General features: G+C 54.9%; 51 protein-coding genes, 1 pseudogene and 2 riboswitches (2 of these 54 running past the window's edge). Of the genes and pseudogenes, 32 read left to right on the top strand and 20 right to left on the bottom strand.

Going from position 1 to position 57,671, the window contains the following annotated elements; translation table 11 throughout:
- The 13 genes from ACLD72_RS09845 to ACLD72_RS09785 all read left to right on the top strand — a co-directional run.
- Window positions 1-682: the 3' portion of an ABC transporter ATP-binding protein gene (locus ACLD72_RS09845; protein WP_411003699.1), read on the top strand. Its footprint begins 110 nt before the window's first position; the window shows 682 of its 792 coding nt (coding positions 111-792); the start codon falls outside the window, past its left edge; the stop codon is at window positions 680-682.
- 14 nt (window positions 683-696) lie between these two features.
- Window positions 697-1,476 carry an ABC transporter permease gene (locus tag ACLD72_RS09840; RefSeq protein ID WP_411003698.1) on the top strand — a complete coding sequence of 260 codons (780 nt, stop codon included), beginning with the start codon at window positions 697-699 and terminating at the stop codon, window positions 1,474-1,476.
- A 389-nt stretch (window positions 1,477-1,865) separates the two neighbouring features.
- Window positions 1,866-3,191: a putative DNA modification/repair radical SAM protein gene (locus ACLD72_RS09835; protein ID WP_411003697.1), complete on the top strand. Its 1,326-nt coding sequence runs from the start codon at window positions 1,866-1,868 to the stop codon at window positions 3,189-3,191.
- The gene (locus ACLD72_RS09830; RefSeq protein WP_411003696.1) at window positions 3,176-3,625 is read left to right on the top strand and encodes a DUF4130 domain-containing protein; all 450 of its coding nucleotides are present in this window, start codon (window positions 3,176-3,178) and stop codon (window positions 3,623-3,625) included. The genes ACLD72_RS09835 and ACLD72_RS09830 overlap by 16 nt, the downstream gene beginning before the upstream one ends.
- Window positions 3,594-3,992 carry a TIGR03915 family putative DNA repair protein gene (locus ACLD72_RS09825; RefSeq protein ID WP_411003695.1) on the top strand — a complete coding sequence of 133 codons (399 nt, stop codon included), beginning with the start codon at window positions 3,594-3,596 and terminating at the stop codon, window positions 3,990-3,992. The genes ACLD72_RS09830 and ACLD72_RS09825 overlap by 32 nt, the downstream gene beginning before the upstream one ends.
- A gap of 86 nt (window positions 3,993-4,078) precedes the next feature.
- Window positions 4,079-5,044 carry a TRM11 family SAM-dependent methyltransferase gene (locus tag ACLD72_RS09820; protein WP_458475727.1) on the top strand — a complete coding sequence of 322 codons (966 nt, stop codon included), beginning with the start codon at window positions 4,079-4,081 and terminating at the stop codon, window positions 5,042-5,044.
- A gap of 282 nt (window positions 5,045-5,326) precedes the next feature.
- A complete protein-coding gene (locus tag ACLD72_RS09815) occupies window positions 5,327-5,584 on the top strand; it encodes an HPr family phosphocarrier protein (RefSeq protein ID WP_251590342.1) in 258 nt (85 codons plus the stop codon).
- A 25-nt stretch (window positions 5,585-5,609) separates the two neighbouring features.
- The gene (locus ACLD72_RS09810) at window positions 5,610-7,535 is read left to right on the top strand and encodes a BglG family transcription antiterminator (protein WP_411003693.1); all 1,926 of its coding nucleotides are present in this window, start codon (window positions 5,610-5,612) and stop codon (window positions 7,533-7,535) included.
- Between the two features lie 11 nt (window positions 7,536-7,546).
- Window positions 7,547-7,912, top strand: coding sequence for a hypothetical protein (locus ACLD72_RS09805; RefSeq protein WP_411003692.1), 366 nt, complete (start codon window positions 7,547-7,549; stop codon window positions 7,910-7,912).
- A gap of 81 nt (window positions 7,913-7,993) precedes the next feature.
- The gene (locus tag ACLD72_RS09800) at window positions 7,994-8,359 is read left to right on the top strand and encodes a glycine-rich SFCGS family protein (protein WP_251590323.1); all 366 of its coding nucleotides are present in this window, start codon (window positions 7,994-7,996) and stop codon (window positions 8,357-8,359) included.
- A 3-nt stretch (window positions 8,360-8,362) separates the two neighbouring features.
- Complete coding sequence (locus tag ACLD72_RS09795; protein WP_251590321.1) at window positions 8,363-8,701, top strand: DUF4312 family protein; 339 nt, start codon at window positions 8,363-8,365, stop codon at window positions 8,699-8,701.
- A 59-nt stretch (window positions 8,702-8,760) separates the two neighbouring features.
- On the top strand, window positions 8,761-9,546 hold the full coding sequence (locus ACLD72_RS09790; protein WP_411003691.1) for a DUF4311 domain-containing protein: 786 nt from the start codon (window positions 8,761-8,763) through the stop codon (window positions 9,544-9,546).
- 1 nt (window position 9,547) lies between these two features.
- A complete protein-coding gene (locus tag ACLD72_RS09785) occupies window positions 9,548-10,204 on the top strand; it encodes a DUF4310 family protein (protein ID WP_411003690.1) in 657 nt (218 codons plus the stop codon).
- Window positions 10,205-10,317: 113 nt separating this feature from the next.
- Here the strand turns inward: ACLD72_RS09785 and katA are convergent, their stop codons facing one another.
- Both katA and ACLD72_RS09775 read right to left on the bottom strand, forming a co-directional pair.
- Window positions 10,318-11,778, bottom strand: coding sequence for a catalase KatA (gene katA, locus ACLD72_RS09780; protein ID WP_411003689.1), 1,461 nt, complete (start codon window positions 11,776-11,778; stop codon window positions 10,318-10,320).
- 753 nt (window positions 11,779-12,531) lie between these two features.
- On the bottom strand, window positions 12,532-13,434 hold the full coding sequence (locus ACLD72_RS09775) for a transposase (protein WP_458475726.1): 903 nt from the start codon (window positions 13,432-13,434) through the stop codon (window positions 12,532-12,534).
- A 314-nt stretch (window positions 13,435-13,748) separates the two neighbouring features.
- Here ACLD72_RS09775 and ACLD72_RS09770 point away from each other — a divergent pair.
- The 8 genes and pseudogenes from ACLD72_RS09770 to ACLD72_RS09735 all read left to right on the top strand — a co-directional run.
- A pseudogene (locus tag ACLD72_RS09770) lies at window positions 13,749-13,942 on the top strand (IS4 family transposase); the annotation flags it as partial.
- An 84-nt stretch (window positions 13,943-14,026) separates the two neighbouring features.
- Window positions 14,027-14,242, top strand: a riboswitch (cobalamin riboswitch).
- A gap of 170 nt (window positions 14,243-14,412) precedes the next feature.
- Window positions 14,413-15,465, top strand: a complete 1,053-nt coding sequence (locus tag ACLD72_RS09765) for an ABC transporter substrate-binding protein (RefSeq protein ID WP_411000158.1) — start codon at window positions 14,413-14,415, stop codon at window positions 15,463-15,465.
- Window positions 15,465-16,511 carry a FecCD family ABC transporter permease gene (locus ACLD72_RS09760; RefSeq protein WP_411000418.1) on the top strand — a complete coding sequence of 349 codons (1,047 nt, stop codon included), beginning with the start codon at window positions 15,465-15,467 and terminating at the stop codon, window positions 16,509-16,511. The genes ACLD72_RS09765 and ACLD72_RS09760 overlap by 1 nt, the downstream gene beginning before the upstream one ends.
- Window positions 16,508-17,341: an ABC transporter ATP-binding protein gene (locus ACLD72_RS09755; protein WP_411000160.1), complete on the top strand. Its 834-nt coding sequence runs from the start codon at window positions 16,508-16,510 to the stop codon at window positions 17,339-17,341. Before ACLD72_RS09760 ends, ACLD72_RS09755 begins: the two co-directional genes overlap by 4 nt.
- Window positions 17,342-17,428: 87 nt before the next feature.
- A complete protein-coding gene (cobT, locus tag ACLD72_RS09750) occupies window positions 17,429-18,493 on the top strand; it encodes a nicotinate-nucleotide--dimethylbenzimidazole phosphoribosyltransferase (protein ID WP_411000162.1) in 1,065 nt (354 codons plus the stop codon).
- A gap of 68 nt (window positions 18,494-18,561) precedes the next feature.
- Window positions 18,562-19,182 carry a bifunctional adenosylcobinamide kinase/adenosylcobinamide-phosphate guanylyltransferase gene (locus ACLD72_RS09745; RefSeq protein WP_411000164.1) on the top strand — a complete coding sequence of 207 codons (621 nt, stop codon included), beginning with the start codon at window positions 18,562-18,564 and terminating at the stop codon, window positions 19,180-19,182.
- Window positions 19,179-20,072, top strand: a complete 894-nt coding sequence (cobS, locus tag ACLD72_RS09740) for an adenosylcobinamide-GDP ribazoletransferase (protein WP_411000166.1) — start codon at window positions 19,179-19,181, stop codon at window positions 20,070-20,072. The genes ACLD72_RS09745 and cobS overlap by 4 nt, the downstream gene beginning before the upstream one ends.
- A 151-nt stretch (window positions 20,073-20,223) precedes the next feature.
- Entirely contained in the window at window positions 20,224-21,942 is a 1,719-nt protein-coding gene (locus ACLD72_RS09735) for a cobyric acid synthase (RefSeq protein ID WP_411000419.1), read from the top strand.
- A 923-nt stretch (window positions 21,943-22,865) separates the two neighbouring features.
- Here the strand turns inward: ACLD72_RS09735 and ACLD72_RS09730 are convergent.
- Window positions 22,866-24,554 carry a methyl-accepting chemotaxis protein gene (locus tag ACLD72_RS09730; protein WP_411000168.1) on the bottom strand — a complete coding sequence of 563 codons (1,689 nt, stop codon included), beginning with the start codon at window positions 24,552-24,554 and terminating at the stop codon, window positions 22,866-22,868.
- Between the two features lie 209 nt (window positions 24,555-24,763).
- On the bottom strand, window positions 24,764-25,849 hold the full coding sequence (locus ACLD72_RS09725; RefSeq protein WP_411000170.1) for a M24 family metallopeptidase: 1,086 nt from the start codon (window positions 25,847-25,849) through the stop codon (window positions 24,764-24,766).
- 233 nt (window positions 25,850-26,082) lie between these two features.
- On the opposite strand from ACLD72_RS09725, the gene ACLD72_RS09720 reads away from it, so the two are divergent.
- Entirely contained in the window at window positions 26,083-27,558 is a 1,476-nt protein-coding gene (locus ACLD72_RS09720; protein ID WP_458475765.1) for a DHA2 family efflux MFS transporter permease subunit, read from the top strand.
- A gap of 705 nt (window positions 27,559-28,263) precedes the next feature.
- Here ACLD72_RS09720 and ACLD72_RS09715 read toward each other — a convergent pair.
- The 5 genes from ACLD72_RS09715 to queC all read right to left on the bottom strand — a co-directional run bounded on the left by ACLD72_RS09715 (window position 28,264) and on the right by queC (window position 31,765).
- On the bottom strand, window positions 28,264-29,235 hold the full coding sequence (locus ACLD72_RS09715) for a 2-hydroxyacid dehydrogenase (RefSeq protein WP_411000174.1): 972 nt from the start codon (window positions 29,233-29,235) through the stop codon (window positions 28,264-28,266).
- An 81-nt stretch (window positions 29,236-29,316) separates the two neighbouring features.
- Entirely contained in the window at window positions 29,317-29,814 is a 498-nt protein-coding gene (gene queF, locus ACLD72_RS09710; RefSeq protein ID WP_411000176.1) for a preQ(1) synthase, read from the bottom strand.
- 58 nt (window positions 29,815-29,872) lie between these two features.
- Window positions 29,873-30,607, bottom strand: coding sequence for a 7-carboxy-7-deazaguanine synthase QueE (queE, locus tag ACLD72_RS09705; protein ID WP_411000178.1), 735 nt, complete (start codon window positions 30,605-30,607; stop codon window positions 29,873-29,875).
- Complete coding sequence (queD, locus tag ACLD72_RS09700; RefSeq protein ID WP_411000180.1) at window positions 30,600-31,094, bottom strand: 6-carboxytetrahydropterin synthase QueD; 495 nt, start codon at window positions 31,092-31,094, stop codon at window positions 30,600-30,602. Before queD ends, queE begins: the two co-directional genes overlap by 8 nt.
- On the bottom strand, window positions 31,091-31,765 hold the full coding sequence (queC, locus tag ACLD72_RS09695) for a 7-cyano-7-deazaguanine synthase QueC (protein WP_411000182.1): 675 nt from the start codon (window positions 31,763-31,765) through the stop codon (window positions 31,091-31,093). The genes queD and queC overlap by 4 nt, the downstream gene beginning before the upstream one ends.
- 184 nt (window positions 31,766-31,949) lie before the next feature.
- Window positions 31,950-31,993: riboswitch (PreQ1 riboswitch) on the bottom strand.
- 232 nt (window positions 31,994-32,225) lie between these two features.
- Here queC and ACLD72_RS09690 point away from each other — a divergent pair.
- Together ACLD72_RS09690 and ACLD72_RS09685 are read left to right on the top strand one after the other, a co-directional pair.
- Entirely contained in the window at window positions 32,226-33,728 is a 1,503-nt protein-coding gene (locus ACLD72_RS09690) for a copper amine oxidase N-terminal domain-containing protein (RefSeq protein WP_411000184.1), read from the top strand.
- A gap of 216 nt (window positions 33,729-33,944) precedes the next feature.
- The gene (locus ACLD72_RS09685; RefSeq protein WP_411000186.1) at window positions 33,945-34,991 is read left to right on the top strand and encodes an iron-hydroxamate ABC transporter substrate-binding protein; all 1,047 of its coding nucleotides are present in this window, start codon (window positions 33,945-33,947) and stop codon (window positions 34,989-34,991) included.
- Between the two features lie 76 nt (window positions 34,992-35,067).
- Here ACLD72_RS09685 and ACLD72_RS09680 read toward each other — a convergent pair whose 3' ends face one another.
- On the bottom strand, window positions 35,068-36,162 hold the full coding sequence (locus tag ACLD72_RS09680; RefSeq protein WP_411000188.1) for a CobW family GTP-binding protein: 1,095 nt from the start codon (window positions 36,160-36,162) through the stop codon (window positions 35,068-35,070).
- A gap of 107 nt (window positions 36,163-36,269) precedes the next feature.
- Here ACLD72_RS09680 and ACLD72_RS09675 point away from each other — a divergent pair, with 107 nt between their 5' ends.
- Window positions 36,270-36,677 carry a NusG domain II-containing protein gene (locus ACLD72_RS09675; protein ID WP_411000190.1) on the top strand — a complete coding sequence of 136 codons (408 nt, stop codon included), beginning with the start codon at window positions 36,270-36,272 and terminating at the stop codon, window positions 36,675-36,677.
- A 20-nt stretch (window positions 36,678-36,697) separates the two neighbouring features.
- Here the strand turns inward: ACLD72_RS09675 and ACLD72_RS09670 are convergent, their stop codons facing one another.
- On the bottom strand, window positions 36,698-37,555 hold the full coding sequence (locus tag ACLD72_RS09670; RefSeq protein WP_411000192.1) for a TIGR03943 family putative permease subunit: 858 nt from the start codon (window positions 37,553-37,555) through the stop codon (window positions 36,698-36,700).
- Between the two features lie 32 nt (window positions 37,556-37,587).
- Entirely contained in the window at window positions 37,588-38,595 is a 1,008-nt protein-coding gene (locus ACLD72_RS09665; RefSeq protein ID WP_411000194.1) for a permease, read from the bottom strand.
- A gap of 238 nt (window positions 38,596-38,833) precedes the next feature.
- Between ACLD72_RS09665 and ACLD72_RS09660 the strand changes: the two genes are divergently transcribed.
- The 4 genes from ACLD72_RS09660 (at window position 38,834) to ACLD72_RS09645 (ending at window position 42,162) form a co-directional block, all read left to right on the top strand.
- The gene (locus ACLD72_RS09660; RefSeq protein WP_411000196.1) at window positions 38,834-40,060 is read left to right on the top strand and encodes a GTP-binding protein; all 1,227 of its coding nucleotides are present in this window, start codon (window positions 38,834-38,836) and stop codon (window positions 40,058-40,060) included.
- Window positions 40,061-40,076: 16 nt separating this feature from the next.
- Window positions 40,077-40,226 carry a 50S ribosomal protein L33 gene (gene rpmG, locus ACLD72_RS09655; protein ID WP_411000198.1) on the top strand — a complete coding sequence of 50 codons (150 nt, stop codon included), beginning with the start codon at window positions 40,077-40,079 and terminating at the stop codon, window positions 40,224-40,226.
- A 158-nt stretch (window positions 40,227-40,384) separates the two neighbouring features.
- Window positions 40,385-40,936, top strand: coding sequence for a PadR family transcriptional regulator (locus tag ACLD72_RS09650; protein WP_411000200.1), 552 nt, complete (start codon window positions 40,385-40,387; stop codon window positions 40,934-40,936).
- A 47-nt stretch (window positions 40,937-40,983) separates the two neighbouring features.
- On the top strand, window positions 40,984-42,162 hold the full coding sequence (locus tag ACLD72_RS09645) for an MFS transporter (protein WP_411000202.1): 1,179 nt from the start codon (window positions 40,984-40,986) through the stop codon (window positions 42,160-42,162).
- Window positions 42,163-42,266: 104 nt separating this feature from the next.
- Here ACLD72_RS09645 and ACLD72_RS09640 read toward each other — a convergent pair whose 3' ends face one another.
- The 5 genes from ACLD72_RS09640 to ACLD72_RS09620 form a co-directional block, all read right to left on the bottom strand.
- Entirely contained in the window at window positions 42,267-45,275 is a 3,009-nt protein-coding gene (locus tag ACLD72_RS09640; protein ID WP_458475725.1) for a glycoside hydrolase family 48 protein, read from the bottom strand.
- A 124-nt stretch (window positions 45,276-45,399) separates the two neighbouring features.
- Window positions 45,400-48,090, bottom strand: a complete 2,691-nt coding sequence (locus tag ACLD72_RS09635) for a glycoside hydrolase family 9 protein (protein WP_458475724.1) — start codon at window positions 48,088-48,090, stop codon at window positions 45,400-45,402.
- A gap of 426 nt (window positions 48,091-48,516) precedes the next feature.
- The gene (gene speD / locus ACLD72_RS09630) at window positions 48,517-49,347 is read right to left on the bottom strand and encodes an adenosylmethionine decarboxylase (RefSeq protein WP_411000206.1); all 831 of its coding nucleotides are present in this window, start codon (window positions 49,345-49,347) and stop codon (window positions 48,517-48,519) included.
- Between the two features lie 118 nt (window positions 49,348-49,465).
- Entirely contained in the window at window positions 49,466-50,395 is a 930-nt protein-coding gene (locus ACLD72_RS09625; RefSeq protein ID WP_411000208.1) for a putative RNA methyltransferase, read from the bottom strand.
- Between the two features lie 207 nt (window positions 50,396-50,602).
- On the bottom strand, window positions 50,603-51,286 hold the full coding sequence (locus tag ACLD72_RS09620) for a LysM peptidoglycan-binding domain-containing protein (protein ID WP_411000210.1): 684 nt from the start codon (window positions 51,284-51,286) through the stop codon (window positions 50,603-50,605).
- A 185-nt stretch (window positions 51,287-51,471) separates the two neighbouring features.
- On the opposite strand from ACLD72_RS09620, the gene ACLD72_RS09615 reads away from it, so the two are divergent.
- Window positions 51,472-52,038, top strand: coding sequence for a DUF1697 domain-containing protein (locus tag ACLD72_RS09615; protein WP_411000212.1), 567 nt, complete (start codon window positions 51,472-51,474; stop codon window positions 52,036-52,038).
- Window positions 52,039-52,381: 343 nt separating this feature from the next.
- Complete coding sequence (locus tag ACLD72_RS09610; RefSeq protein WP_411000214.1) at window positions 52,382-53,176, top strand: SDR family NAD(P)-dependent oxidoreductase; 795 nt, start codon at window positions 52,382-52,384, stop codon at window positions 53,174-53,176.
- Window positions 53,177-53,553: 377 nt separating this feature from the next.
- On the opposite strand, the gene ACLD72_RS09605 is transcribed toward ACLD72_RS09610, so the two are convergent.
- From ACLD72_RS09605 to zwf, 3 genes are all read right to left on the bottom strand, one after another.
- Entirely contained in the window at window positions 53,554-54,228 is a 675-nt protein-coding gene (locus ACLD72_RS09605; RefSeq protein ID WP_411000216.1) for a uracil-DNA glycosylase, read from the bottom strand.
- Between the two features lie 516 nt (window positions 54,229-54,744).
- On the bottom strand, window positions 54,745-55,407 hold the full coding sequence (gene fsa, locus ACLD72_RS09600; RefSeq protein WP_411000218.1) for a fructose-6-phosphate aldolase: 663 nt from the start codon (window positions 55,405-55,407) through the stop codon (window positions 54,745-54,747).
- A 31-nt stretch (window positions 55,408-55,438) separates the two neighbouring features.
- A complete protein-coding gene (zwf, locus tag ACLD72_RS09595) occupies window positions 55,439-56,968 on the bottom strand; it encodes a glucose-6-phosphate dehydrogenase (protein ID WP_411000220.1) in 1,530 nt (509 codons plus the stop codon).
- Between the two features lie 176 nt (window positions 56,969-57,144).
- On the opposite strand from zwf, the gene ACLD72_RS09590 reads away from it, so the two are divergent.
- On the top strand, window positions 57,145-57,671 hold the 5' portion of the coding sequence (locus tag ACLD72_RS09590; RefSeq protein WP_411000222.1) for a LysR family transcriptional regulator. 355 nt of this gene lie beyond the right edge of the window; only the first 527 of its 882 coding nucleotides appear in the window; it begins with the start codon at window positions 57,145-57,147; the stop codon falls past the right edge of the window.

The raw sequence follows: 57,671 nt of genomic DNA, 5'->3' as shown, positions 1-57,671 counted from the left end.
AGATGTCGATCTGGTCGTCAGAGGCGGCGAGTTTTTTATCCTGCTGGGGCCTAGCGGCTGCGGCAAATCGACTTTGCTGAACATGATTGCCGGCTTCATCTCCAAAACGAGCGGCAGTCTGCGGGTTGGCGGTGCGGATGTCGATCGGCCCGGGCGGGATCGGGCGGTCGTGTTTCAGCAGGCCGATTCCTCGCTGTTTCCTTGGCTGACCGTACGCCAGAACGTCGAATTCGGTCTGAAGATGAAGAAAGTGCCAAAGCAAGAGCGCCGTATCGTGTCCGGCCGTTTTTTGGAGCTCGTCGGGCTGGCCGGCCACGGGGACAAATTTCCGAAGGAGCTGTCCGGCGGCATGAAGCAGCGGGTTCAACTGGCCCGCGTACTGGCCAATGATCCGGAAATTTTGCTCATGGATGAACCGTTCGGGGCTTTGGACGCTATGACCCGCCGGACGATGCAGAAGGAGTTGGTGCGCATTTGGCGGCAGACGAACAAAACGGTCGTCTTCGTAACGCACGATATTCAGGAAGCGATCCTGCTTGGGGAACGGGTTGGGATTATGTCTTCGGGCCCGTCCTCCAATATTTCGCAGATTTACGAGATTCCGCTCGCCTATCCGCGCGACGTGTCCGCGGCGGAATTTTACGAGCATTACCGGCGGATTCAAGCTCATTTTGACGAATAGAAGGGGCGAACCTTATGACTAGGCTGAAAAATAAATGGGCCGGCCTGCTCCTCTTGTGGTTGTTCATCCTGGCCGCCTGGCAAGGCGGCGCCTGGCTTTACGGCCCTGAGGTGGTGCCCGGTCCGGCGGATACGGCGGCGGGAGCGCTGGAGCTGCTGCGGGACGGCTCGCTGCCGAAATATATCGGGATCAGCTTTTACCGGGTGTTCAGCGGCTGGACGTTGGGGAGCCTGATCGCCATTCCGCTCGGGATTGTCATCGGCAAGGTGGATTTTATCCGCCGTTTCGCCGAACCGCTGCTGAACTTCATCCGTTTTATTCCGCCGATCGCCTTTATCACGCTGTTTCTCGTCTGGTTCGGCATCGGCGAGCAGTCGAAGATCGCGCTGATTTTGTACGCGACGCTGTTTATCGTCATCATGAACACGCTGACGGGGGTGTTGGCGGTGGAGGAGGACAAAATCCGCGCGGCCCGCAGCATGGGCGCTTCGGAGTGGCAAATCATCCGGCACGTAATCGTGCCGGCGACCGCGCCTTATATTTTCACCGGCGTCAGGTTGGCGATGGGCACCTCGTATATGGCGATCGTCGGGGCGGAGATGATCGCGGCGAACGAAGGCGTCGGTTACCTGATCTGGAACTCCCGGCTGTTCTTCCGTACCGACTGGATTTTTGTCGGTTTGCTCAGCCTGGGGTTGATGGGATTTGCCACCGACCGGCTGTTCGGATGGTTTGGCCGCAAGGTGCTGTGGCGGTACGGAGTGATCGGCACAGCGGCGGCCGGAAAAAGATAAGCCAACACCGTTTAACCGGGACGGCGTTTTTCAAAATTGCAGGGTTCCGAGGGGACAGTTCAGAAATAACGGCAAATAAAGGTCTTATTTTTTCCAGAAAAGGGTGTTTAGCAAAATAGAGGATTTTTTTGTCTTTATTTTTGTTATATGGCGTCAAATGGGCGATATTCCCAGCTTAATCCCTGAATAACGACCTAAATTACCGCTATTTTGCGTAAAAGGGGGAAAATCTCAAAATAAGGCCATAAATTGTCTCTATTTCCGCCAGAGGCTTGCTTTACTTATCAAAGGGACCGCCGGAACGAATTCCTTCGACCTTCGGCGGTCTTAATCATTGACAAGAACAAATGTTCGCAATATAATGGCTGTCAAAAGGGAGGCCATAACGTATGGATGTGTATGACAAGCTGACCATTTTGACAGACTCGGCCAAATATGACGTATCCTGTTCGTCCAGCGGGGCAGAGCGCGGGAGCGGCGGGGGCAGCGGAGGCAGCTCGCTGGGAAACGCCGTCAGCTCGGGGATCTGCCACAGCTTTGCCGCGGACGGACGATGCATTTCACTGCTGAAGGTACTGATGACGAATAGTTGCATTTATGATTGCAAATATTGCGTGAATCGCCGCTCCAACGACACGCGCCGGGCTATGTTTACCCCGGAGGAGCTGGCGGAGCTCACGATAAATTTTTATCGCCGCAATTACATTGAAGGGTTGTTTCTCAGCTCCGGCATCATGCGGAATCCGGACTACACGACGGAACAGTTGATCCGGGTGCTGGAGCTGCTGCGCCGGAATTACCAGTTCGGCGGTTATATCCACGTGAAGGCGATTCCCGGCGCCGATCCGGCGCTGATTTCCCGGTTGGGCCTGCTGGCTGACCGGATGAGCGTGAACATCGAATTGCCTTCGCAGGACAGCCTGCACCAGTTGGCCCCGGACAAAAGCAAGGAAGCGATCCTTAAGCCGATGACCGCGATTCGCCAGGGCATTCGGGAGAACAGCACCGATCTCGTCAAATACCGCCACGCCCCCCGGTTTGTTCCGGGCGGCCAAAGCACCCAGATGATCGTAGGCGCCACGCCGGACAGCGATTTTAGGATCTTAACCTTAACGGAGGCGCTGTACAGGAAATATGAGCTGAAACGGGTATATTACTCGGCGTATACCCCGGTCGCGGAGCATTCGCTGCTGCCTTCGCTCGAAAGCAAGCCTCCGTTATTGCGGGAGCACCGCCTGTACCAGGCCGATTGGCTGCTGCGCTTCTACGGTTTTGAAGCGAAGGAACTGCTGGATGAGCACACCCCGAATTTCAATTTGTTTATGGACCCGAAATGCCATTGGGCGGTCAATCATATCGACCGGTTCCCCGTGGAGATCAACAAGGCCCCTTATGAAGAGCTGCTGCGTGTACCCGGTATCGGCGTCCGCAGCGCCAAGCGGATCGTGGCCGCGCGCAGAGCGGCGCGGCTGGATTTTCCCGGCTTAAAGAAGCTGGGCGTCGTGCTGAAACGGGCTCAATATTTTATCATCTGCTCGGGCCGGCGGCTTGAGGGGTTGAAAGTGAACGAAAGCACAATCCTTAGATCGCTGCTGTCCCGCAAAGAAATCGACATGTTTCTGCCCAAGCCGAAGGTGGAACAGCTGTCGCTGTTTTCGGACGAGGAGCTGGCGGGGAAAACCGGGAAGGAGCTAAGCCCATGGCTGCTTGGATAAGCGATGCGGCTTACGCCTACGACGGAAGCTTTGACGGTTTGCTGAGCTGCGTGTTTGAGAGCTATGCGCGGAAGGAGGATTTGGTCGACCTGCGTTCCGACGCTGATCCGCAGTATACTCTGTTTGTAACCCGCTGGGTGGAAACCTGTCCGGAGAAGGCTAACCGGGTGTACACGGCCATCGGGCAAAAAATATGTCCGGCCGCCCAAGAGCTTGTCCGCCGCGGTTTTCTTACCTGCGATCCGCAGAAAGATCTGCTTATTTATCGGTTCCTGCGGCTTGGCTTTAAGCATGGGCGGGCAGCGATGGATATGCTGACGGAGAACACGGTGCACCGATTGCGCAAGGCGGTGCGGCATTTGAACACGGAGAGTCATGCTTTGATGGGCTTCGTGCGCTTCGGTGTATGGCGAGGCGCTGGTTTCTGTCATTGAGCCAAAGAACCGGGTGCTGCCGCTGCTGGCCGGGCATTTTTGCGACCGCTACCGGAGGGAGTCCTTTATGATCTACGACAAAACCCATAGACAAGCGCTCATCCACCGGCCGGAGGAAGCGGGAGCCGGGAAAGCGGAGATCGTGGACGTCGACGAGTTGATTTTGCCTGAAGCGGGGGAGCAGGAACTAGCGTACCGCCGCCTCTGGAAGCAGTTCTACGAAACGGTGGCGATCCGGGAGAGGATTAATCCTCGGGCGCAGATGTCCCATATGCCCAAGCGCTACTGGGGGCAATTGACCGAGATGCAGGGAGCGCGCGGACACGGACACCGCACCGACTCTCCAGAGCCGAAGCGCCTGCAGTAAGCGCCTGGATATGCCTTGGCATCGTCCGATATCCAGCGGTTCTGGTACAATGGACGGGAAGGTATTTTAGAGGGGAAGTTGGCAGAGTGGATTTGAATCAAACGCCTTTCCGGTATATCTATCCTTTTGCGTGCCATGAGAATGAGCGGGAGCTATGCCATATGGAGCTTCGCGCCCTGTTTGGCCAAGAGCCCGGGGCATTTGCATTGATAGACAGCCGTTTACGGATTGAACCGAACCGGAGTCCGTTTGTTTCCATGCGGGTGGACGTTTTGCATGCCGCCGGAACGCTGGAAGAAATTATCACCTGGGTGGCGGAGGAGGAGTTGGAGCTGGATGGGCGTACCTTTAAGGTGCTGTATCTCAAAAACGGTTTGAAACGGACTTATGAGCAGCAGCGTGAATTGGAGCGGCAGATAGGCGGAAGGATCCGCGGCAAGGCCGACATGAGGCAGCCGGATATAACATTTGGACTGCTGTCGTTGGACGATGGCTGGATGTTCGGCATTTGCCGGCCGGCCGACCCGGTCTGGCAGCGGCATAAGCATAAGCCGCAAAATTACTCCACCGGCCTCACCGCCGTAGTGGCCCGGGCGCTCGTCAACATCGCTGTGCCCGATCCGCATGGGATTCGGGCGATCGATCCGTGCTGCGGCATGGGCAATGTGCTGATCGAAGCGCTGTCGATGGACATCGATATCATTGGCCGGGACATCAATCCGCTGGCCGTTCGCGGGGCAAGGGTCAACTTGCGCCATTTCGGTTACGATGATGCGGACTTGGTGGCTATCGGCGACTTGAACGATATTAACGAGGCGTTTGATGCGGCGATCGTCGATATGCCTTATAATTTATGCTCTGTTCTTTCCGCCTCCGAGCGCAGTCTCATGCTTGCCAGCGTAAGGCGGATCAGCAAGCGGGCAGTGATCGTTTCTTCCGAGCCGCTGGAGTCAGAGATTGAAGCCGCAGGCCTGAAAATCATGGACTCCTGCTCCGTCAGCAAAGGAGCTTTTGTCCGTCATGTGTGGTTGACTGCACAGCAGCCGGTATAGCGTTGTAACAAAATTGTAGTTTTCACTTATTAGCTTCGGTTTTACAAAAAGCTGCACCGTTCAGGGTGCAGCTTTTTTGGTCTGTTCATTTTGCCGCTTATTCGTTAACTTGAAAGTACAATCTACAAATCATGATACATTACATCACTTGAATTGTGCAATGAAAACGATTAATTTCTGAAACTTTTCAGGAACTTGCGAGAAAAGGAGAGGAGACTTAGTGTTTTATGTAATGTATTGTGACATTAAATGCAAAATGAACGGCAAACAAGGAGTGATGGCATGGAGACAGAAGTGATCATTCAAAATCCGCTGGGGATTCATTCCCGCCCGGCGGGGGCGGTCATGAAAATGGCGGCGTTGTTCCCTTGCGACATAAGATTGATCAAAGACGAAAGGGAAGCAAATGGCAAAAGCATCGTCAGCATATTGGCTTTGGAAATGAATTACGGAGACAAGGTTGTGCTGAAGACGTCCGGGGAACGGGAGGAAGAGGCGCTGCGGAAAATCGAAGCCCTGTTATCCGCCGTTTTCGAATAACGCTGCATTTAAGGGGGTGAAATTCATGGCTCTCGTCACTCGATCCCGCGCGCTGCTCAAAAAGATCCTTTACGCTCCCGGACCGCTGCGCATCAAGGATTTTGCGGCTGAATTCGGAGTCAGCGAGCGTACGATCAAATACGATGTCGGCAGCATCCGGATGTGGCTCGTTGACCAGGGGATGGAGCTTAAATCCAAGCCCAGCCGGGGTATATGGATTGAATGCACGGAGGAAAAGCGGAAGAAGCTGCTGGAGCAACTGGGCCACGGCGGAGACGAGGTGTTTCTGAGCCAAAGCGAACGAATCAGCTCGATCACCTTGGATCTGCTGCTGGCGGACGATTGCCTGACCATCGGCCGCCTTGCGGAGAAAAACGCGGTCAGCCGCAATACAGCGTTGGCCGATCTTGCGGTCATCGAGCCGTTTTTGGCCGATTGGAGCCTGCGGATTAAACGATCCGCTTCAGGCATCCAAGTCACCGGAGCGGAAAAGCAGAGATGGTTTGTCCTGGAGAAAGTCATCCTGGATTTACTGGACGGGAACGATATGTTCCGGATTGTGGCCGCCGTGGCCGAGGCGAGAAAACCAACCTACTATTTTAATCAGGTGCTGAAAAGTTTTTTGGACTCCGTGGACCACTTGGACCTGGTGTTTGTCACCGTCGGCTCGCTGGTCAAAGAAACGGAGCGGGAACTAGGCGTCCTGCTTTCCGATCAGTGCATTATCGGCGTGTTTATCCGTTTGTGCATTATCATTTTGCGCCGCAGCCATGGCTGGCATGGCCGGGAACAAGGAGTTTTTGATTTTCCCGGTACGCTGGAGGGGGATAAAGGGATTTTCGCCGTGTTTCGCAAGCGACTGATCAAGCTCGGCGAGGAGACGGGAACCCGGTTTCCCGAAGCCGACATCTGGTTCGTCTGTTTGCAGGCGCTAGCGATGATTTCCGCCGCTCCGGACAACCAGCATTTTGCCAGGGAACTGCTGCCCGACTTTTTTTCCATTACCCGGCGCATGATCCGGGAGGTTGGCAAGGGGCTTAATCTCCCCTTTTCGGAATATCCCGATCTGTTTACCGACCTGCTGGCCCATATCTCCAACAAGCTGACGGAATACAGCTACGGGGTGATCGAACCGAACCCGATGCTCCATGAAATCAGGCGTGCCTACCGCGTGATGTTCGACCAGGTGAAGGCGGCCGGCATCAAGGTGTTCGGGGTGTACCGCATTTATCTTACGGATGGTGATGTGGCCTTTATGACATTGCATTTTCAAAATGCCTATGAGCGGATGCGCGGACAGCGCAAGGTGAACGCATTGGTCGTATGCGGTACAGGACGGGGCACCAGCAGGCTGCTTAAGACGGTCATCGAGAGCAATTTGAAAAATGTCAGCGTAGGCGGTACCTGCTCTGTTATGGAACTTCATAAAATGCTGCGGCAGGGCGGCCATGATATGGTGATCAGCGTTTTGCCGGTGAACGTGCCGGTCCCGTCGGTATTGGTGAGCGCGATTCCGGGGGAAGCGGACTTCAAAAGCATTCAGGAGCAGGCAAAGAAAATTTTGCAAGGGGAGCGGATGGGTCAAGACTCTGGCCTAGGAGTTAAAGCGCGCAAGACAGACTCTGTGCCGGTACGGCTGCAGATGGATGACCCCTATACGGTCCAGGCATGGTTTCAAAACCTTGTTTTCCAAGGCTTTGAGCTGAGCAGGCAGATCGTAAGCGGCGCCGGCGGTCATTTCGCGGCGGAGCGGGTCGAAGCGCTGACACTGCATTGCATATTTTTGATGCAGCGCACCGCTTTCGGTATCCAATACCGGGAGGAGAACTCCAGGGCGGCCCGTTTGGAGGGGGAACAACCGCTAAGGAACCGCTTGTTGGACATTTTGCAGGAGCGGCAAATCGAAGTTACGGAAAGTGAACTGCAAGCGATTTTGAAATATTTGGAATGAGGAGAATATCCATGTGCACCATTGACGATACACTAGTGGCGATTCAGGCGAAAATAACGGCTGAAGCCCATGAGCTGCAAGAAGTGCGGCGGCTGCTCGGCGAATTGCGCGGCAAAGCGGGCCGGGACGGATTGGACATCGGCAGCCAGAAGGAACTGATCATCGGCATTCATTTGCTGGCATTTATCCGCAGATTGGCATGCGGGGAGCATCTTCCCGATATTTCCGAGGAAATGTTTCTGGAAATCAGCCCTGCCTCGGCGGCTTTAAGCAAGGAGCTACTGTCCCTCTGCGAATTGCCGCCGGGAAGAGAGCTAGACCGGGCGGAGGTTTTTTATCTGGCCGTTCATTTTGAAGCCGTAAGGCAGCAGACCTAAAAAGCTGACTTTTTGAACAACCGATTCAATGAAGGTTAAAAAGTCAGGTTTTCAGCACCTAAAAATAAGGGGGAAACGCGGATGAGCAAAACGGTCAAGGTCGTGATCGGCGACCGGTTGGGAAAAGGGCAAAACGTAGCGAAGGGAGTGGAAGCCGCCGGGGGGATCGCCATTTTAATTCCGGGAATTGGAGCGGACATGAAGCTCGGGGACGTAATGCATCGGGAGAACGCCGATTTCGGCATTTCCTTTTGCGGCAGCGGCGGCGCGGGAGCGGTGACGGCCAATACCAAATATCAATATCCGATGGAGTTCGGCCTCAGGTCGGTTGAGGCGGGAGTCACGGCGATTCAGCAAGGAAAAAAGGTGCTTGGCTTCGGGTTTATGGATGTGGAAGAGCTGGGCAGGCGTTTGACGGAAGCTTATCTGAAGAAAAACGGAGGTTGAGGCATGTACAAGGAAATGGAGCGTACGTTTACGATTACCGGTTCGGGTGAGACGAAGCAAGCGGCCTTTCAACAAGCGCTGCTAAGGATGAGGGAAGGCATTGTCAGGGAAACGCCGGATGTTCTTCTGCAAATCGAGCCGTTGGATTTTGAGGTAGTGTCCGCTGTTCAGCATACATATACGGAAAAATTCCTCGGCTTCCTTTTTGCGCGTATCCGCACTAGCTACGAAGTCAAGGCCAACATCACGGTGAGATTGCGGCTGGTGGAATTGGCGAACCTTGAGTTCAGCGAACGGGTCCGGCAGCCTTCCCGGGTCCGGCGTATTTTGCGCATGAGGTAACCTTCTCGGTGCTGAAAACCTGACTTTTTGAACTCGCATTATTAAAGGAGGGAACAGGGATGGAAACCTTGGAAATTATTTTGAAGTCCATTATCCTCGGCTTGCTGGTCGGCTTTGGCGTAGGCGCCGGAGCAGCGCGAATGTTTCACGCCCCCAAGGTTCAGGGGATGGGCGCCTTCCGGACGTTTGGGGAACTGAATGCGTGTGAAGGCGACCCGGTGGCTCATTTTTCGTTCGGGCTCGGTTTTCTGTTTAACGCGTGGGCTTCCGTGGTGGGAGCCGGGGGCTTGACGCAGGACGTCGATCACCGGATTATTCCGAACTGGGCGGCGGCGGCGCTAATGATTCGCAATAAAAGTGTCGAGGAGACGCTGCACAATCCGCGCAAAATGGCCTGGGCCGGCGCATTTGTCGGCGCTTCTGTGGTCACGCTGCTGAATTCGACGGCGGCGGCCGTCCCCGCAGCTTTGCAGGCGATCGCCACACAGGTGCTGGTACCGGCGGCGAATTGGCTGATCAATCCGATCATGCCGATCGTGTTCTGGACGGCGGCGATGGATGCGGGCAAACGAACCGGCGTCTGGTCGACCGTACTCGGCGGCTTATCCCATCTGGTGATGGGCAATGCCGTTCCCGGCATTGTGCTGGGAATTCTGATCGGCAAAGGTGTTGACGACGGCGGATGGAACCGGATTACAAAAACGCTGGTTACGGCGGTGGTGCTTTTGTTTGTGCTGAGCGGCTTCTTCCGTGGTTTTGATGTTTCTTTGCTGCATAGCGTCCATGTGGCCGTACCGCAGTGGCTGATTGATCTGCACGCATTTTTTGGATCCGAGGTGAAATAGGATGGAAAATCATAACGAACTAAAAGCAGGCTTTTGGTATTCGGAATGGGCGTTTCCGCTGTTCGTCGCTTTTTTGTCTTCCGGCATTTTTGCCGGGACGCATATGTATTACGTTTATCATGTCGGTGCATTTAATGATATTGCGATCATCGCCCTGCTCGAAGCAGGCATCAACGGCGGGAGCTTCGGCGCCGCGGCGGCGTTTGGCGCGAGCTTTCTGTTTGCCCGCATTCTGGAAGGACCGCTTGTCGGTATTTTGGATATCGGGGGTGCATTGCAAACGGGGCTGGGGATAGGCATCCCCGCGCTGATGCTGGGGGCGGGGATCACGGCCCCAATCACTTCGTTTCCGCTGGCGCTGCTTACCGGGGCGGTACTTGGGTTTTTGGTTGGCGGCATGATCATTTTGATTCGCAAATACACGATTAACGCCTCCAACTCCACCTTCGGGGCGGACATCATGATGGGGGCGGGGAACGCGGCCGGCCGCTATCTGGGGCCGCTGATCATCATCTCGGCGGTGATGGCTTCGATTCCGGTGGGCATTGGCGCAACCCTTGGCGGCGCGGCTTTTTACGCGTTTAAAAAACCGATTGCCGGCGGCGCCATCATCGGCGCGATGGTGTTCGGCGCTTTGTTCCCGCTAACTCCGCAATAAACGGCGTAAAAAACGGCCCGCTCCGTCATCCACGGAACAGGCCGTTATTTCATAAATCTATGTGAAAAGGAATACGTATCCGTCCTAAACGAATTCCTTTTATTTTTAAAGGATTAGTTGCCGCCTTGCGGCACGGCCAAGCCGAGGCCTTCGGCAACGCGTGTTCCGTACTCTGGATCGGCTTTGTAGAAGTGTTCGATTTGCCGCAGCTTGATCTCGTCTTTTTCCACCGGTTTCATGGCGCTTACGATGTTTTCGACCAGACGGGTACGTTCCTCTTCGCTCAGCAGGCGGTACAGGTCGCCGGCTTGCGTATAGTGGTCATCATGGTCGTAGGCGACGCTGTCGGCATATCCCGTCACTTCGAACGGGGAAGTTTTCTGCTGCGGAGATTCCGTCGGGCCGCCGTAGCTGTTGGGCTCATAGTAAACGGAGGCTCCGCCGTTGCCGTCCCCGCGCATGAAGCCGTCGCGCTGATTGTTGTTCACTTCGGCGATCGGACGGTTGATCGGCAGCGTGTTATGGTTTGCGCCAACGCGGTAACGATGCGCGTCAGAGTAGGCAAATAAGCGGCCTTGCAGCATTTTGTCCGGTGAAGCCTCGATGCCTGGGACGAAGTTGCCCGGCGAGAACGTCGCTTGCTCAACTTCGGCAAAATAGTTCTCCGGATTCCGGTTCAGCGTCATTACGCCTACTTCGATCAGCGGGTAATCTTTTTGGGACCACACTTTGGTCACGTCGAACGGATCGAAGCGGTACGTTTGCGCATCTTCAAGCGGCATGATTTGCACGTACAGCGTCCAGCTCGGCATGTTGCCTTGATCGATCGCGTTGAAAAGATCCTCGGTATGGTAGTCCGGATTTTCTCCCGCCAATTTTTCGGCTAGTTTGACATCGAGGTTTTGGATGCCTTGATTCGTTTTGAAATGATATTTCACCCACACTGCTTCGCCCTCCGCGTTTACCCATTTAAAAGTGTGGCTGCCGTAACCGTGCATATGACGGTATGTAGCCGGGATACCGCGGTCCGAGAACAAAATCGTCACTTGATGCAGCGATTCCGGCGACAAAGACCAGAAATCCCACACGGCGTTCGGGTTTTTCAGGTGCGTTTGCGGGTGGCGTTTTTGCGTGTGAATGAAGTCCGGGAACTTGATCGCATCGCGAATAAAGAACACCGGCGTATTGTTTCCGACCAGGTCGTAGTTGCCTTCCTCGGTGTAGAACTTCACGGCGAATCCGCGCGGGTCGCGGACGGTATCCGCGGAGCCCGACTCGCCGGCCACCGTCGAAAAGCGGATAAACATCGGGGTTTGCTTCCCGACTTCGGACAGAAAAGCTGCCTTGGTGTATTTGGAGACGTCGTTCGTCACTTCAAATACCCCGTGGGCCCCGGCGCCTTTGGCGTGAACGACGCGCTCGGGCACGCGTTCCCGGTTGAAATGGGCCAGCTTCTCCAGCAAATGGACATCCTGGATCAAGACGGGGCCACGCCGACCGGCCGTAATCGAGTTTTGATTGTCTCCCACCGGAGCGCCTGAGCTGGTGGTTAACCGATTTTTATCATTAGTCATTTAATCACCTCTAGTAAATATGAATTATTCAAATCGTATCGTTTTGATAACTTAACTTTACCGGGACCGGGGAGCTTTGTCATGAAGGCGCGATGAATCGATGATGAAATATGCATGAAGGTTGGATAAAGATTGTAACTCAACATTCGCAGAGCAAAAATCAGCTTGAGTCCTTGAGCTGAAAGTTTTAAAAAATTAAGAAAGGCGGCTGTCAAAATAGAAAAGCACCGCTTCGTTTGATAAAGCGAGAGTGACGAGCTTCTACGATCAGACAGAAGAGGTGTCTTTCATTGTTATAGACATCAGCCCGACCTAAATCAACTGCCAAGGGCGTTGAAAGCTTGAGGATAGGGAAGACCGGTGGGTTGGGCGGTAGATCAACACTCACTGTTGTCCGGACGCTTTGCACGATTATCCCGTTTGATCAGGGTAGCAGAGAAACAGACAAGCTCGGGAGAAGAAAAATTTGGTGGAGAAGCAGATAGGTTCGAGATAATTTGGACGGGCTTAGAAGAAGGAATCAGGTTTAGGGGAGGTGAAACAGAACGGACAAGAGTCAAGACAGGAGATCAAGGACAAGACGCGAGGGAAACGAAAAGACCGTGATTTTGCTGTAGCCTGAACCCTTCCATTTGCAGCAACGCCCGCACCGTTCATGCTAGCTCGCACCAATCAAGTTGATCCGCATTAAGCTAACCCCTTACTCATTAAGTTGATCTTCGTCAAACTCCCCCCACCGTTCCAGCGTCTCGATCAGGCCGCAGCCGCAAGGGGTTGGTTCGGTTGGCGGGCGATCAGCTGGTAGTAAGGGATCGCTGGAATCGCCACACACATGCGCAGCAACTTCTGCCGCATCGTTTCTTTCGCTCCGGGCAGGTGCAGCCGGCGGCGTCCGGTATATTCGTTTAGGTACGCCTGCAGATGCTTCAGTCCCAAGGCTATATATGTACTCTTCAGCGATTCCCACGCCTCTCTCACCACTTTCCGCAAGGGCGCATACAGTCGATAGGCTAGAGGGAACGACTGTACTGCCGATGTACGGACATCCACATGCCCGTTGATGAACGCGGCGAGTTCGTGACGGTTTGCCCTTTTCCCGTCTCCTCTCTTATGCGGCACCAGGCAGATTTTGACCTGCTCCGGCTCACCCGACTCCGTGACCGTGCATCCCGCTATGACCGCCGAGGCATATGGATGCGAAAGCTGACACCGGGACGGATCGCGCCCGTACAGATCGCTGTTTACTTTCACGTCTCCGCAGAGCAGTTCCCGGGCATCGAATTCCCCGACGGCATGGCGTATTTTGTGCAGCATCAACCAGGCGGTCTTGTAGGTGACCTCGATCACCTGGCTCAGTCGCATCGCCGAGATGCCGCCCTCAAGCAGGAATAAATCCAACGCTTTGAACCACTTGGGCAGGGGTAAATGCGTTCGTTCAAAAATCGTGCCGACCAAAGCCGATGTTTGATGCTTGCACTTTCCGCACTCGAACAAGGGGATATGCCTGGAGGTCAGACGGCTGCACCGGGGGTGAGCGCAGCGCGGGCAGATGAAGCCGTTTGGCCACTTCATCGCGATCAGCGCTTCCATGCAAGCCTGCTCGCTGTTAAAACGCTTGCTGAATGATTGAAGTTCCGTTCCAGTATTGACCTCCATATTCGCTCGCCCCCGAATCAATAATTTACGTACGTACGTTCGATTTATTTCATTATACCAAACATACGTTCTCTTATCAAGCCGAAAATCTCACCTGAACCGCCTCATTTTTTCCCTATCACATTTTCTACTCTCTTTTTTTGGAACCCTTTGCTCTAGCCCCCCCCTGCTCACTGAACGAAAGGGATAATCGTGCAAAGGCTGCAGGCAGGGACACCAAAATACCAAGACACCAAGTCACCAAGACACCAAGACACCAAGACACCAAGACACCAAGACACCAAGACACGAACCCTTTGGACTGCCCCCTCACCTGGCTTCGATTTGTGACACTGCTCGAGGGCGCCTACGGTGCAAAAAGTAGATGCGCTGACCTCGGCGGATCGTGACGCCCTCTTCATCGTTGACGCTTCCGTGCTTCCATGTTTGAGCGGAATCGCAGAAAGCGGTCGAGTTGCTTGCCCGATTTAGAGATCATGCCACCGGCACGTTTTACAAGGGATCTCGCCGATTTTTTGCTGCGAAAGTTGAGATTGTAAGTTTTATTTTTTTAACCTATAATCCAATAGTGAAGAAAAGCCTGGAACCAAGCGAAAAATCAGTGCCCGTAGGTCCTTGAAGCCGGTGCGTTTACCGCGCTCAGCTTCTCGGTTAAAAGGGAAGCCGGTGCAAATCCGGCACGGTCCCGCCACTGTAAACAGGGACGCTGCTCATATTGCCACTGTCACCCGCAGAAGACGGGGGATGGGAAGGCGAGCCGTCGTCAAAACCTGAGAGTCAGGAGACCTGCCCACGGGTGATTAAAGACGGTCCTTCGAGGAAAGGATGACGTTCTGCTAAGATCACTATGCCCTAAAGGCAGGCTATCCGTCTCCCGCTGAAGGCATGACTTTGTGGACGTACCCCCATCCGCCCGGGATTGGGGGTTTTCTTGTTTGAACGGGACCCGCAGAAAAGCAGAAAAGAGGAGAGATATTGATGAAGAAATGGTTGAATTTATGGGGGATCGCGCTGCTGGCGATGGCGCTTTTATTGGCGGGCTGCGGCCAGGATAAAGGCGCGGGCGGCCAAGGCACGGCAGGCCAAGGCACGGCAGGCCAAGGTACGGCAGGCTCTGCTGCGGGCCAAAGCGGGCAGAATGCTGGTTCGAATGCTGGAAACGGGGAGGCGCAGGGCGAACAGGGCGCCAAACAGACGGCGTATCCGCTGACGCTGAAGGATTCGAGCGGCAAGGAATTTACTTTTGAGTCAGCGCCGCAAAAAATCGTTTCCTTGGCTCCATCGGAGACGGAGACGCTGTTCGCACTTGGGCTCGATCAGCAAATCGCCGGCGTTTCGGATTTGGACGATTACCCAGAAGCGGTGAAGGACAAGCCCAGAATGGGCGGGTCTCAGGTGAACGTGGAGGCGGTCGTTGCTGCGCAGCCGGATCTGATCGTGGCGGCCAGCATGATCGATGAACAGACGGTCAAAAGCTTGACCGATCTGGGGTACAAGGTGTTCCTATCCGACCCGAAAACGATGAGCGACGTGATGGACCACATTAAGACGATCGGCGAGATCACCGATCATCAGGCACAGGCCGAAGAAGTAGTCGGCCAAATGCAGCAGGAGTTAAGACAGGTGACCGAAGCTGTCAAATCGCTGACGGAAGATCAGAAGAAAAAAGTGTACATCGAATTTTCGCCGGGCTGGACGGTCGGCAAAGGCGAGTTTATGGACGAAATGATCACTCTGGCCGGCGGCGTCAATGTGGCTTCCGATGTGCAGGGCTGGAGCAAAATCAACGAAGAGAACATCATTAAAGCGAATCCGGATGTGATCCTGTACGCGAAAAGCGTCGTCGATGAAAAAAATCGGACGCTGGCGGATATCATCAAAGGCCGTGCGGGCTGGGATCAAATTGCCGCGATCAAGGAAGACCGCGTCGCCGGGCTGGACGACAATCTGCTCAGCCGCCCGGGCCCGCGGGTGACGCAAGGATTGATTCAAGTCGCCAAGGCAATTTATCCGGAACTGATTCAGCTATGATGACCGGCAAGCTGGCCGGTTACGGGGGCGTCCTGGTGGCGCTGCTGGCCGTGACGCTGCTGTTTTGCATCGGGATCGGCTCGGTATCGCTGCCGCTTGGCGACATCGCCCGCATTTTGCTGCACCGGGTTCCGGGGATGGGAAGCTGGATTACGCCGGACTGGAGCGTGGCCTCGGAGCAGATCGTCCTTCAGGTGCGTCTTCCGCGCGTCTTGTTAGGGCTATTGGTCGGAGCAACGCTTGCGGTGGCCGGGGCCGGCTTTCAAGGCGTGCTGCGCAATCCGCTGGCCGATCCGTTTACGCTCGGGGTTTCGTCGGGATCGGCGATCGGCGCGGCGGTGCTTATTTTTTTCGGCTGGCAGTTTTCTTTGCTTGGGGTGTTTACACTGCCGGCGGTTGCTTTCCTGACAGGCGCGGTCACACTGTGGATCGTCATCTGGCTGGCCCGTGAAAACGGGAGAATCCCGATCGAAAGCCTGATTTTGTCGGGCGTCGTCATGCAGTCGTTCCTCGGCGCGGTGGTGTCGTTTTTGACGGCGATGTCCAAGCAAACGGTCAATGAAATTTTATATTGGACGATGGGCAGCTTAGCCTTACGCGGATGGTCGTATACGGCCATCCTTTTCCCGTATTTGCTCTTGGGCGGGCTGTTCCTGTGGAGCCGGGCCGGAACGCTCAATTTGCTGGCGCTCGGCGAACGCCAGGCGGCGCATTCGGGGCTGAACGTGGAGCGGACGAAGCTGATCGTGCTGCTCATAGCCACACTGATAACGGCGGCGGCCGTGTCGGTGTCCGGTGTCATCGGGTTCGTCGGCCTCGTGATCCCGCACATGATCCGTCTGATTACCGGACCCGATTACCGTCTGATCATTCCGCTTTCCGCGCTTGGCGGCGGGATATTTATGATGTGGAGCGATCTTGCGGCCCGTTCGCTATTGGCGCCGACGGAAATCCCGCTCGGTATTGTCACCGCTTTTGTCGGTGCTCCTTTCTTCGGCTATTTGCTGTACAGGAAAAAGAAGGAGCGGGAGGGGGAACTGCGTTGATTGAAGTAAAAAAGCTTTCCAAAACGTACGGCCGTCAGGCGGTTCTTCGCGATGTAAGCTGGAGCGTGCGGAAGGGCGAATTTTGGGGGTTGATCGGACCTAACGGCAGCGGCAAAACGACGCTACTAAATCTGATTTCGGGTGTGGAGCGGCCGGATGCGGGGGAGATCGCGCTGGAAGGCCAACTGCTCTCTTCCTATGGCCGCAAGGCGTTGTCGCGAAAAATCGCCGTGCTGCAGCAGGACGGTTTGCCTCCGGTTTCGTACAGCGTCCGCGACGTGGTTGAGATGGGGCGTTTTCCGTATCAGGATTGGCGCGGCAGGGAGAAGGACGGACCGGAGGACACCCGGCGGCTGCTCGGCGAAATTATGGATAAGCTGGAACTGACTGCGCTGGAGAACCGGCCGCTGAGCGCGCTGAGCGGAGGGCAGCGCCAGCGCGCCGCGCTCGGCAAGGTGATGGCGCAACAGCCGGAGCTGGTGCTGCTCGATGAACCGACGACCTATTTGGACCTTCGCTACCAAATGCAGTTCATGGAGCTGGTCTCCGGATGGCAGCGGGAGGAAGGGCTGACGGTCGTAGCCGTGATGCATGATTTGAACCTGGCCGCTTTGTTTTGCGACCGTCTTTTGGTGCTGAGCGAAGGGCGTATTGTGGCGGAGGGGCCGCCGCAAGACATTCTGTCCACGGCTTTAGTAGAGGAGGTCTATCAAGTGAAGGCGCACCGGGTGCCGCATCCGGACAGCGGAGTCCCGCAGCTGCTTTTGCAGAGACGGAAGGCGGAAAGCGGGGAGGCCAAGGGCGATTGGAGCGGCGAAACTGGCGGCTGAGGCGGATGAAGGGAACAGATCAAGCGAGCAGAGGAAGCGGGCAGTTGAACCGAACAGATGAACCGAACAGGAAAGGGATGAACGGTCATGGGATATGATGCGATTTCGGAGCTTATTGGAAGTATCGGCGAGCTGAATACGGTGGCGATGGCTGCTGCCGAGGAACGCCTGGGGCGATTGACGAAGCCGCCGGGCAGTCTCGGGAAGCTGGAGGGATTGGCCCTCAAGCTTGCCGGCATTACGGGTGAAGCGCAGCCGGAGTTTCCACGGCGCTCGGTGTTTGTGATGGCCGCCGACCATGGCGTTTGCGAGGAAGGCGTCAGCGCTTTTCCGGCGGAAGTGACGCCGCAGATGGTGGGTAATTTCCTCGCCGGGGGAGCGGCAGTGAACGTGCTGGCGCGCCAGGCCAGCGCTGACGTGGTGTGCGTCGATATCGGCGTGGACGCGGAGCTATCGCACCCGGCTTTGGTGCAGCGGAAAGTGCGGTACGGCACCGCCAATATGGTCAAAGGCGCGGCGATGACCCGTGAGGAAGCGGAGGCGGCCGTGCTGATCGGAGCGCGGCTGGTCGAGGAAGCGGTATCCCGCGGCGTCCGCCTGTTCGTCACGGGTGAAATGGGCATCGGCAATACGACGGCCAGCGCGGCGATGATGAGCGCTTTGACCGGGATAACGCCGCAGCAAAGCGTCGGGCGGGGGACCGGGATCAGCGATGAAGGGCTGCGCCGCAAAATCGAAGTCGTGCAGCGCGCCCTGGAGGTCAATCGCCCGGACCCGGGAGACCCGCTCGACGTGTTAGCTAAAGTGGGCGGCCTGGAAATCGCCGGGCTCACAGGGGTCATTCTTGGCGCCGCGAAGAGCCGTTGTCCCGTCGTGATCGACGGCTTTATTTCCAGCGTGGCGGCGCTTGCCGCAAGCCGGCTTGCACCGGAAGCGGCCGGGTATATGATCGCTTCCCACGTTTCCGCGGAGCAGGGGCACCGTGGGCTGCTACGGGAGCTTAAGCTCGATCCGATGCTGGAGCTCGGCATGCGGCTTGGCGAGGGGACCGGCGGGGTGCTCGCCCTGCATTTGGTGGACGCGGCAAGCCGGATCATGCGGGAGATGGCGACATTTGAGAGCGCGGGGATTTCCACGGGCGGCGACCGGTAAAATGAATGGAAGGGACTCTGCCTGGGCGAATTCGCATCAACAGTCAACATGAGTTTGGGGGAACAGCGATGAAAGTAACGATCACGGGCGGCGCCCGCAGCGGCAAAAGCTCGTTTGCCGAGCGCTGGATCATGAAGCATGCGGAAGCCGCGTTGTATATCGCGACCGGGCAAGCTTTCGACGAAGAAATGGCCGAGCGGATTGCGCTGCATCGGCGGCAGCGGGAACAAGGCGGATTCGCTTGGTCGACGGTGGAGGAACCGTTGCGGCTGGCGGAGAAGCTGGAGGCTTTAGGCGACAAGCTGCGGGCAGGCGGATCGGATTCGAACGGGTTGCACCAGCAGGGCACGGAAAAGGCAGGCTCATCCGTCGCGGCCGTCGTGCTCGTTGACTGCCTCACATTGTGGTTGTCGAACATGCTGCTTGAGCAAGGGGACCGATCTGATGCGGCCGAGGTTATGGAGCGGGAAATCGCACGCTTGGCTGCCGCGGCCGAAGCTTTTCCCGGTACGCTGGTGATGGTCACCAACGAGGTTGGCGACGGAATCGTGCCGGAATACCCCTTGGGCCGGTTGTATCGCGATCTGGCAGGCAGGTTGAACCGCAGGATGGCCGCCATTTCCGAGCATGTGTTTCTCGTGACGGCGGGCATTCCGATCGAGTTGAAAAGCAGGGAGTATCGGCTATGAGCGATGAGAGTAAGAGCAATCGGAGCGGCTTGTGGCAGCCGGTATTGGCTGCTTTTCTATTTTTGACGCGGTTTCCGGTTCGGGCCGAGCTCGATTTTACACCCGAACTGCTGCGGCGAAGCGCCCGATATTACCCGCTTGTGGGCGCGGCCGTGGGGCTCAGCGTTTGGACCGCCGCGATTTTATCGTCATGGCTGCTGCCGCCGTTGCCCGCCGCCGTGCTGGCGCTGATCGTTTGGGTATGGGTCACCGGCGGGTTGCATCTGGACGGCTGGATGGACACGGCCGACGGCTTGCTCAGCAACCGGCCCCGGGAAAAAATGCTGGAAATTATGAAGGACAGCCGGGTTGGAGCGATGGGGGTGCTCGCCTGCGTGCTGCTGCTTATGCTGAAGGCTTCGCTGCTGGCTTCCTTGCTGCAGGGCGGCGCTTGGCAGACCGGGGCCGCGCTGTTAACGGCGCCCATATGGAGCCGCTGGTTTATGACCCGGGCCATGCGATTATGGCCGAACGCCCGTCAAGGGGAAGGCCTGGCCGGGCAGTTCCGCGGGTTTGGGGCACGCGATGCCCGAGGGGCTGCCGGTTGGGCGATCATGTTGACCGTGGCGGCGCTGCTGCCCGCTGTGTTGCTGGTTATTTTGCCGATAAGCGTGCAACCCATATCACAGACGATGAAGGCTGGGCTAACCCTACACGGCGGCATCGACCCGGCCTTGGTTGAATTGCTGCTGTACGCCTGCCTGCACCCGTTGCTGGCCTGGGCGGTGGGAAGCTGGGCGGCCCGCTGGATGAGCGCCAAGCTCGGCGGTTTAACCGGCGACACCTACGGGGCGCTGAACGAAGGGCTGGAAGCGGCGCTGCTGCTGTTGGCGGTATTGATATTCCGGTGATCGCGAGGCGCGGTAAAACGGAAGGGAGAGGGTGTAGATGGAAAATAAGACTGGAGGCTTCATTCCAGGCGGGGCCGTTGGGGCAGGAGAAGCCAATGTCAGAGGGGCGGGGGGAAACGTGGACGATTCCAAGGGGGGCGGCGCGGTGCTTATGGTGCAAGGCACGGCCTCGGATGTCGGGAAAAGCGTCATCGTAACGGCGCTCTGCCGCATTTTTACACAGGATGGGTTTCGCACGGCTCCCTTCAAATCCCAAAACATGGCTTTGAACTCCTATGTTACCCTTGACGGCCGGGAAATCGGCCGGGCCCAGGGAGTTCAAGCCGAGGCCTGCGGCATCGCCGCTACCACGGATATGAATCCGGTGCTGATCAAGCCGACTGGGGATATGCATTCACAAATCGTCGTTCACGGCCAGCCGCACAAGCATCTCAGCGCAGCGGATTACCGGGAAAAGTTTCTCCCGGAGGCGAAGCCGCTTGTGATGGCTGCCTTGAACCGTCTGCGCCAGCAGTACGACATCGTCGTTATGGAGGGGGCCGGCAGCCCGGCGGAAATCAACCTGAAGCAGCGCGACATCGTCAATATGAACCTGGCCGGATGGGCGGACGCGCCGGTCATTTTGGTCGGGGACATCGATCGCGGCGGGGTATTTGCGTTCCTTGTCGGCACGCTGGAGCTGCTGGAGCCGGAGGAAAGGTCCCGGGTCAAAGGCTTCATCATCAACAAATTCCGCGGGGACCTTTCTCTGCTTCAACCCGGGCTTGACTGGCTGGAGCAGCGCACCGGCATTCCCGTGCTCGGCGTGTTGCCCTATCTTCCCGACCTGGACATCGAAGCCGAAGATTCGGTCGTTTTGGATACTTATCCTTCGGTGGCGGGGGAGTCCGCCCGGGAACAGGCAGCGGTTGATATCGCCGTAATCCGTTATCCGCGCATCTCCAATTTCACCGATTTCGCTCCGCTCGCCGCCGAGCCGGACGTATCGCTCCGCTACGTGGACAAGCCCGCCGATCTGGGTCAGCCTGACGCAATCATCCTGCCAGGTACAAAGGACACGATCGGAGACCTGTCTTTCCTGCGGGATCAGGCATGGGATGAAGCGATCCGCCGGTGTATGGAGTTGCGGGAGCATGCTCAACTGGTTGGCATCTGCGGAGGTTATCAGATGCTCGGGGTGCGTTTGCACGACCCCGAGGCGGTAGAGGCGGGCGCTCCGCGGTCGGCGGAAGGCCTGGGCTGGCTGCCGCTCGCGACGACCTTCCGCCCGGGCAAAAAGACGGTCCGCGTCCGCGGGACGACAGCTAACGGGCATCCGGTGTGGCTGCATCCTCCCGGCCAGGCTGCCCTGCCTATCGAAGGCTACGAAATCCATCAAGGGGAGACGGTTCGGTTGCCGGCGGATTCCGCCTCGGCATCGGCGTTGGACTCAATTTCCGCGTCCGCTTCTGTTTCCGCGTCCGCTTCTGTTTCCGCTTCTGCTTATGCTTCGGCGTCCCCTTCCGCCGGCCACGGTCTGGCCGATATGTTCCTGATCCGCCGCGAAGTGACCGGCGCTTTTGCCGGCACGCCGTCTTCGGATGAAGACAAGGTCTATCCCGAAGGCGTCGCCCTCGCCAACGGGCGCGTTTTCGGCACTTATTTGCACGGCCTGTTTCATAACGACGCGTGGCGGCGGGCCTGGTTGGACGGCATTCGCACGGCCAAGGGGCTCGATCCCTTGGGCGCGACCTTTACGGCAACCTCACGCAAGGAAACGGCCTTTAATCACCTGGCCGAACATGTTCGTCGGCATCTGAAGCTGGAGCAGATTTATGAAATCGCTGGGCTCGATCCGAAGATAGAGAATGGAAGGGCGATGAGAAAGTAAGTTTGGGGCGAATCGCTGCTTAGTACCGGCCTCTCAATGGATACTGCCAAGTAGAAGCGGAAAAATAGTGGTAAGTACGGAAGGTTAATTGGATATATCCAATAGAACTGGAAATTAAGTGGTAAATAAAGCGGCCAGATTGGATATATCCAATAGGTTGGGCTTTGCAAGGCACAAAACGGGCGGTTTGAGCGAATTCTATTGGATATTTTCCAATCAGAGTTCCCCATGGTGACCGATTTCCGACGATCTATTGGATTTTTTCCAATGAGAGGCGGTGTGGATGATCCGGTTGTGAGAAACTCTGGCGTAGGGCATACGACACAATTCTGGTTAACCGCCCCCTAACGGACCCCAGCGCCGTTAATTTGGTGAAATCCACAGTTTTCAAAACGTAACGGACACCACAGACCTTATTCGGCATTTATGTGCACGTATCCGGCCTTTTTCGAGCAAATAGCGGCTCCTCAGTCCGTTAGAAACGAAAACGGCGTTTTTTCAGGCAAATAAGGGCTGTCAGGTCCGTTAGCCTTCAGGCGGTTGGAGCATCTCCCAGGCGGGTGGGCTTTCCCATACAGTTAGAACTTCTCCCAGACAATTGGAGCATCTCAGATACCGATGGAGTTTCCCATACAGTTGGAGCATCTCAGATACCGATGGAGCTTCCCATACAATTGGAGCATCTCAGATACCGATGGAGTTTCCCATACAGTTGGAGCATCTCAGATACCGATGGAGTTTCCCATACAATTGGAGCATCTCAGATACCGATGGAGTTTCCCATACAGTTGGAGCATGTCACATACCGATGGAGTTTCCCATACAATTGGAGCATGTCACATACCGATGGAGTTTCACCCATACGGTTGGAGCTTCTTCCATACAGTTGAAGCTCCCCCATGCGATAGAAGCATCTCCGCCCACTAGATACGGAACTTCTCCACCGATTCGCGCAGCGACAGGGCCTGTTCGTGGAGGGAGCGGACCGTTTGGGCGTGGCTTTCCATTTCGGTCAGCTGCTGCTGCGAATATTGGGCGATTTGCTCCATGCTCGCCAGCGATTTGGCCGTAATGTTGGCGGACTCCTCAACGGAGGCGGTGACTTCCTCCGTACCGGCGGAAACTTGCTGGGTGGAAGAGGACACGGATTGGATCGTCAAATTGATGTTTTGGATCAGTTCGGTCAGTTGCCCGAAGGCGCGGCCGGCTTGTTTTACGCGGTCGGTGCCGGAGACGATCTCCTCATTGGCGTGCTGCATCGCGCTGACGGAATTTTCCGCTTCCTCGCGGATGCTCAGCAAATATTCGCCGATTTCGTCCATGGCTTCACGGGACTGCTCGGCCAGCTTGCGCACCTCCTCGGCGACGACGGCGAAGCCTTTGCCGTGTTCTCCGGCGCGCGAAGCTTCGATGGCCGCATTTAACGCCAGGATATTAATTTGCTTCGTGATTTCGGTGATCGTTCCAACGACGGTGGCGATCGATTCGGAACGTTCGTTCAGAATGCGGATATGCTCCAGCGTGCGGCCGGCCGCTTCCTCGACGTGCTGCATCTGCTCGACGGCCGTTTGCGCCAGCTCGTTGCCGGCGCCGGCTTCCTCGGTGGCTTGTCCGATCCGTTCGGTGACCTCGGCGGAAGAGGAAGCGATATACTGGATGCCCTGCGAAATTTCCTCCATCGCCCGGGCATTTTCGGCGGCGGCTGTGGCGATCGTCAGGCTGCCGGATTCGATTTCCCGGGTCGCCGCGTTGGAATGGGAGATTAGGTCCCCAAACGTGTCCACCGACCGCGATAAATGCTCCGACCCATTTACGACGGTTTGCGACGTGTCCAGCACTTTGGCGAACATCTCTTTGAGCTGATTCGTCATCGTACGGAAGCTTGCGGCAAGCTGAGCGACTTCGTCATGGCCGGATGCCTCGATCGTTTGCCGGAAATCGCCGCCGGCCATTTTTTCCGTAACGGCAACCAGATTTTTGATCGATTTGGTGATGCGCCGGCTAACAAAATACGCGACCAACAGCCCAACCACGATCACGAGAGCGGTAATGCCGATGCAAATTTGCAAAATTTCCGCCCGCTTCTCATCGATAAAGGTGGCGTCCAGCCCGATGGCCAGCAGCGCTTTGCTTCCGGGGATCGCGATGAACGCCGTTTTGTGCGAGCCGAACCGGTCCGAATACAGCTCGCTGATATGTACTCCCCCATCGGAAGTCTTGGTCATGGCCGTTTGAATCTCCAACGGGTCGCCGGCTTTCATGCCGGAATTTTCATTGGCGGCGATGACGGCGGCTCCATTTTCCTGAAGCTGGATCAGGTAAGCGTTGTTTAAATGAAACTCCTTGGCGCTTTTCGTCAAATAGGATTCAACCGCAAAACGGGAGTTTTCCTTTCCGCTCATTAACTGCTGCGCTTGATTCGTGTCCAGCCTTTTATAAATGTCCTGTGTACTGGTCAACAGCACCTTGTCAAATTGCGGAAGCACGTTTTGGGTGATGATCCCCATGGAGATGTAATAAAAACTAACACTAAACAAAAGCGAAGACAAAACGATTAGCACCGCAAACGTAAGCATGAATTTGCGGCTGATAGAGCTCTTGACTCTACGCACGGAATCCTCCCCAATCTCCCATAAAATAAGTAATCTATGTCTCTAAGCCTACCCGAAACCGTGGACTCTCTTTTTTAACCACTGGTTCATAAGCATTATTTTATAGGAAAAAATGCCCTTTGAAAATGAATAACTTGTAAAAAAAGAAAAAATCAGAGTTTTCCCTATCCCGAAAGGAATAAAAAAACTCTGATTTCTTACATTTAGTGTTAGATATAGACCAACTGCTTCGGATAGGTCGTCAGCACTTCCACACCGGAGGCGGTCACCAGCACGTCGTCTTCGATACGGACGCCGCCGACTCCGGGCATATAAATGCCGGGCTCTACCGTAAATACGTTGCCTTCCGTCAGCAATTGTTCGTTTTTGCCGTGGACGGAAGGGAATTCATGGACGTCAATGCCCAGCCCGTGGCCTAACCGGTGAATAAAATATGGGCCGTAACCGGCGGCTTCGATCACGTCGCGCGCGGCTTTGTCGATCGAGGCGAAGGCAACCCCGGGTTTGATCGCCTGGATGGCGGCCATGTTGGCGGCCAGCACGGTTTCGTATATTTTGACCAGTTCGCCGGACAACTCCCCTACAGCAAACGTGCGCGTGATGTCCGAAGCGTACCCGTCTGCGTAAACCCCGATGTCAAACATGACAAGATCGCCGCGGCGAATTTGCCGCGTTCCGGGTACGCCGTGCGGCAAAGCCGTCTTTTCCCCGGACAGCACCATGGAATCGAAGGAAGGGCCGTCCGCGCCCAGTTTGCGGATTTGATATTCCACTTCGGCCACAAGCTCGTTTTCGCTGATCCCTTCTTTGACCTGGCGCACCGATTCCGTCAGCACCTGCTCGATCAGGTTTACGGCGTGCTTGATTTTGGCGACCTCGTCCGCGTTTTTGCGGAAACGAAGCTCGCGCAGCCACGGGCCAACGTCCAAATAGCGGGAAAAACCAAGCGTTTCCTGCATTTGCTCGAACCTGGCCACGGTTACCTGATCTTTTTCGAATCCGATCGTACCAAGCGTCCCCTTCAAACGCTGCTTCAGCAGGAGATATGGATCGTCCGTGTCCTGATGGGTGATGATTTCATCGACGTCCGCCGCCGCCCGGGCCGCTTCCTCGTCCAACGCGGGCACAACGAGAAACGGTTCGCTCCCTGATTGAAGGACAGCGCCAAGAAAACGCTCGTGCGGATTGCTTAGGAACCCGGTGAGATAGTATACATGTTTCGGATCGGTAATCAGCAGCGTGCTGATCCCGGATTCGCGCATTTTTCGGTCAAGCTCAGTCCATTTCATATTCATTAGAAAATACTTCCTTTCGCAAACAGTTTCAAATAACATTATAGGCTAATAACTGGAAAAGGGATAGTTAGGAGCAGGCGCAAAATTTAACGGAATAAAGGTTTACATTTACGGAAATTTCAATAGAATGGGAAGAAGCTATGTTATGTAAAATTTGAATCAATTGGCTAAAAGGAGAGACGACGTTGACAGCAGAAAAAAAGAATCAAACCCCACTCATCCTGGTCGGCCTGATGCTGGCGATCTTGATGTCTGCCATGGACAACACGATCGTAACGACGGCGATGGGGACGATCGTCGCCGATCTCGGCGGTATGGAGCAGTTCGTCTGGGTAACCTCCGCCTATATGGTGGCGGTGATGGCGGGGACGCCGATCTTCGGCAAACTGTCCGATATGTATGGGCGGAAACGCTTTTTCCTGTTTGGGGTCATCACGTTTTTGCTCGGATCGATTCTGTGCGGGCTGGCCGGAAGCATTATGCAGCTCAGCATTTACCGGGCGATCCAAGGGATCGGCGGCGGGGCGCTGATGCCGATCGCGTTTACGATCATTTACGATATTTTCCCCGTGGAGCAACGCGGCAAAATGACCGGCCTGCTCGGAGCGGTATTCGGCACCTCCAGCATTTTCGGCCCGCTGCTTGGCGCGTTTATTACCGACTCGCTGGGATGGCACTGGGTCTTTTACATCAATGTACCGATTGGGATCGTCTCCCTGCTGCTGATCACTGCTTATTACCGGGAATCGCTCACGCATACGAAGCAGCAGATCGATTGGAGCGGGGCGGTTACCCTTGTCGGCGCGGTGATCTGCCTGATGTTTGCGCTGGAGCTTGGCGGCGAGAAATACGCTTGGGGTTCGGCGGTGATCATCGCTTTGTTTGCCGGCTTTGCCGTGCTGTTTATCGCCTTTTTGCTGGCGGAAACCAAAGCGCGGGAGCCGATCATTTCGTTCGGCATGTTCAAAATACGGCTTTACGCGACAAGCTGCTTGCTCGCGTTGCTGTATGGCAGCGTGTTTATCGTGGCGACCGTGTACATCCCGATTTTCGTGCAGGGCGTATTTGGCGGCTCGGCCACGAACTCCGGCATTATTTTGATGCCGATGATGGTCGGTTCGGTTATCGGCAGCATGATGGGGGGAATGCTGACCTCCCGGATATCGTACCGCGCGGTCATGGCGATCTCGGTCGTCTGTTTCGTTTGCGGCGTTTTCGCCTTAAGCACGCTAACGAACGATACCTCGCGCCTGTTGCTTACCGTCTACAGCATTTTGACGGGTTTTGGCGTCGGCTTCTCCTTTTCGGTGCTCAGCATGGCGTCCGTCCATCATTTCGATATGCGGCAGCGCGGCGCGGCGACGTCGACCAATTCTTTTCTGCGCTCACTCGGCATGACGCTCGGGATTACGATCTTTGGGATCGTGCAGCGCAATCTGCTGGCGGACAAGATGTCCGCGGCATTTGCCGGAACGGGACAAGCAGGGGCGACTTTCGGCAATGCTCAGGAGGCGTTGAGCTCGGACAAGCGGGCTATGATCCCGCCGGAAATTTTGGACAAAATTACGGACGCCTTATCCAGCTCGATCGCGCACACCTTTATGTGGGCTTTAATTCCGGCTATTTGCTCCGTCCTGGTTGTCATCGCCATGCCCAAGGACCGGATTCTCCGCAGCGCGGCGGCCAAGCCTTCCAAGCAGCAGGGCTGAATGGTTGCAAAGTATACGATGATCAGGATGGGGAGAAGGACCGTGCGGTTGTGTTTTTGATGTAGGCTATTGACTTGTTAAAAGAGGGCTAAACATGGAGATCGGTGCTTAACAGCTGGCTACTGGAACGGCAAACCGATGGCTGGGCCTGCAAAATAGCGGAACTTCATGTGCTTATTATCCGGAGCCTAGCATGTTCATCCCCATTAGCGGCATTTTATGTACTTATTTTCCTATGAATGGTCCAGAATGAGGACATTTCCTAGCGAGCGGGAGAGTAGCGACATAAATTTCCGCTATTTTTCTCAAATGGACGGATACCGCCGAAATAGCGACATTTTTTGTCCTTATGTTTTCGCTGAAAGCCGAGTTTATCGTTTTTCATGGGAAGAAGGGCGGTCCGCTGGGATCAACTGCAAAAGTACATCTCATTTGAGGCTATTCGATAAAAAAGCAGCTTTTGACCGAAAATGAACTGCACTTTTGCCTTTGAGCCCCCGATTTAGAGGATTTCGACAAAAATCGCCTGCACTTTTGCATTTCGTGAGATTTCCCCCTCTTCCTTGTATCGTAACTTGATAGAAGTGGCATATAGTTTCTTCCGCGCAAAGATATTCTATAATCTTTAAAAAAAGCCGCTCCCGAAACATGGACGTTCAAATCCATGCCAGGGCGCGGCTTCTTGCAAATTGTAGGGCGCCGGCTTTAGGGGCGCAGCTCCTTGACCACATTCGGCGGAGTGCCGCCGGTTAACGCCGCTACCAGGTTCTCCGCAGCCAGCATCGCCATTTGATGGCGGGTCTGCGCGGTGGAGGAGCCGATATGCGGTAGAGTGACGACGTTCGGCAAGCTCAGCAGCGGATGGTCCGGCGCGAGCGGTTCGCGCTCGAAAACGTCGAGCCCGGCGCCGTAGATGCGTCCCTGCTGCAGCGCTTCGGTCAACGCGGCTTCGTCGACCGTCGCTCCCCTGGAGGCATTGACGAACACGGCCGTCGGCTTCATCCAGGCGAGCTCGCGTTCGCCGATCAGTCCCCGCGTTTCCGGGGTCAGCGGCGTCATCAGGACGGCGAAGTCGGATTTTCGCAGCAGTTCTTCTAAAGAGCAGTACACAGCGCCCAGTTCAGCCTCGGACCCGGGCTTGCGGCTGCGGTTATGGTACAGCACGTCCATGCCGAAGCCCAAATGGCCCCGGCGGGCGACGGCTTCCCCGATTTCCCCCATGCCGATGATGCCCAGCGTCTTGTGATGCACATCGATCCCAAACAGTTTTTCGTCGTCACCGCGTTTCCAATTTCCTTGCTTCACATACTGGTCCAGCTCGGCAACACGGCGGGCGACCGCCAGCATCAAGGCAAAAATCAGGTCAGCGACCGTGTCGTTCAGCACCGCCGGCGTGTTCGTGCCGATCATGCCGCGGGCTTTCATCGCGTCCAGGTCAAAGTTGTTATAGCCGACGCTGATATTGCTGACGGCCTTCAACCGCGGAGCATGCTCCAACAGTTCCGCGTCGATCCGGGTGCCGGACGTCAGCAGGCCGTCCGCTTCGGCCAGGCTTGCGAGCAGCCGCTCGCGCGGAATCGGTCCGTCGCCGTCCCACTTGCTGCAAAAGCAGTGTTCGGCGAGGTAAGCCTCCACCTCCGGAGGCACGGGTCTGGCGATAAATACGTGTGGCTTCACGGTTCTCCTCTCCCTTTTCTATGGTATCGTACAAACTCTTAAACTTACCTTTATCATACCAGAAAAAGGAGGGGGAAGGCGTTAGCGATTGTCAACCTTTTCCGGGTACATGTCGTGATTGAGCAGGCGGTGTTCGGCCATCGCCTCGTATTTGGTGCCGGGGCGTCCGTAGTTGCAGTACGGGTCGATGGAAATGCCGCCGCGCGGTGTAAATTTGCCCCATATCTCGATGTACTTCGGATCCATTAGCTTGATTAGGTCGTTCATGATGATGTTGACGCAATCCTCGTGGAAATCGCCGTGATTGCGGAAGCTGAACAGGTACAGCTTCAGCGATTTGCTCTCCACCATTTTTACGTCGGGAATGTAGCTGATGTAGATGGTGGCGAAATCCGGCTGCCCGGTAATCGGACAAAGGCTCGTAAACTCGGGACAGTTGAATTTCACGAAATAGTCGCGGTAAGGGTGTTTATTGTCAAACGATTCAAGCACTTCCGGTGCGTAATCAAACGGATATTTTACGCCCTGGTTGCCCAGCAGCGTGACGTCTTGCATTTCTTCAGGTTTTCTTCCGGACATGGTTGGCCCTCCTATGCACAGTGATTTTATCTATTTAGAAAAAAATAATAGTCCAAAACTACACGCCGCGTTTGTTGCCCCATACGAGGGCATGCAGCTGCGGCAGGACGCGCACGTCGTTCAACTCGGACGAGGCCACGACCTTGTCGATCAGCGCTTCATAGCGCTGCAGCAGATCGGAGGCATGCTCCCGGATATCCATCCGCCGCACGTCGGGATTGCCGACCTGCACATACATAGCTACATCCGGGTAACGGGCATGCACTTGTTTGGCGTAGGCGAGGTCGGTCTCGTCAAACACGACAACCTTCAGGCTGACGGCCAAGGGATGGGGGCGATGGGACAGCTTGGTCACGATGTCGTCCAGTATAGCCCAGTCGGTTTCCATCCCCGAGCTCGGCGGCTTCGGCGACAACGTGACCTGCTCGATCTCGGCCAGCCAGTCCTGCCAGCGCGAGCCCTGCGTCTCGACGGCGATGGCCACGCCACTCTCGTGCAGCAGATCCGCCAGGCCGGCGAGCTGCGGCAGAAGGGCTGGGTTGCCGCCCGACAGCGTGACGTGCGAGAAGCGATCGCCACCGATCGCGCGCAGTTCCTCCCAAATCTCCGCCGGCGTCATGCGGCGGATCGCGTCTTTGGCGCTGCCGTCCCAGGTGAAGGCCGAGTCGCACCAGGCGCAGCGGTAATCGCAGCCGGCGGTGCGGACGAACATCGTTTTTTGCCCGATGACCATGCCTTCGCCCTGAACGGTCGGCCCGAAAATCTCCAGCACGGGAATCAGCGGGTTATTCATCACGCATCCACTCCCGTCTGACTTCGGCATAGCTGGTTGGCGTTTCGTACAGGCGGACGAACTCCGTCCGGCCTTCCAGCACGGCATCCTTGTAGGCTTCCGACCCAAGGGCGGTCTCCATCTGCTCGAACAGCCATACAACCATGTTTTCCGCCGTCGTATTCATCGGCGGCAGCGTTTCGTTTAAATACCGGTGGTCGAGATAACCTTCGATCTCGTGTTTCCAGATTTCCTTGATCGTGGCGAAGTCGGCGGTGATGCCGATCTCGTTCGGCAGGGCGCTGATGCCAAACACGGCTTTATACGTGTGACCGTGCAGATTTTTGCATTTGCCTTCATAGGCGTGCAGATGGTGGGCGGCGTCGAAGGTGAACTCCTTGCTGACAAGGACGCGGCGCCGGTGATAGCGCAGTTGCTCCTTGCCGATGTCCCGCCCCAGCTTCTGCAGCGATTCGACGATTCGAAATTCGCCCGGCGTCCGGCTCATGGTTTGACCGCCTCCTGACGCTCCAGCTCCAGCAGGTATTTATCCAGGCCGGCTTTGCGCAGCTTGCAGGCCGGGCATTCGCCGCACCCGTCGCCGATGATGCCGTTATAGCAGGTGAGCGTCCGCTCGCGGACGAAGTCGAACGCTCCCAGCTCGCCGGCCAGCTTCCATGTCTCGGCCTTGTCGATCCACATCAGCGGCGTATGAATGACGAACTCGTAATCCATCGCCAAATTGAGCGTCACGTTCAGCGATTTGACGAACACATCGCGACAGTCGGGATAGCCGCTGAAATCGGTCTCGCAGACGCCGGTGATGATATGCTTGGCGCCGATTCCTTTCGCCAGGACAGCGGCAAAGCTGAGGAACAGATGGTTGCGCCCGTCCACGAACGTGCTGGGGAGCTCCCCGTCCTGTTGCTCGATGGCGATGTCATCGCGGGTCAGCGCGTTTTGCGTCAATTGGCCCAGCAGGCTCATGTCGAGAATCGTGTGCTTGATCCCAAGCTCGCGGGCGATGTCCTTGGCGCATTCGATTTCGCGGGCGTGGCGCTGGCCATAATCGAAAGTCACAGCCTCCACTTCGCCGAACTGCTTCATGGCCCAGAACAGGCAGGTGGTGCTGTCTTGACCGCCGCTGAAGACGACGACCGCTTTTTCGTTTTTGAGCATAAAAAAACCCTCCATCTTCTTTTGGATTTGAAAGCGGCAAGCCTTAGCTTCGCTCGTAGAAGAAAGAGAGTTCTTGAACTGGTCACAAAAAAACAAGCCCGGTTCCGGCGGATGTTTCGGCCGCTCTCTTCGCACTTTCGCGCTGATGAACGGAACGCCAAAATCAACCCCCCATAAGACAGGGCGTTTTATAGTTTTTTATAGAGGGAGTTCTCGAACCTCTCCCATGCCGTAAGCCGGATCCGGCCAGCATGGATTCTTCTTCAATTGGGTGCTTTCATACATAGGCATTAGGCACAAAGTTCATTATAACACAATTTTTAATGCGGGAAAGGGGCTGATGCGATTCGGACGCAGGTAGTTCTTTGGAAGTGATATGTTATTTAGCTGTTCACAAAACCGGGGATATCGTCGATAATGGAGTAGATCATTTATAGATCAAAATAGAGGAGGGTGAACGATGAAAAAAATGAAATGGCTGGCCATTCCCGTCATTTTGCTATTGGCGGTGCTGACCGGATGTCAGGCCGTGGGCGGCTTTGACGTCAGCAAGGCGCTGGCCGGCAGCCTGAACCCGACATCCAGCGAATCCAGGCAGACGCTTAAGGTGGAACTGGTGCCGTCTTCCGGAAACTTGTCCGCCGAGGATAAAGCAGCTATCGAACTGATCAATTCTTTATCTTTCAATATTGATAGTGCCAAGGTGCAGGATAAAGATCATGCGTCCATCAAAGGCTCGGTCGGATTCCAGGGAGGGAACATCCCGTTTCTGATGTCGATGGATGCCGGTAAAGGGATAACGTTCCAGATCGAAGGAGCTAAGCAGCCACTGTACATATCGCTGGATAACACGCTGTCCAAAGAAATGGGCATGAATGAAGAAGGCGTGCAAAATTTAACGTTGAAGACAGCGGAGCTTATTTTCAAGCATTTCCCGAATCCGTCGGTCCTCACCGTGAAACAAACACAGGAGCAGGTCAACGGCGAATCGTTAAACCTGACCAATCTGCATGCCGAGATCCGCGGCGACGAGCTGATCGGCATGATCAAGCCGTTCCTCGTCAGCTTGTCCCAGGATGAGCAAGGTTTGAAAGACCTGATCGGCGAGTATTATGATATGCTGTTTCCTGTTATTAATGCCGTTAACGAGTTTGGTACCGGGGACATGGGAGCATCAATGGACCAGCAGTCCAAAGCGGGAGTTGTAGAAGAACTTTACCCGGAAATCAAAAAGGGACTGGAAGAGTTCATCAATGACTTTGATAAAGATATTGCCGTCCTGCTGGACGGTACGCCGGAATTGTCCACCGTTCTTGGCAAAGATACGGTGCTTAAGCTGGACCTGTATTTCGACAGTAATCTGAACATCCGCAAGCAAACGATGGATCTGAACGTAGCGCTCCCTAGCTCCGAAGATCTCCCGATTTCGGCGATCAAGGTTCACAGCGAAAACGAAGTCTGGAACATTGGCGGCCAGGTGGCCATCGATCAGGTGGATACCTCCGCGGGCGTGCTTGATGCGACGAACGGAGAGGTAACGCCAGGGCAAATTTTGCGCAATTTCCAAGAAGTGACGCCGCTTTATAATCTGCTTAAGGACCAAATGGGGATCGGCCATAAGTATGTGATGATCGATTCGCAAAACGAGTATTACGGAGTCATCAATAAAAAGGGCACTGCTTTCGTGCCGCTTCGCTACTTGTCGGAGCAGTTTGACGCCGAAGTGAAGTGGACGGAAGGCTCGAAGCGGCTCGTTGTCGTCAATGATCTCACCGGGGAGGAAATCGTCCTGACGATCGGATCCAAACAAGCAGAGGTGGGCGGTAAGACCGTTCAGTTGAGCGGGCCGGTGTTCGTGCACAAGGACGGATCGACTTACGTGCCGCTGCGCTTCCTGGCGGAAGCGCTGGGAGCGACGGTTGAAGTCGACGCCGAAGGATGGATCACTTTGGAACGGAATTAAATTGACGTTTAGTTGAAGTTTTAGGCTATGGATTGTCCCTGTCACTTTGGGTGGCGGGGGCAATTTTTTTATCGAACTGCATTTTTACATTTCGTAGGAGTCGGCGTAGCCCTTATCCATGACGTTTATCCCCGATTCCTATTGATAAAATCCCCGTTCCTCTATATAATGATAATCATTATCAGCGGGAATATGAATGGGGGATCAATTAGAAACATGCACGCTTTTAAATATCGCTTTTTTACTTTGGCTACAATTGTGCTGATGACCGTCGTGCTTGCCGCCTGTGGCGGTCAAAGCGGAAACTCCGGAGCGAATGGGGCAAATGGCGCTCCCGCAAATGGGGCCGCGAACGGCGGAGCCGCGGGCAATGCGCAGGGCGGAAAAGCCGCGGGGCCGGAAGGACAAGCCGGGACAAAAGTTTACACGGACTATAAAGGGGAGCAAGTGGAAATTCCAACGAACCCGCAGCGGATCGTGTCGATCTCGCATCTGGGTGACCTGGCGGCCTTGGGCGTGAAGCCGGTTGGCGCCGGTTCGGTGGCGCTGGAAAATTCGGTTTTGCTGAAGAAGGAGCTGGAAGGTGTCGAGAACGTCGGTGACGTTTCCGTGGAAAAGGTGCTGGAGCTCCAACCTGACCTCATTATCGTGCCAACTTATCTGCCGGCGGAAACCGTGGACCAGCTCAAAAAAATCGCTCCGGTCGTCACCCTGGCCACGACAGGCTGGGAGGGCATCGATCCGCTCGAAGAGGTGAAGACGGTCGGCGCCTTGCTGGGCCGGGAGAAAGAGGCGGAAGCGTTCATTGCCCGCTATAAGCAAAAGGCGGAAGAAGCCAAGGCTAAGCTGCAGGAAGTCATCGGCCCGGACGAAACCGTCGGAACGTATTCGATTTGGGCGAAAAACTTCTGGGTATGGCCGAAAACGCGGGATGCCGGCTACAATCTGTACGAAATGTTCGGCTTAAAGCCACTCCATAAAATTGAAAAGGAAGTGTTCCCGACGACGGGGGCGGACATTTCGCTGGAAGTGCTGCCCGAATATGCGGCGGATCACATGTTTGTAACTGTTTATGAGCCGGACGGCGGGGCGGAACGAGCGCAGGAGGTCATGAACGGTTCGATCTGGAAAAACCTCCCGGCGGTCAAAAACAATCACGTGTATAAACTTGACACCAAGGAGTTTTGGATGGTTGACGGGCTGAACCTGGAGAAACAGCTGGATATTCTCGTCAATCTGGTCGTAAGCCAAAATCAGAAATAATCGCATTTGTTTGCGTTAAGAAGCCGCTCCTTCAGTCGATTAGGACTGATGGGAGCGGCTTTTTGGCATGCGACCGCTAAACAAGCAGCACCCATTCCTTGTTGATCGCATTTTCTTCCAGTTCATAGCCGATTAATACAAGGTAATGCGGTCCACTGTAGGCAACGGGCTCCCACTGGAAGCGTTTGCCGGCGAATTGGAGGAGATAGGTTTGCTCCTGCCGGGAAAACCGGAGATAGCCTTTCGCCCGAAGCACGCTGCTGCCCCATTGCTTGATGAACCGTTCCAGTGTGCCGGCCGGAAGGTTTAAGGGCTCGGGCAAAGGCAGCACGACGGTGCGGATTCTGCTGAAGGAAGCGGGGGATTCCCCCTTTGATACGCTTCCGGATTCCTTTTCAGATTGACTCGTGGATTTGCTCCACAGTCCACTCCTTGGCTCGCTTTGGAGAGCCCCGGGAGAATGAGTGTGACCCGACACGATCACCCGGAAAGGGGAGTGCTTCAACGGGACGGCCGTTTTACCGGGGACCGGCTGCACTCCCGAAAAGAACGGGTCAAGCGGGACGTCGGCGCTGACGGCGTAATGAATCCGCGCCGCGGCGTTGTGCTTGCGGGCCATGTCCGCCACTTTGGCTCGCTGGGGAGGGGAGACGAGATCGGTTTTGTTGACGATCAGGTCATCGGCCGCGGCGATCTGACCGCGCAGCGTTCGCACAAGCTGTTTGTCGGTGGCGAATATGCTGTTGTATTCAAGCGCGTGCTCGGCGTCGATGACCGTAATAACGCGGTGGAGAAAAACCCGGCCAACCAACTCCGGCTCGGCCAGCTGCCAGACGATTTCTTCCGGGTTGGCCACGCCGGTGAGCTCCAGCAGCAGCAAGTCGGGCGATTGCCGCAGCAGGCTGCCGATCGCTCCTTGGATTTCGTCTTTTTTCGTGCAGCAGATGCAGCCGTCCAGCAGCTTTTCCAGCGGAAAGACCATGCCGGATGCGCGGGACAAGAGATCGCCGTCGATATCGAGCCGCCCGAGCTCATTCATTAATACACCGGGCCGCAGCCCGCGTTTGGCTGCTTCCTCAAGCAGCTTCAGCAGCAGCGTCGTTTTGCCGCTGCCCAAAAATCCGCTTAAAATGATGAACGGCGTGCCAGGCGTTTTACCGTTAGGGTGCATCCTGCAAGCTCCTTTCGGGAACATGTCATTGACAAACGGGAGGCATGCTCCTAATATATGTTTATTCGTAACGATTACGTTTAAATTCGCAAGAATGGAATGAGATTATGTTAAAACTAAAGCGCGGCGACGTGCTGCTGCTGGCGGTTCTGGTGCTGGTCGGTTCCGTGTGGCTGCTGCTGCGGGAGGCGGCGGAAACCCGGCAAACGGTGGATCCGTCCGTCCTGAGCGCGGTTATAAAGGTGGATGGGGAGCCTTACGCAAACGTGCCTTTGGATGGTCCGGAGCAGACGCTCGATATCCAAACGGAATACGGCCACAATACGTTAAAGGTGTTTGACCAGGGAATCCAGATGATTTACGCGGATTGCCCGAAAAAAATTTCGATGCAGATGGGTTTTATCTCCCGCCCGGGTGAAACGATTATATGCGTTCCCAACCGGGTGTACGTGGAGATCGTGAGCACCGGGGGCGGGGAACAGGTTGACGACGGAATCGACGCTTACGTCCGGTAACGCTCCTTGCCGGACCTTCATTATTCCTCTTGTCCGCTCTCCCAAACCTGCACCGAATCCCCGCTCGGGTACACGTAAGGCGTGTCCGGCCTGGGGATTTCCCTGATCCGTTCGGCGGCGATGGTGATGATGTTTTTGCCCTGGCGGATCTGCGGCTCGATCGTTCCTTCCACTTCCAGCCAGGCATCCGTCCGAATATTCCCCAGCGGCTCGGACGATGTCACCACAATGCCGAACGGAGCCGCATCCGCCGTGCAGCACATCACCAGAAAGCGGCCAAGAATAAATTCATGGACGTTCGGCGATTGATACACGAACCCGCTCAGTTTGACTTTTTTTCCGCGAAATTGATCCTGGAACAGCTCGATCGCTCCAACCGTTTCCGAGAAAATCTCCGGCCGGATCTCAATGATCTCCTCCGGGTACAGCCGTTTGGCCAGCTCGGCAAATTCGGCGTTGTACGGATCGGGCGCTTTAAACATCGCTTCCAGCTGTTCCGCGGCAGAAAGGGGAGAGGTCAGGCTCATCCCCCTTTTAGCGGCGGCGGAGCTGCCGAGCGCTTGATCGGGAAGCAGCACCCCCAACAGCAGCGGGAGCAGGAACAGACCGTAGACCGCGGCGTTTTTCCAGCTTGACGCAGACAGCGGGCGCTCGCAGTCGCAGAGGACGGCGGCTTTTTGGAACAACGCCTGATAAGCAAGGCTGACGGCCATCAAAATTAATGCGATCGGGCAGTAGCGGATATATGGTTCTATGGACGGGGCGATGTAATATTTCAGCGCTCCCGATTTGGACAGATGGGCGATGAACAGGGCGAACCCGAGCAGGATCAGCGATCTGGCGAAATAGTGGGCTCGAATCACGCGGGGGTGGTTCATGCGGTTTGGCACCTCCTTGGTTTTCTTTTTCGTCAAGGGCTTAACCACAGCGCATCCGTCAGCACCGCCCCCGTAAACACGATCGTACAGATGAGAAAGGCCAGGTAAAGGACGAATTTAGTTTTAAAGACGGAGAGCAGCATTAACCCGTTTTTTAAATCAAGCATTGGTCCGAACACAAGAAAAGCGAGCAGCGAACCCCCGGAAAATGTCTGCAGAAATGTGGCGGCCACGAAAGCATCGGATGTGGAACACAAGGACAGCAGAAAAGCAAACCCCATCATAAACACATAGGCGCTAACCGGCCCGCCCCCGATTTCCGCGAGGTTTTCCTTGGCGGCAAAAGCTTGGATGCCCGCCGTCAACATGCAGCCGATCAGCAAATATTTGCCCATTTCGAACACTTCGTCCGCGGCGTGCACAAACACGGCCGTCAGCTTGCCGCCGCCATGCCCGGGCGTATGCCCTCCACCTTCATCCATTCCTCGGGAAAAGGTGAGCTTCAGCGGGGCGTCTTTCCAAGTGAGACAGACGATGGCGCCGATCGCCGCGGAGACGGCAAAAGCCAGCCCCATCCGGGCGTACACCATTTCAGGATATAAGCGAAAAGCCATGTAGGTGGCGCTGAACACGACCGGATTCAGGATCGGGCCGGACAAAATAAACACGACCGCCATATAAACGGGCATCCCTTTCTGGATCAACCGGCGAATGAGCGGAATCATCCCGCATTCGCATACGGGGAAGATCAGGCCGAGCAGGCAGGCGCACAGGATGCCAAGCGCCGGGTTTTTAGGCATAAAGCGGCTGAGGGTCCTCTCGGACACGAACAGGTGAAGCAGCGAGGAGAGCAGCGCTCCGATCAGCACGAAGGGCAGCGCCTCCAGTAAAATGCCGATAAAGCTCGTTTTGAACGTTTGCACCTCGTTCAGCGGGACCTGCTTTAGGAGAGCCGGTCCAAGGACCGTCAGACAGGCCAGCGCAAAAGCAAGCGGAACCAGAAGCGGCAGCAGACGGCGGGGCAGAGCGATTTTGTTCATGTCGATCTCCTTCAACGCGGATTCTAATTTAATGCCGGATAATGGCTTGAAAACTGCTTGGCCAAATCATAATCATTACTATTAACTTGCGCGGGAATTCAGAACCGAACTTGCAGAATCCATCCATAATTCAATTCTCCAGGTTGACAAAGGGGCACAGGGGAAGCTATATTATGAAAAGTTTAATCGTAATAATTACGATTAAAATAATCTTCTTCAGAAAAGGGGATGTTGACGTTTGAAAAATGAACATCATAAACCGATTCCGGTCACGGTGCTGTGCGGTTATTTGGGGTCGGGCAAAACGACGCTGTTGAATCATGTATTAAACAACCGCAAAGGGATGAAGGTCGCGGTGATCGTCAACGACATGAGCGAAATCAACATCGATGCCGATTTGGTGAACGCGGGGGGCAATTTATCGCGCACGGAGGAGAAGCTGGTGGAGATGTCCAACGGCTGCATATGCTGCACATTGCGCGACGATTTGCTCCAGGAGGTGCAGAAGCTGGCGGCGGAGGGACGGTTTGATTACATCCTGATCGAGTCGACCGGGATCAGCGAGCCGGTGCCGATCGCCCAGACGTTCACTTATGCGGACCCGGATACCGGCATCGACTTGACGGCCATGGCGAAGCTGGACTGCATGGTTACGGTCGTGGACGCGTACCGGTTCTGGCATGATTTTTCCTCCGGCGAAACGCTGCTGGAACGCGGACAGGCTGCGGGGGAGGGGGATACCCGCGATGTCGTTGACCTTTTGATCGACCAAATCGAAACCTGCGACGTGCTGATTCTTAACAAATGCGATTTAGTAGGTGAGGATGATCTGAATGAGCTGGAAGGCGTGCTGCGCAAGCTGCAGCCGACAGCCCAATTCATCCGCGCGGTGAACGGCCGGGTGGAGCCGGAACGGATTTTGAACACCGGGCGGTTTGATTTTGCCAAGGCGAGCCTGGCGGCCGGCTGGATCAAAGAGCTGGAGCGGGAAAATCATACGCCGGAAACCGAGGAGTACGGCATCGGCTCGTTTGTGTACCGGCGGGTAAGGCCTTTTCATCCGGAACGGCTCGCCCGCTTTATGGCGGACTGGCCGGAAGAAGTCGTGAGGGCCAAAGGGCTGGCCTGGATCGCGGCCGATTCCGATCTGGCAGCCAGTTTAAGCCAGGCCGGACCGTCAATCCAGTTTGGCCCTGCGGGTTACTGGCTAGCGGCGCTGCCGGAGGAGCAGCAGCAGGAGGTGCTCGCACAGGAGCCCGACATGCGGCGGAAGTGGGATCCCGTCTGGGGCGACCGGATTAATGAGCTCGTGTTCATCGGCATCGAGATGGACCGGAGCACGATTGAGCGGGAGCTTGACGCCTGTCTGCTAAGCGATGAAGAAATGCCCCTGGATTGGGCGGCGTTCCCGAATCCGCTGCCTTGGATTCCGGCCGATGAGCTGTCCGCTGCCGGCAATCCGTGAAAGGAGGGGGACGAATATGCGGGTAGTGGTTACATTGGCTTGCAGTGAATGCGGCGACCGAAATTATACGACGACAAAAAATAAAAAGATGCATCCGCAGCGTCTGGAACTGCGGAAATATTCGCCGCGGCTGCGCAAATATACGATCCATCGGGAAACGCGATAAGTAACGGCTCTTAAGGAAGCCATGCTCTTACGAGTATGGCTTCCACTTTTTCTGTACATCGAGCCCCCATGCCTACATCCCTCTTGTATTTTATATCGAACCGACATATAATTTATATCGAACCGACATATATAATTTTTAAAAGTGAGGTTTGGCTATTGTATGAATTGTTTGTTTTAGGCGAGCTGATGACAGGTGAAAAACATGGCTACATGCTGCAGGACGTGCTTAAAAATGCGGTCGGGATGGGAAGGAAGATTAGTTCGGGAACCTTGTATCCGCTCCTCTCCCGAATGATGGAAAACGGATGGATTAACCTGCGGGAAGAAGAGGAGACAAAGGGAGGGCGAACGAAAAAAATTTACGAAATCACCTCTTCAGGGGTTGAGCGTTTCCAATGGTTAATGGCGGAGCCGCTTGATCCGGTGATAGACTCCGATGCACAAAGTACGTTTCGTTTTAAGATGGTTTATTTTCAATACGTAGGCAAAAAAGTGCGGCTGGCCTGCCTGAATCAATATTTGCATAATCTTGAACAGAATCTTTACCATGTATCGCAATTCGAGTCCCGCCTAATCGCGTTCAAACCCGAGCCCGAGAAACAGCGCGTCCAATTGCTGCGCGTGTTCGATCACCGCAAACGGTTGGGCGAGGTCGAAATTCAGTGGGTTAAAGAAGAGATCGAGCGTGTTTCTGCGGAGCAGGATTAATACAATAAATGCCGTAGTTTTATGACATATACCATGGGGAGGAACGTATGGAACGATTATGGACGAAGTCCTTTATTACGATGACGTTGGCGATGCTGGTCTTATTTACGGGATTCTATTTGCTGCTGCCAACATTGCCGCTGTTCATTAAAAACATGGGCGGCACCGAAACACAGGTAGGGCTTGCCGCTGGGGTGTTTACGTTAACCGCGGTTGTGTTTCGTCCGATCGTTGGAGGCTTGCTTGACCGTTACGGCAGAAGGCCGTTTATGATCTGGGGGCTTCTGTTATTTATTCTGTCGATGTGTCTTTACAATTGGGTAAGCGCCATTGCCATGTTGCTGGTTTTGCGCATGCTGCACGGCGTCAGTTGGGCTTTTTCGACAACGGCCGTCAGCACTTCGATCACGGACATTATCCCGGGGCCCCGCCGCGGCGAGGGCATGGGGTGGTTCGGCATGGCGATGACGGTCGCGATGGCGATCGGACCGACGCTCGGATTGTGGATTTTGGCTGATGGAAAGTATCACAGTTTGTTTTGGCTCGCAACGGTTCTTTCGGTTGGGGCGTTCCTGCTCGTGTTGGCAACCCGTATTCCTGAACCCCCGAAATCGGCTTCGAGGAAAATCGTGTTATTCGAAAAATCCGTATTGCCTTTGACCGCGGCGCTTTTCTTTTTGTCGGTCGCCTATGGCGGCATCACGACGTTTTTACCCTTGTTCGGGGCTTCCATCCAGGTGAACTCTGGAACCTTCTTTTTGGTATACGCTTTGGCGCTGACGCTGGCAAGGCCGATTGCGGGCAAGCTGTCCGACCGGCTCGGCGAGGCTTACGTCATCATCCCCGGACTTGGGGTTACCATATTGTCGCTTGTGGTACTCAGCTTCTCCGAAAATCTATTCGGCGTGATCGTCTCTGCCGTCCTGTACGGAATTGGATTCGGTTCCGCTCAGCCCGCTCTTCAAGCCGCAAATCTAAGGCTGGCTCCCCCCGATAAAAGAGGTGTTGCCAGCGCGTCATTTATGACGGCGTTTGATCTGGGGATCGGTCTCGGTTCGATCATTCTCGGCTGGGTTTCCCAATATACCGGATACGAAATTCTGTTCATTGTCTGCGCCGGCTCCGTATTCGTATCTGCCATGATTTTCATAGCCCTGGTTAGGCGGCGTTTGGCGGAGAAACGGCTGAACGTAGAAGGCGCTGCGAGCCCGGTTCCGGCCGAGTGAATAACAAACAAGGCGCGGCCGGGCAAATTTGCCCGGGCCACGCCTTGACTTATGAGAAGATGAGAAGGAGAAAGCAAATCGTTTACAGTGCGCGGGGGTACGCCTTACGGCTCAAGCCCCCACACGAGTGTGTCGTTGACATAAAGCGGAACGCGCTCCCATTCGGTGTAGGATGTTTTCGTCGCATCGTAGGAGAAGTCATCCGTTTCGCTGTAGTTGGACCAGTCCGACTTGTTGAAGCGGACCTGGATTTCGCCGCTATCCGCTCCAGGCGCAAGAGTTCCCGCGCCGGGGCCAAAGGAAACTTCCAAATAGTAGTCCGCTCCCTCCGCGCTTTCGTCCAGCTTCACGAAGGTGCCATTTACGTTTCCGCTGCCGACTACCGCGTAATCGCAGTGGAACTCCTGCGCTTTGTCTCCATCAATCGTAAAGTAGTAACGGAACTTCACATCGCTGAGGTTGACGGTTTCCTTTCCATTGTTGACGATCTTAAATTGCGCCCGGATATGATTGTCGTTCGGATTTGAATCGTTCGTTTGGTATTTCAGTTTCAGATCGCCTTCCACCGGTTTTGGCTTTTCCGTCGGGGTGGCGCTGACTTCGGCGGAATCCGGGCTCACGCCGATTTCATTGGATGCGCTGACGACATAATAATACGTTTGGTCATTGATGACATCAAGATCCAAGTAAACTGCATTTGTGACCGTGGCGATTTCCGTGTAAGGTCCGCCGCTTACCGTCGCGCGTTTCACCGTAAAGTTGTCCGCTCCGGCCGGTTTGCTCCAGGACAACGATACTTGGGTGTCGCCCGCTTCGGCCTTCAGTTTCGTCGGCGCTTTCGGAGCGGTTGGTTCGCCCGGACCGCCGCCGCCGTTGATCAAGCGGTCGTATTCGGCATAAGCCGTGGCCATATCGACTTGCGACCAGAAGCGGTGATAAGTGAATTCCGGCGCACCGTCTTCCCATTTTTTGGTTTGCGGGTTCCAGGACGTATTGTATTTTTCCTCAAGGTATTTCCAGTCGGGATCGTTTTTGATCTCCGGAAGAAGATCGGAATAACCGATGTATACGCCATTGCCGCCTTTGGACGGATCGGACGGAACCGTGTTCGTCCCCGGAATCGTGTTGCCTTGTCCGTATTTGCCGCTCCAGCCTGCCGGGAAATAGATTTCCTTGTTGAAGTAGCGGTAATAATCATTGCGCGGCTCCGGCTTCGTAATACCTACGCCGTCATTATAGTTCCAGGAAGCATCCAGCAAGTTTTTAGCCAGCTTCTCGGCTTGTTCGCCAAGCACAGTATATTTGCCGTTTTCAGCCTTCGTTCCGGCTGCGTAGAAAGTCAAAGCCTTAATATAGCTGCCGACCACGCCGAAGTCCTGACCTGGGTCTTTCGTCACAACGTGCAGGTCGGGATTGCCGGTGTAATTGTCGAACCCGTCCCAGGTTTCCGGTTGGCCTTGCCATTCCAGATTGCCCGGAATCCAGAGTTCGCCCGGCGCTTCAACGGTAGCGATTTGCGGATCCTGTCCGCCGAGCACCCGCTTTCCTTGCTCATCGAGATAATATCCTTCCGCGTCGGACACCGGACGGCTGTCCACAAACATGTAATCCATCGACCAATCGATCCATTTATCGAGCACTTGTTTGGTCATCTGGAAGTTCTCCGACGAAGTGTCCCCGTTCGAAGCGAGAATATAATACAATTCCGCGATCCGTTCCACCGGCCATGCCTGCATGCCAAACCAGTTGTTGGATGGCGGGTCGTGATAGACGGGCGCGCCGTCGTAAGCCATTCCGTAGAACGTACTCGTTCCGGCCGGATACGCTTTGTAGGCGCCTTCCCAGCTGTTTGTCGCGCCGCCGGCGATCGCTCCTTCGGCGGATTGCAGCCAGGTGTAGAATTCAAGCTGGCGCTTCAGCGAAGTGTCCCAATCCTGTCCGGCCGTCGGGGATTCGGGAATCAGGCCGCCATCCGGGTCGGAGAGGGCGTAAGACGCCACAACGTTTTGATACCCTTGATGGGCGTGGCTGGCCCCGATCCGCCAAGCCCAGTTGGCATTGTTTCCGAGACCGCCGCCCCAGGACGTATACCAGGCCATCAGATAATGGCTGGCATTTTTGCCGTTGCCGGGAGTCGGGCTGCCGTCCGCGGCGCTGCCGACTTCCTGGAAGTATTTATCATACATGCCGTAGCGGAGATAATCGCCCATCTTTTTGGCTTTGTCCAAATACTCTTCGTTATCGTAGCCCAGCTCTTTTGCCCAGTACATGGCCTGAACGGCCCGGGCATCGGCATCCGTGGCATTGGTGTAGCGCCATTGTGCCGCCGGAGCTTGAGGCTCCTTCGTGAACAGGGACATGAAGCCTTCGCCGGATTTGCCAAACGACTTGTCGTCCTGCGAAGGATGAGGAATTGCTTCCCACACCGATTCCTGCTCACCGCGTTGGAAGGTGTTCACATACGCTGCCGTATGTTTTGGATTCAGCAGATTCCCGAAGCCGTACCAGTTGTCCACGTCGAGCAGCCAGTGCATCAGGTAAGTTTGGTTGTTCCCGTAAGTTTTCTTCAACTCGGCGTCCAACGGGTCTTTACCGCCTGCGTATTGGCCGGTAAGCTCCGAAGGATAACGGTCGGGCTGCGGATATTCCGCCGCGTAGGTAGCCGGGCTGTTCGGGTTGTAATAGTTCATCGTCGGCTGTTCTTCCTTGCCGTCGCCTTCGTTGACCGGAATAATATATTTCTCCATATTATCCCAAGCCTCTTCGAGCGCGCTCCAATCCTCCGTATAGTAACCGTACAGCACCTCGAGCCACATCCAGTAGCTGTATGCCTCAGAGGTCGTCATATGCCCGTAATTGGGCGCTTCGCTCATCAGTGTTTCCACGGAGTGGTAGGGAATGCCTTCGGCCGAGAAATATCCGTTAGCCGGGTCCTTGATTTGGTCGTAAAGCTGCAGGAAGCGGGTTCTTTCCGCAGAAGCGGCCCCGGTTTGATCGGCAACTGTTTCTGCCGCGGTTTTTGTTGCGGTATCGGCAGCGGCTTCTGCAGCGGCTCTTGCCGAACCGGAACCGAACATCCCGGTTCCCACGCCTAAAAATAACACTGCGGTCATCAGGATTGATGCAGGTTTCTTGCATCGTGTCCAATGCGCCATCATTATATCATCCTTTTCCATGAAATTAGTCTTAAACTTAAATCGGTTCCGCCGAATGGAGAAATTGGTGAAATTTTACGGCTCAAGGCTCTAAACCCCAGACGAGCGTTCCGTTCCGGTAAAGCGTCACTTTATCCCAGTCGCCAAACTGCTGCTGGGCTCCGCTATAGGAATAATCGTCGGATTCGTTATAATTGCTCCAGTCGGTTTTGTTGACGCGGGTTTGAATTTCTCCGCTGTCCTTCCCGGGGGCCAAATTGCCCGCGCCGGGAGCAAAGGAAACCTCCATGTAGTAGTCGCTGCCGTCCGCTGCGCTGTCCAATTTCACGAACCGGCCGTTCACGTTGCCGCTGCCGATGAAGGCATAGTCGCAATTGAACTGCTGGGACTTGTCTCCATCGATCGTGTAATAGTAGCGCAGAGTGAGCTCGCTGAGCGGAACCGCCTCATCGCCGGTGTTGACGATGCGGAAGTGCGGCCGCAGTTGATTGTCCCCGGCATTTGCATCATTGTTGCGGTATTGAACCTTCAAATCCCCTTCCACCGGCGTCTGCGCTTCGTGTGGCTTGGCGCTGACCTGGGCTGATGGGAGGCCCTCTCCGATGGCATTTGTCGCGGTGATGACGTAATAATAAGTTGTATCGTTGATCACCGCGGAATCGGTATACGTGGCTGTGGTCACCGTTCCTACCGTCTCAAAAGGCCCTTCGCTGGTCAGCGATCTTTTCACCAAGTACGCTTCGGCGCCGCTCACGTCATTCCAGGACAACTGGACGAAACCGTCGCCCGGGAGGGCGCGTACATTGCGCGGGGCGGCCGGTGCCGTCGGTTCTCCCGGATTCCCGCCTCCGGCAGGCAGCTCGCCGAACACGTGCCGGCCGGCGTCAAACACGGGAATGTACGGGGTTTTGACCGGAGCAGTTCCGCTGCTGGCGATTCCCTGGAACGAGAAGTCATTGGTGTTGTCCCAAAAATTCGTATTCTCCGGTGCGGCGATGCGGAATTGCACTTCCTTCCGGAAATCCGACTGGCCGCCGGGATAAATGCGGGTTCCCGAAAAATCGACCGTCGTGTAGTAAATATGATTGTTCTCGTCATACGGCTGAAGCTGGGATACCGCCGCTCCCTGATTGTAGCCTCCCACCGTAACCTTGATGTCCTCCGGACCGTATCCGGCGTCGATGACTTCGCTGAGGTCGACGTAGTAGCGGAAGGACATGTCCTCGCTGGCGCGCGCCGGCCAGGCTGAGCGGTTGTTCAGCAGCGCGCGGATTTCCACGAAGTTGCTGCCGCTGACATTGACCCCGGCCTCGACGAACATTTCGTCCTCGCGCTCTTCCGCAGCAGGGAAGGAGGGAAGCGGCTGCTGGCCTTGGCCGTGAAGGATCATCATTTTCGCCAAAGCGCCGGTGAAGCCTGCATTATAATCGGTCGCCACTTCATTGGAGACATAATCGTTTACCGAATCCTTGTAGGTATCGTCCTTGTTGGGTCCCCCGACGAGTGCGCCGTACAGAGTATGACGGTGGTTTTCCGGCACATTCATATTGTCGGCCCAGGAGCCTTGTGAAGTACGATGATGCGGATGCTCCGGCGGGTTATTGCCGTAGCCGACGACATAGCTGCTTTGGCGCGGATTGTCGCCAAGCATGTAAAGAATTTGCCGTTCCGCGAATGAACGCGCGTTTATTTTCTTCGCGGGATCGCTCTCCCAGTCGGAATAGACGAAAGCGAGGAAAGCCTGGTTAGCCGAATAGCGCAGGACGCCCCATTGATCGAGATGGGCCAGTCCCCCCGGTGTATACGCGACGCGTTCGCCGGTACCCGCAACGCCGGTCGTCCAGAATTCCATGTTCTTTTCCGTCGAGCGGACGAACTTGGGATCGCCGGTGATCCGGGCCAGCAGCAGTTGTGCGCCGTAATGTTTGTCGTCCCAGCCATGCGTCCATTTGTAGTCCCAATCGCCCTGCTGGTTGGTGCCCCATTCCTTGCTGGCGGCGATCGCCTTATCGAGATACGTTTCGTCATCGGTGGCCAAATACAGCCACACCGCGCCCCAGCTCAGCTCATCGGCATATCCGCTCCAGGAGTTGTAGAACTCCTTTACACCGGTAATGCTGTCGGAATATTTGCCCCGGTACCGGTCGGCAAAATCGTACAGCTCCTTAGCGTGACGAAGCAGCTTGTCCGCGTAACCCGGGTCGCTGTCCCGAAAAACGATCGAGCTGGCGGCAAGCGCCGCCGCCGTTTCTCCGGCCAGATCGGAGCCGGGATGAGCGGCATCGATTTTGTAGGCAGGCCGCGCCATCGGCATCACTTCCGCCGGTCCCCACCATTTGTGGTCCGCATTGCCGTCGCCAATCTGGCCCCACAGTTCGTTTGGAGCCGTATGGGCTTTCATGAAGTAATCCGTCGCCCAGCGGATATTATCCAAAATTTCATCAAGCTGACCGGACTGTTCGTATCCTTCCCGGTACTCATAGACAGACCAGGCGAGCATGGTGGCGGTAGAGGCCATGGGAAACCCGAATTTCACGTGGTCTCCGGCATCATACCAACCTCCCGTCAGGTCGTGGCCGACATCCGCACCGTCCTGAAGTCCCGAATCGCCGCGCCATTCCACGCGGTTGTTTTCCGGGAGCTTACCCGACCGCTGCGCTTCATAGAAATACATCGTTTTTTGCAGCGCTTCGGCATAGTTATAATCGGATGCGGCCGCATTTGCTGCAGGGGAGAAAGCGCCCCATCCCGAATATCCTGTAAGCGCTATCATGAGGCTAAATGACACCATACCACCTTTCCTGATCCTTTTGCCCATTTGCAGATTTCATCCTCCTTCTTAAGAGATTCTACGAGAAAACAAAAGATGCGGCTCTTACTGGCCGAAACAGCTCTCGATTCTCCTAAAACCCGAAATTATGCTGGTCGGAGTAACGTCTAAACCAATAAAACGATCTGTTCACCTCACTTTCAGTTTCAATATAAGGGGGTGAGTAGCAGACTAGCGAGAGGATAAGTTATCCGACCTATCCATAATATACCAAAAGATGTCATAGAATTCTATAATTAGAGCCTAATATTTATCAAAAATCTACAAAATATTACTTTAGAACTATCATTTATAAAATTTAAGGCATTCGCACTTCCTTGCATAGAAGAGGCTGCCCGTAACCTGTTCTGGTCAGGGGCAGCCTCTAGGTTAATGGGGATCCTCCACCCGAGCCGGCTCGATATTTTTGCCGTAGAAGATTTCATCCATTTCCGCAATGAGCCTTTCCGTCATTTCCTTTTGCTCCTCGGGCGTCAGCGTCTCTTTTGTGTAACCGAACAAATAATTGTTTAAATCAAACTGCTTCAGCTTGCATTTCGTATGAAAAATATGCTCCTGATACACGTTGACGTCGATCATTTGGTAAAGTTCGATCGCTTCATCGGGAATATAATTTTGAATCGAGCTGATATCGTGATCGATAAACAGCTTCTGGCCGTTAATATTCCTGGTGAACCCCCTGACCCGGTAATCGATCGTCATAATGTCCGAATCAAACGAATGGATCAGGTAGTTGAGCGCCTTCAGTGGAGAAATTTCGCCGCAGGTGGAGACATCGATATCGGCCCGGAAGGTGCTGATGCCTTCGTTCGGATCGTATTCCGGGTAGGTATGGACGGTGATATGGCTTTTGTCGAGCTGCATGACGACGGATTCGGGAAGCGGACCGGGAGATTGGGCAAAAGATTCGGTAGGCACCTCCACCACCGGACCTTCGGAGACGAGCATCGTGACGCTGGCCCCCTGGGGGACATAATCCTGGTTGGCGATGTTCAGCACATGGGCGCCGATGATGTTCGCCACATTGCGGAGAATGTTTGTCAGACGGTCCGAATTGTACTCGTCGTCGATATAGGAGATGTAGGCTTCGCGTTCTTCCTTTGTCCGGGTGTAACAAATATCGTACATATTAAAGCTTAGTGTTTTGGTCAGATTGTTGAATCCATGCAGTTGAACGTGCTGTTCCGGCGTCAGCTTCATCAGGGAATCTCCTCCAGATTAGGTGTACCCTAATTTTTATTCCCATTCTGGCACGAAAAAAACGCGAGCAGCCGGGTTTTAACCCCGGATGCTCGCGTCCAGCGTGTTTCATTCACAATCAATGCTTCTTTGTCCCGATTAAAATGCGGAAATCGAACATTACGGTCAGCTGTTGCTGCCAGGTGATCCGGGACACCTGCTCCTCCGGCAGATTCCAAAGCAAGGGGGTCATCGCCACCAAATGCCCGATCTCGTCATGCCGCAGCGTGACGGGATACTGAATCCGCCGGGAAAGGACGAGCTCAAAATGCTCCGCAAAACGTTCGACGGTGCGGGCATTCGAATACGATTTTTTCGCACCGTCCCCGTAAAACCGTGCGCGCAAAGGCTGCAGATACTCCGTCTCGGGAACAACCTTGATCAGCAGCCCGCCAGGCGCAAGCAGGCGTTTAAACTCCGCATAATTGGAAGGCGACAGCAGGTTGAGAATGCAGTGTATTCGCCCGTCCGCAAAAGGGCTGTTGGCCAAATCGGAGACACACCATAGGATATCGGGACGCTCCTTACGGCCGTTTTGGACGGCTGCTGCGGCATGTTTGGCTGCCAGGCGGATGCCTTCCTTGGATATGTCGATGCCGATTCCCAGTGGAGCGCCCAGCGAACCGGCCTCTAACTTGTGCAAAATGGCGGACAGATGGGAGCCTTCGCCGCAGCCCGCATCCATGATTACAGGTTTATCGGGAGCCAAGGCGGGCAGCCGGTTGGCGATTTCGGCGCAAAGGGCGGAGATCAGCGGTTCGAAATAACCGCGCTCATGGAGAAGCTGGCGTGCTTCGAACAGCCGCCCATCGTATTTAGTCGCTTTGGCGGCGCGCGGCAGCAGATGAACATAACCGGGCTTGGCCAAATCAAAACAATGCCCCTGCGGGCAGATCAGGCTTTTTAAATGGTCAACGGCCATGCGGCCGGAACAGATCGGGCAAATAAACAGATGCTCATATTCGGCAAAAAGGGATTGCCATGCGGTAATTTTTCCATTGGTGGACATAGAAACACCCCATTCTCATTCGTATTTACGTGAATGAAAAAAGGCACAGATAAATAAACCCGGCAGCTACAATTCAAAAAAAGCCGAGTTTACGCCATCCGTACCTTTCATTAACGCAAGCGAATGTAATGGATCATGATTCAAAAGTCACTCCAATGCAAATGTGATCCTTAACATTATACCTTCCCGAAGCGCTGCATACAACATCTATTGCGCCCCTGTTTCTACCGTGTAATTGAAGGAATGCCACACCCCGAAATTGTCTTTGACCGTGATCCCCCGCCGTCCACCCATGGCGGCATCCAGGTAGTAGGGATAGCTTTTGCCTCCGGTGTAATGGCCGCGGTAGGAGCCGGCGAACGTGACGGGAACGGCTTCAAACCGGATTTCGCGTTGCGTTACGCTAAGCACGCGGGTCGTTTGTTTGGAAGAGCCGTAGTTGGCTTCCTCTGTCTGCTGCACGCTACTCTCGGCCTTCAGCATGTTGATGTCGCTTTGCATCGCGGTGAGCGTCTCGCGAATCCCCGAGATATCGGCCGCTCCTCCGGCCCCGATGGCGGGGATGCAGAGGCGCTGGCCGACCCGTAAGGAATTCGGATCCGTTCCCGGGTTGGCCTCCAAAATGCTGGAAACGCTGACTCCGTAGGCCTGCGCGATGGCATACAGCGTATCCCCGGGCTCGATGATTTTTGAAAAGTGGTTGGGCGGACAGGACGGGATGCAGATTACCTGGCCGACCTGGAGATTGTTCGGGTCGATCCCCGGGTTGGCCGCGAGAATTCGCGACACGCTTGATTCCAGCCGGAACGCGATGTAATTCAGCGTGTCTCCGGGCTGAATCGTATAAGGATAGTGCTCAGCGGGGCAGTGCCGATAGTAGTAATTGAACAAGGAAACGTTCTCCTTTCTATGAACGGTTTTCCTATACACTATGCGAAAGCTGGGCGCCTGTTACCCTTAACCTTCTCGATGCTGAAAAGCCGGCTTTTTGAACACTCATTTATAGGTTAATCTGTGGTTTGGTGTATAGTGGATTTATGGCGGTTGCCCGAGTACAAGTTCAGGGAGGATGGAACATGACAGTTTATATTGCGCTGCTGCGGGGCATTAACGTCGGTGGCAAAAACAAGATCAAGATGGCGGATTTGAAACGATCATTAACGGACAACGGTTTAAAAGAGGTGCAAACCTATATTCAAAGCGGAAATGTGCTGTTCGCATCGGATGAGGGAGAGGGGGCGCTGGCCGTACGGATCGAACAGATTATCCGCCAGGACTTCGGCTTGGACGTTCCTGTCGTCTTAAGAACGGCTGCGGAGCTGCAAGGCGCAGCGGCAGGCTGCCCGTTTACGGCAGAGGAAGTATCCGCGGCGGAATCGACTGCGGTGGGAGAATGCTTGTACGTGGCGTTTTTGCCGGGCGAGCCTTCGGCGGAGGCGCTGGAGCGATTTGCCGTTTACGCGAACGACAAGGAGCAATTCCGCACGGCTGGCAGGGAGGTTTATCTGCTGTTCTCCGATAGCGTCCGCAACTCCAAGCTGGCGGCGAATCTGCAGAAGCTGGACGAATCCGTCACCGTTCGCAACTGGAAGACGGTAAACAAGCTTGTGTCTTTGGCCGAAGCCTTGGAGAAGCAAGAGTAAAAGTTAGTATCGGTTCATCGGAGCACGCCGTCCCCGATCTTTGCCCGCGAACAAGCTTTGCCGGTTAAGGTCGAGCTTCCGCGAGGTCAGATGAATCAGCAGCTCTTCCAAGGCGGTGATCGTGGAAAAATTAATATGAAAGACAGGACGATGCGGCTAAGGGTCAAGCCATTGGCCAGATGCTTCATACCGTTCTCCTCATTCCAGGGGCGATGGCGCGGTCGCCAAAGGCACTTTTAGGTGCCTATGTTACCGCGAAGTACGTACTGTTAATTTCCCGGTCTCTGGGTGCATAATAACATAATATATCAGGAATATCAGATTAGTTACGGAGGGATGGGTCATGGATTTGCAACTTCAAGGGAAAACGGCGCTCGTTACCGGGTCCACGGCCGGCATCGGCAAAGCGATTGCCGCTTCGCTGGCGGCGGAAGGCGTGACTGTGCTTGTAAATGGCAGAAGCGGTGAGAAAGTAAATCAAGCCATCGCGGAGATTCAAGCGCAGTATCCTGCGGCGGTGCTGAAACCGGTGGCTGCCGATTTGGGCACGGAGGATGGATGCAACAAGGTGATGGACGATTATCCGGACCTGGACATTTTGATCAACAATCTCGGGATTTTTGAGCCGGCCGAATATTTCGATATCCCTGACGAGCAATGGTTCAAGTTTTTTGAAGTCAATGTGATGAGCGGCGTCCGGTTGACCCGCGGGTATTTAAAACGGATGCTGGAAAAAAGAACGGGGCGGGTCATCTTCGTCGCCAGCGAAGCCGCGGTGATGCCGTCGCTGGAAATGGCGCATTACAGCGCGACGAAAACAATGCAGCTCTCGGTATCCCGCAGCTTGGCCGAACTGACGAAAGGGACCGGGGTCACGGTCAACACGGTCATGCCCGGCTCGACGTTGACCGAAGGGGTGGAGAAGATGCTGGACACGCTGTACCCGAACGAGCAGCTGACGATCGAAGAGGCAGAAAAGAAATTCATGGCGGAAAACCGCCCGACATCGATCATCCAGCGGCTGATCCGTCCGGAGGAAATCGCCCATTTCGTGACTTACTTGAGCAGCCCGTTATCCTCGGCGATCAACGGCGCCGCGCTGCGGATCGACGGAGGATTGGTGCGCAGCGTATTCTAAGTTTAAAATACATGACTCAACTTTCGCAGTATGAAATTGGCTAGTAGGACCTTGATGTAATTGGGGCTATCCACACCATCTATCGGGAGAAAAAATGGTAACGATTTTCATGCGAAGAAGGACGGTCCAATGGGGATCAAGTGCAAAAGTGCATGCTATTTTCCGTAAAACACCATTATAGAGCGATTGAAATGCAAAAGTACATCTCATTTAGGGCTGTACGATAAAAAAGTAGCTTTTGACCGGAAATGAACTGCATTTTTACCTTTGAACCACCGTTTTGGAGGGATTTCGACAAAAACCGCCTGCACTTTTGCATTTCGTGGAATATAGCTCCACCTGATTTTTAAATAGGTCTTCGTTCTGCGAAAGTTGAGTTACAAATTCGGAAGCTGCCAATCGATTTCAGGGAGCCCCTTGTCCCGCAAAAACTGGTTTGCCCGCGAAAAAGCCCGGCTGCCCAAAAATCCGCGATGGGCGGACAAGGGGCTGGGGTGCGGCGTTCGGATCTGGTGATGGTTGCTGTTATGGATAAGCGCCGCTTTTTTCTGGGCATGGCTGCCCCACAGCAGGAACACGACCGGCTCTTCTTTTTGGTTCAACGTCTCGATCACTTTGTCGGTGAAATTTTCCCAGCCCATATCCTTGTGGGAATTCGGCGTGTCCGCGCGCACGGTCAGCACCGTGTTGAGCAGCAGCACGCCCTGCTTGGCCCACGGTACGAGGTGGCCGTTATTGGGGATGGAGCAGCCCAAATCGTCCTGCAGTTCTTTGAAAATATTTTGCAGGGAAGGAGGGGGCTTAATTCCCGGTTTCACGGAAAAGCTTAGCCCATGGGCTTGCCCCGGTCCATGATAAGGGTCCTGCCCTAAAATAACGACCTTCGTGTCGGCGAAAGAAGTATAATGAAGCGCGTTAAAAATATCGTACATGTCGGGATAAATCGTGCGTGTTTTATATTCGTTCGCCAGGAATTTGCGCAGCTGCAAATAGTACGGTTTCGCGAATTCGGCCTCCAGGAACGGGGCCCAATCGTTTTTCAGAATAGTCAAAACATTTGTCACCTCGAGTTTAAATCTAGCGGAACGATCCTGGAAAGAACGCGGCAAATCAGCGGCTGGGCACCCACCCACCTCATAAGAATAGCGGAACTTTATGGTCTTATTTTCCAAAGCGGCCATGTTCATCTTCATTAGCGGAATTTTTTGCCCTTATTTTCCTATGGACGTTGTGAAAAGTGGTCGTTTCCTTGCGTTTCAAGAAAATTACGCCATAAATTTCCTCTATTTCACTCGACTTGGGGGATATCGCCGAAATAGCGACATTTTTTCCCTTTATGTTTCGCTCCGCAAGAGGAGCCGCCGCCCGCCGCCATGCCCGTGTTATTCCAGCAACCGTCTGCTAGTTTGTTAAGGTTAAATTTCGACAAAGTTCCGTAAAGTTCCTGCCTTGCCGGTGAGAAAGTGTTCAAGTTGTCCTGGCCGGGGACATGCTTCGATACGCAAAAAGACCGCGTCTCGGCGAGGCCGAGACGGCGGTCCATAAGGAGGAACCCGGAAATCCGGGAGTTACAGCGATTTTTTCCAGTCAGCGGCGAACTTTTCCAATCCCTGATCGGTTAATGGGTGTTTGGTCAACTGTTCGATCACGCTAAACGGAATCGTGGCGATATGAGCGCCGGCCAGCGCGACGCGGGTCACGTGGTCCGGATGGCGTACGGAGGCGGCGATGATTTGCGATTCCAGCCCGTGAATGCGGAAGACTTCGGCCACTTTCGAAACAAGCTGCACACCGTCTTCGGAAATATCGTCCAGGCGGCCGAGAAACGGCGATACGTATGTGGCGCCCGCGCGTGCGGCAAGCAGCGCCTGGTTGACGGTGAAGATGAGCGTCACGTTGGTTTTTACGCCTTTTTGGGAAAGATAACGGCAGGCTTCCAGGCCGGAGAGCGTCATCGGCAGCTTGATCGTAATCTTGGGATCGTTGTTGTTGATTTTGATCAGCTCGTTCGCTTCGGCGATCATATCTTCAGCGGTTAATGCGTCAGGCGTCACTTCGGCGGAGACGGATTCGACTTCGGGTACGGTCTGCAGGATTTCGGCGATCCGGTCCTCGAATTTCACGCCTTCCTTGGCGACGAGGGAAGGATTGGTCGTCACTCCGGACAAAACACCAATTTTGTAAGCTTTTTTGATGTCTTCTACATTCGCTGTGTCGATAAAAAATTTCATCGTCCTTACCTCCAAATTATAGATTTTGGCTTTATTTGATAGACAAGGCTTCCCGAACGTCGTTTGCGGCGGATGGAGCTGCGGCGCCGGCGTCCGTTTCCTCGTCGAACCACCAACGATACCCGTCTTTGGCGAGCAATTCGTTTGACGCTTCCGGACCGAAGGATCCCGCCGGATAATCATGCAGGGGAACTCGGCTTGCCGCGAATGCGTCCAGAATCGGCTGAACCCATTTCCAGGACAATTCGACTTCGTCCCAATGGGCAAAATAAGTGGAATCCCCGCGCAAGGCATCGAAAATCAAGTTTTCGTAAGCTTCAGGCACCGCGCTTCCGCCTTGTCCGGGACCGATCAACACCGGGGTAAGATCCTGTTTATGGGAAATTCCCCCCGAGTTCAATTGCAGGTAAATGCCTTCGTTCGGGCTGATTTCAAACACCAGAAGATTGGGCACCTGACCGTCTTTTTTTGCGGCGGACTGTTTGACCGGCTCTTTGAATTCGATCACGATCCGCGTCGATTTCTCCTTCATTCGCTTCCCGGTCCGGATATAAAACGGGATTCCGCGCCAAAAGACATCGTCGATCTGCAGCTTGGCGGCGATAAACGTCTCGTTGGCGGAGCCTGGGGCAATGCCTGGTTCGGAAGTATAGCCGACGACGGGTTTGCCTTGAATTTCTCCATTAGTATATTGCCCGCGCACCACATTTACTCCTACAGTTTCAGCCGACAGCGGTTCAAGAGATTCCATCACCAGCTTTTTGTTTTGGCGCACCTGTTCCAGGCTGTTGCTGCTCGGCAGATGGCTGGCCAGCATCATCAGGAGCTGGAGCATATGGTTTTGGAACATATCCCTGACGGCGCCGGACTTATCGTAATAACCGGCCCGTTCCTCGACGCCGACCGTTTCGCTGGCGGTGATTTGCACATTGGCGATGTAGCGGTTGTTCCAGGCCGCTTGCAGCACCGGATTCGTCTGCTGCAGAACCTCCAGCTTTTGAACCATCGGTTTGCCGAGATAATGGTCGATCCGGAAAATTTCTTCTTCGGTAAAGGCTTTGCTCAGCTGTGCGTTAAATTGGCGGGCGGATTCCAAATCGCGTCCAAACGGCTTTTCGATGATCAGCCGCTTCCAGCCCTTGGCGGAGCCGAGTCCGCTTTCCTGAATGTTCGTGCAAATCGTTTCGAACAGCTCGGGCGCCACCGACAAATAAAACAGCCGGTTCGGGGCGGCTCCCAAGGCTTGCTCCCGCTGCTTGATCAACCGCAGCAATGTCAGGTAATCCTCTTTGCGGCCCACGTCGAGCACCTGATAATGGAACGCGCTCAGAAACCGGTTTAAGGCCCCGGAATCAGCCGATTCCCGTCTGGAAAAGCTGCGCAGAGATTGTTCGATGTTCGCCCGGAAGGTGTCATCGGACCATTCTCTCCGGCCCAGGCCAATCAAGGAAAAAGTTTGCGGCAGTTTGCCGTCGAGAAATAGATTAAACAGGGCAGGGTAAATTTTTCGTTTGGCCAAATCTCCTGTTGCCCCAAACAAAACAAAGGTGCTGGCTTCCATACGTTTCTCTCCTCTCGCATAGCTTCTCTAACGTCATATAAGATGCACGGAAGACGGGATCTAATAACCCTATCTCCTATCTGTAAGCTATGGTATCTTTTTTCATAATCCACTATAATACGAATAGACTTCATATATGTAATTAATATATTTGACAGGAGATATAGATCACATCTATGAGCATTAATTATGAATTGTACAAAGTGTTTTATTGGGCCGCCAAAACAGGCAGTTTGACGCAAGCCGCCAACGCCTTGTATCTGACTCAACCGAGCGTAAGCCATGCGATCAAACAGCTGGAGGAAAGCTTCGGGCTGACTTTGTTTTACCGGAATTCCAAGGGAGTTTCTTTAACACAGGAGGGAGCCGTTCTTTTTTCCTATATCGAGCAGTCCCATATTTTAATGACGACAGCCGAGCAGAAAATGGCCGAACTGAAAAACCTCGACAGCGGCGAACTGCGGATCGGCGGCAGCGACTCGCTGTTTAAGCATTATTTGCTGCCCTTTGTGGAGGGATTCCATGTCCGGTATCCGGGGATCGGCATTCATCTGCTGCACGGAACAACACCGGAGATTATGACGTTTCTGAAAGAGGGGAAAATCGATTTGGGGGTCGCCCGGATGCCGATTGTGGATTCGCAGATTGAGGTTCGCCAGGGGATCGAGCTGCAGGATTGCTTTGTGGCGGGCTGCAGTTTTTA

It is taken from the genome of Paenibacillus lacisediminis (assembly GCF_046567315.2).
This window is presented reverse-complemented; position numbering and strand designations above follow the sequence as displayed.

What these genes read in the sequence shown, in the direction of transcription:
- ACLD72_RS09775 (WP_458475726.1), bottom strand. Translation starts at nt 13,434, where the DNA reads ATGGAGGTCAATACTGGAACGGAACTTCAATCATTCAGCAAGCGTTTT.
- ACLD72_RS09635 (WP_458475724.1), bottom strand. Translation starts at nt 48,090, where the DNA reads ATGATAGCGCTTACAGGATATTCGGGATGGGGCGCTTTCTCCCCTGCA.
- ACLD72_RS09615 (WP_411000212.1), top strand. Translation starts at nt 51,472, where the DNA reads ATGACAGTTTATATTGCGCTGCTGCGGGGCATTAACGTCGGTGGCAAA.
- ACLD72_RS09685 (WP_411000186.1), top strand. Translation starts at nt 33,945, where the DNA reads ATGCACGCTTTTAAATATCGCTTTTTTACTTTGGCTACAATTGTGCTG.
- rpmG (WP_411000198.1), top strand. Translation starts at nt 40,077, where the DNA reads ATGCGGGTAGTGGTTACATTGGCTTGCAGTGAATGCGGCGACCGAAAT.
- queD (WP_411000180.1), bottom strand. Translation starts at nt 31,094, where the DNA reads ATGAGCCGGACGCCGGGCGAATTTCGAATCGTCGAATCGCTGCAGAAG.
- ACLD72_RS09680 (WP_411000188.1), bottom strand. Translation starts at nt 36,162, where the DNA reads ATGCACCCTAACGGTAAAACGCCTGGCACGCCGTTCATCATTTTAAGC.
- ACLD72_RS09785 (WP_411003690.1), top strand. Translation starts at nt 9,548, where the DNA reads ATGGAAAATCATAACGAACTAAAAGCAGGCTTTTGGTATTCGGAATGG.
- ACLD72_RS09830 (WP_411003696.1), top strand. Translation starts at nt 3,176, where the DNA reads ATGGCTGCTTGGATAAGCGATGCGGCTTACGCCTACGACGGAAGCTTT.
- ACLD72_RS09690 (WP_411000184.1), top strand. Translation starts at nt 32,226, where the DNA reads ATGAAAAAAATGAAATGGCTGGCCATTCCCGTCATTTTGCTATTGGCG.
- cobT (WP_411000162.1), top strand. Translation starts at nt 17,429, where the DNA reads ATGGGATATGATGCGATTTCGGAGCTTATTGGAAGTATCGGCGAGCTG.
- queF (WP_411000176.1), bottom strand. Translation starts at nt 29,814, where the DNA reads ATGTCCGGAAGAAAACCTGAAGAAATGCAAGACGTCACGCTGCTGGGC.
- ACLD72_RS09795 (WP_251590321.1), top strand. Translation starts at nt 8,363, where the DNA reads ATGTACAAGGAAATGGAGCGTACGTTTACGATTACCGGTTCGGGTGAG.
- ACLD72_RS09790 (WP_411003691.1), top strand. Translation starts at nt 8,761, where the DNA reads ATGGAAACCTTGGAAATTATTTTGAAGTCCATTATCCTCGGCTTGCTG.
- ACLD72_RS09725 (WP_411000170.1), bottom strand. Translation starts at nt 25,849, where the DNA reads ATGAATATGAAATGGACTGAGCTTGACCGAAAAATGCGCGAATCCGGG.
- ACLD72_RS09745 (WP_411000164.1), top strand. Translation starts at nt 18,562, where the DNA reads ATGAAAGTAACGATCACGGGCGGCGCCCGCAGCGGCAAAAGCTCGTTT.
- ACLD72_RS09625 (WP_411000208.1), bottom strand. Translation starts at nt 50,395, where the DNA reads ATGTCCACCAATGGAAAAATTACCGCATGGCAATCCCTTTTTGCCGAA.
- cobS (WP_411000166.1), top strand. Translation starts at nt 19,179, where the DNA reads ATGAGCGATGAGAGTAAGAGCAATCGGAGCGGCTTGTGGCAGCCGGTA.
- ACLD72_RS09640 (WP_458475725.1), bottom strand. Translation starts at nt 45,275, where the DNA reads ATGACCGCAGTGTTATTTTTAGGCGTGGGAACCGGGATGTTCGGTTCC.
- zwf (WP_411000220.1), bottom strand. Translation starts at nt 56,968, where the DNA reads ATGGAAGCCAGCACCTTTGTTTTGTTTGGGGCAACAGGAGATTTGGCC.
- ACLD72_RS09675 (WP_411000190.1), top strand. Translation starts at nt 36,270, where the DNA reads ATGTTAAAACTAAAGCGCGGCGACGTGCTGCTGCTGGCGGTTCTGGTG.
- queE (WP_411000178.1), bottom strand. Translation starts at nt 30,607, where the DNA reads ATGAATAACCCGCTGATTCCCGTGCTGGAGATTTTCGGGCCGACCGTT.
- ACLD72_RS09835 (WP_411003697.1), top strand. Translation starts at nt 1,866, where the DNA reads ATGGATGTGTATGACAAGCTGACCATTTTGACAGACTCGGCCAAATAT.
- ACLD72_RS09610 (WP_411000214.1), top strand. Translation starts at nt 52,382, where the DNA reads ATGGATTTGCAACTTCAAGGGAAAACGGCGCTCGTTACCGGGTCCACG.
- ACLD72_RS09800 (WP_251590323.1), top strand. Translation starts at nt 7,994, where the DNA reads ATGAGCAAAACGGTCAAGGTCGTGATCGGCGACCGGTTGGGAAAAGGG.
- ACLD72_RS09815 (WP_251590342.1), top strand. Translation starts at nt 5,327, where the DNA reads ATGGAGACAGAAGTGATCATTCAAAATCCGCTGGGGATTCATTCCCGC.
- ACLD72_RS09805 (WP_411003692.1), top strand. Translation starts at nt 7,547, where the DNA reads ATGTGCACCATTGACGATACACTAGTGGCGATTCAGGCGAAAATAACG.
- fsa (WP_411000218.1), bottom strand. Translation starts at nt 55,407, where the DNA reads ATGAAATTTTTTATCGACACAGCGAATGTAGAAGACATCAAAAAAGCT.
- speD (WP_411000206.1), bottom strand. Translation starts at nt 49,347, where the DNA reads ATGAAGCTGACGCCGGAACAGCACGTTCAACTGCATGGATTCAACAAT.
- ACLD72_RS09645 (WP_411000202.1), top strand. Translation starts at nt 40,984, where the DNA reads ATGGAACGATTATGGACGAAGTCCTTTATTACGATGACGTTGGCGATG.
- ACLD72_RS09670 (WP_411000192.1), bottom strand. Translation starts at nt 37,555, where the DNA reads ATGAACCACCCCCGCGTGATTCGAGCCCACTATTTCGCCAGATCGCTG.
- ACLD72_RS09665 (WP_411000194.1), bottom strand. Translation starts at nt 38,595, where the DNA reads ATGAACAAAATCGCTCTGCCCCGCCGTCTGCTGCCGCTTCTGGTTCCG.
- ACLD72_RS09765 (WP_411000158.1), top strand. Translation starts at nt 14,413, where the DNA reads ATGAAGAAATGGTTGAATTTATGGGGGATCGCGCTGCTGGCGATGGCG.
- ACLD72_RS09840 (WP_411003698.1), top strand. Translation starts at nt 697, where the DNA reads ATGACTAGGCTGAAAAATAAATGGGCCGGCCTGCTCCTCTTGTGGTTG.
- katA (WP_411003689.1), bottom strand. Translation starts at nt 11,778, where the DNA reads ATGACTAATGATAAAAATCGGTTAACCACCAGCTCAGGCGCTCCGGTG.
- ACLD72_RS09810 (WP_411003693.1), top strand. Translation starts at nt 5,610, where the DNA reads ATGGCTCTCGTCACTCGATCCCGCGCGCTGCTCAAAAAGATCCTTTAC.
- queC (WP_411000182.1), bottom strand. Translation starts at nt 31,765, where the DNA reads ATGCTCAAAAACGAAAAAGCGGTCGTCGTCTTCAGCGGCGGTCAAGAC.
- ACLD72_RS09720 (WP_458475765.1), top strand. Translation starts at nt 26,083, where the DNA reads ATGCTGGCGATCTTGATGTCTGCCATGGACAACACGATCGTAACGACG.
- ACLD72_RS09760 (WP_411000418.1), top strand. Translation starts at nt 15,465, where the DNA reads ATGACCGGCAAGCTGGCCGGTTACGGGGGCGTCCTGGTGGCGCTGCTG.
- ACLD72_RS09735 (WP_411000419.1), top strand. Translation starts at nt 20,224, where the DNA reads ATGGTGCAAGGCACGGCCTCGGATGTCGGGAAAAGCGTCATCGTAACG.